This is a genomic window from Phormidesmis sp. 146-12 (assembly GCF_052939495.1).
In genome coordinates, this window is the sequence record NZ_JBJPHS010000025.1 from 1 (window position 1) to 57,671 (window position 57,671).

The window sequence follows — 57,671 nt, forward strand, 5'->3', positions numbered from 1 at the left end:
TTCCGGTTTCATTCATAAGTTGTCCGTTCTGGACAGGTTATGGGTAAAGTCACAAAAATTGTCCTCTTTTTGAATTACAGATAATGACTATTAGCTGGAATATGAACAGCATACGACATCAGTACCAAAACCAAAATCGGAAATACGGTAAAATCAAGACAACTTCAGCGTTTGGGAGCCATTCATGCCCTCGCCGTTTCCTGGAATGAATCCTTATCTGGAACATCCGATGTTTTGGTCAGAATTCCACAGTCGCCTGATTGTAGAAATGTCCAATGCGCTGATCCCAAGTTTGCGCCCCAAGTACTATATCGGAGTGGAAACGCGCACTTACACCGACGCAGGTGAAGAAGAATTGCTAGTCGGCATTCCCGATGCCTTAATATTGCCCTCAGCAGAGCGTCCAGAAAAGGCTCGATCGTCGGAAGCATCAGAGGTTGCCGTACAAACGCGCCCTACTCAGATTCGCCTCCCTGTGCCCGTCGAAGTCCGAGAGCGGTATCTAGAAGTCCGGGAAGTCGGAGCGAATACGGTTGTGACGGCGATCGAGATTCTGTCCCCCAAGAACAAGCGTAAAGGCAAGGGGCGAACTGCATACGAGAAGAAGCGTCAGCGAGTTTTGGGCAGTCTGTCTCATTTAGTTGAGATTGACTTACTGCGGGGAAATCTACCGATGCCGATGACTGGAACGACTCAAAGGGTTGATTATCGAATTGTGGTCAGTCGAGAATCTAACCGTCCCACCGCAGATTTGTATGGCTTTAGTCTGCGAGAAGTCATTCCCCACTTTCTCCTTCCTCTGAAGCCAGAAGATGCTGAGTTAACGGTTAATCTGCAAGACATTTTTAATCGTGTTTACGACTTCGGTAGCTACGACATGCGGATCGATTATCGACAACCCGTTCCGCCCCCTGCCTTGGCGCAAACGGATCAGCAATGGGTGGATGACTTACTTGCTCCACTGCGGAGTCCGTGATGCCGAAGTCACTGCCTGAAAAGTGTCGCTTGTGTGCGAAGTTGCCTGCACCCGAAGCAAAACAGCTACATGGCGAGGCGGGTGATGGCTGTTGGGAGTCACGGGTCTGTCCCAATCGGCGATCGTATGCCCGACATCGCGACCGACGCAACCAACAACGCAATCAGAAACGCTGGGCACAACAAGGCAGAATCACGGTTCAGTTGACGGATCAGCCTTTGGAGGAAGCGACGATCGCACAAATTCGAGAACACCCTGGCATCAAGCAAATTCAGTTTGACACTCAGTTGCCGGATGTCGGCTATTCTGCGGTGCTGCAAGTGTATCGACGGGCAGTGGATGCGCCTTTAGTTGCCATTTCTGGAGAAGTCTGGCGCGGACGAATTAAAGAAGCAGACATTGCCCCGATTTCCTGTGCGACACTGACTCCCCGGCAGGTTGAAGTCTATGTGGAGCGATTGTTGCAGAAGTTGACGGAGCTTTATGGCGTTCGTAAGTTTGCCGCCCTGGAAGAACTGGACCCTCAAGCTTGTCCATTGCCGTCGCGATGAGGAACACGGATGACTCGTAAGCGACAGGTTGACTGGTCAAACCGAGTGGTGCAACTGGATCTGTGGAGTGCTTTGGAAGTCGCTGAGGAACTGCCAGAAGACGCGGATCTACAAGAGATCTGGACTTCTCTGGACATTGCTCTCGAAGCGTTGAGTATGCGCGCTCAATTGACGCTGGCAGGAGAAGTGATCGCTCGTCTAGCTCAAATCATTCAAGACCGCGCCTGGCTAACTATTTCAGAACTTGACCAGCTTAGGAATACAGAAGGGCCGGTGATGCCGCCTGGGGCATTTGATCGCTTCGTGCGGCAGTCGATGCAGATAGACTTTGAGCGATTTGTGGAAGCGCCGCTTGTACCACCGAGAAGGGTTCAGGAAGTGACTCAGGCTGAGTTTCCTGATGATGGTCGCTCTGTGGTGGTAGAACTGGATCAGGCTGCACTTCTAGAGGCGTTGGAGGCGGAAGTTGAGTTTGATTTGCCGCAGACTTTTGAGCAAGCAATCTCCTTGGCGCACAGTGAGAATGTTCAGGAGTGGGATGAGGCGATTCAGCAGTGTTTTGCTTCCCAGACTGATCAGTTGATGCGGTTTCTGGAACTAACGAGGGTGATTCAGGAGAGGAGTCAGGAGAAAGGGGAGGAACTGGGAGCGATCTCGGTGCAAACCTGGTTAGCACTGTTGTTAGGCGACTACCAACTGGAGCAGCGGGGAGCGTTTTATCAAGCAGAAACCCTTTGGGCTAGGCGAGTTATTGAAATCTCAATTGATAGTAGTGGTACCGGACTTCTGAAGATGAATAAGCCATACTGAACACTTTCGATAGGAGAGGAATTGTTGGATTAGAAATAGGTTAGGGCTGATTTGTGGCGTTAGATGTAGAGATGATCTCGATCTATGAGTCAGTTGTCTTCACAGCATCCTATTTAAGTAAACTTTCTTAGGCCGTGGACTGACGAGCAATTTTGAAGCTCGACATGTTTATCTATATCATTCAGAGATATTGCCCAAAGATACGTCTCTACATTGAGGTTGTGATGATTTGCGTGTATGAAAAAAGTTTCGGTGCATTCTAGCCCTTACTTGGTCATAATGAAACAGCTTATGCGTTGATTTAGAAGTCTTCGCGCAATCTCAGAAGTGGCAGGCTGAATGACACAGCTTATTCTCAACTCAATGAACTCCCATCATCCTGGTAGCAAAGTGATCCCTGTCTTTGCAAGACATGAAACTTTTCACGTTAGGTTTGGCTGGCTAAAAAAAGGATTTGATGCTGCCAGCCATGACCCAGAGATTTTTCTGCGAGAAGATGCCTCAGTGCGGTTGGGGGTCGGGAAAAATATGGTGAGGTCTATTCGCTATTGGTGTTTGGCTTTTAAAGTCTTGGAGGAGCAGGCGACGTTACGAGGGGTCTATCCAACTGAATTTGGTCAACGGCTTTTAGATAATGAGGGGTGGGATGCGTTCCTTGAGAATCCAGCATCTCTGTGGCTACTTCACTGGAATTTACTGAAACCTGCTTGTTTAGCAACTGCATGGCACTTCTTCTTTAATTCATTCCGACCGATCGAGTTCTCTACAGATGATGCGTGTGCTGCGCTTAACGACTATTGCAACATTTTCACAGTAAAAATTGCAGATTCTTCACTTAAGAAGGATTTAACCTGCATTTTGAGGATGTATGTGGAGCAGGAAGGTAAGTCTACGGCAAGCGAAGACTCTCTTGACTGTCCTTTCACTGCGTTAAATATTCTTCAGACAGCAGGCGAGTCAGGGCGGTTTGCGTTTCGGATGGGTGCAAAGTCTGCGCTGCCCTCGGAAATCATTGTTGCTGCTTGTCTAGAATTTGCAGCCTGGTCGGGCATGTCCCAAAGAACGATCGCTCTATCTCGGCTGACGTTTGATCAGAACAGTCCTGGATTGGTGTTTAAGCTGACGGAGAATGCGATCGCCGTTGCGATTGAAGACGTTTCTCGATCGTGGAGTACCATTCAGTTGCGCGAAACGGCTGGGCTAATTCAAATGTCCTATAATCAAGCCCCTGATGAATTGTCAGCACAGTTGCTCAATCGTTACTACAACCCCCTAACTTAGAACGTATTCTTGCTTAAATCATGGCAGCAAAATCTCTCTCCCGATTTTTCAAGCTCAATCATCGCTATGCTCGCTCTGTTAATCTGGAGCGTGATCTAGATAATCCATCGGCGTTGAGAGGATATGTGCTGACAGAACGGGCTATAGATGCTCTAAGACGAATTTTGCAATCGATGGTTCTTGAGGGTGAGAATCGAGCATGGACACTGACTGGAGTGTATGGAACTGGAAAGTCAGCTTTTGCACAGTTTCTAACTGCATTGTTTGCCTCAGCAGGAGGGACAGCTCATCAGCAAGCCCTAGCAATTGCGGTTCAAGCCTTGGGCAAAGATAGTCCAGACTATCAAGTTCTTGTCGAGAAAGTGGTCAAACATGGCTTATTTAGGGCCGTTGCCACAGCTCAACGTGAGCCACTGAGCCATACAATTCTTCGGGCACTTGATCGAGGTGCAGCTTGTTTTTGGGTAAACGATCTCCAGAAGCCACAGATTGCCTATCGACTCGCTGATCTTGCGATCGAGGTCGAAGCGGGAATGCAATCGATTGATAGTCGCCAAGTGTTGCAGCTTTTGAAAGAGGTTGCTCAATCTGCCAAAACCGATATTCTCCTGGTGATTGATGAGCTTGGGAAAATCTTAGAGTACACAGCGCAGCACCAGACGACAGATGATTTATTTTTGCTTCAGCAACTTGCAGAACGTCCTCGTACTCAGGTTGGTCAGGTGTATGTGATTGGCTTACTACATCAATCATTTGCGGATTATAGCCATCGCTTAGGATCAGCCGAACGGAACGAATGGGCAAAAATTCAGGGACGCTTTGAGGACATTCCATTTACAGAGTCGCCAGAGCAACTGACTCGTCTAATTGGCGAAGTGATTGATCGCTCTTCAGCCGATGGAATGAGTCATATCATTCATCAACGGGCAGAAGCTTGGCGTGATCGCTTATACCAGCTTGGCACCATTCGAGAAATTCCAGCAAACGTGTTTACCTATGCCTATCCGCTACATCCAATTACGGCTTTAGTTTTGCCAAGGTTGTGTACCCGATATGCTCAGAACGATCGCTCACTATTTACGTTCTTGACTAGTTCTGAGCCTTTTGGATTTAAGCAATTTTTGGAGGACTCGGTTGTGCAAAACAATTCGATTCCTATGCTCAGACTGCATCAGGTCTATGACTATTTTGTAGAATCAGTCGGTACGAACTTAGCTTCTCGCCCCAATTTTCAGCGATGGGCAGAGGTGCAAGGGTTGATCTCTGATGTGCGGCATTTGGATGAGGATAGTTTGGGTGCGCTCAAGACGATCGGCATTCTCAATTTAGTGACTGCAACGGGTGTAATGCGGGCGAGTCGGGAACTTGTTGTTCTTGCTCTATGCAATCATCCCACTGGAACTAGAGAACAGCGCCATTGGGAAAAGGTAATTGACCAATTGCAGGCTCGTGGGCTAATTACCTATCGTAAGCAACTAAATGAACTCAGAATCTGGGAGGGATCGGATTTTGATGCTGATGCTGCGGTGACCGCTTGGATTGAGCGAGAAAGGCTTTCCCTCGCTGAAGTTTTGATGAAATTCTCACCGCTTAAACCGCTGGTTGCTCAACGTCATAGCTATCGAACTGGAACGCTTCGCTACTTTGAACGGCGCTATCTAGACCGCAGTCAAGACCTGACGAAGCTAGTGTTGAGCGATCGCACAGCAGATGGGTTAATTGGCTATTGGGTAGATGAGAGAATTCCTGATCAGGTGCCGTCCCAGACCGCAGATGGAAAGCCTTTTGTAATCGTTCCAGGGACACAATTAGAGACCCTGCGAGGTCGATCGTTGGAGTATGCAGCGCTGAAGCACATTCAAGCCCAGACGAAAGCACTAGCGACTGATGGAGTCGCGCGACGAGAGGTACGATATCGTCTCATCCAGGCGAAACAGCTTTTAGACGACGGACTTCAGCAGGCTTTTGCAATGGTGAATCAGAAAGTTTGGGTGGAAGGTGAGCCGATTGAAGTACTGAGTATGCAAGCATTTCAGGCGATATTATCGGGGCGATGCGATCGCATTTATGACAAAGGCTGGACGTTGTGGAATGAGTTAATTAATCGTCGAGAACTCACCACTCAGGGAGCAAAAGCGCGACGGGAACTGTTGGAGGCGATGTTGGTGAGAGCTTCACAAGAGCAGCTTGGGCTGGCTGGGCAGGGGCCAGAAGTCAGTATGTATGCGTCTTTGTTAGTCCAGTCTGGAATTCATCGGCGGGAAGAGGGAGTCTGGGGATTTTATCCGCCAAGTCAGCCTGCACTTCAAACAGTCTGGGATGCTATCTGGCAGTTTTGTCGGGAGTCGAAGCATGAGGCGCGATCGCTGAGTCAACTCTATACAGCTTTGGAGACGGCTCCGTATGGTCTCAAGCGGGGTGCAATTCCAATTTTACTTGCTGCCGTTCTGCTGCACTGTGCGGAAGAAGTCAGCATTTACAAAGATGGAACTTTTATTCCTATTTTGGGTGCGGAGCATTTTGAGTTGTTGGTGAAAGATCCGGGGCGGTTTGCGGTTAAGTATCTTGGTTTTTCGGGACTGCGGGCGCAGATATTTGAGCGTCTGGAGGCGATGCTGGTGGGCAGTGCTGTCATGGGAAAGTCGGGAGTTCGCAATGGAAGCCTGCTTGCGGCGATGAAGCCATTGTTTCAATTTGTGCGAAAGCTGCCACCGTTTACAACGAAAACAACCCGCTATCTCAGTCCGATCGCGCAGTCTGTTTTACGGGCAATTGTGCAAGCGCAGGAGCCAGATAAGCTATTCTTTATGGCTTTGCCTCGGGCCTGTAAGGTTTCTGCGATCGAGGTTGAAGCTTTGGAAAGCAAGAAGTATGCAGATGAGTTTTGTCGGCGGTTGCAGGCGGCCTTACAAGAAATTCAGATGGCTTATCCTGAGTTACTCAAGGATTGCAAGCTGAAGCTGTATGAGTCGTTTGCTGTGAGTGGGGAGATCGATAAGTTGAGGGAGGATCTCAGGGTGCGATCGCGCCATTTATTAAAGCAGTGCATCGATCCCGTGTTGAAGCGGTTTATAACCGCGGCGATCGCGGATCAGCCTAGTGATCAGGAGTGGCTCGAAGCGGTGCTGATGATCATTGCAGATAAGCCTGCGGAGTCATGGACAGACGATGATGTGGCAGGATTTGAAGCGGCTTTGCAGGAGTTGGGTCGAAAGTTTAAGAATCTAGAGGCCTTATCAACAGATATGGAGGCGCGATCGAAGGAGGGATTTGAGGTACGGCGAATTACGATGACTCGACCGGATGGGCAAGAGGTCAATCGACTGGTCTGGATGGATAAGCAACAGCAATCGCAGGTGGATGATGTAATTTCAGAGCTTTTAGCGAGGACGAGCTTTAGAGATAATCTTCAACTTCAGCAAGTGCTGGCGGCTCGATTGGCGGAGGCCGTTTTGGGAGAGAATAAAAAAGCAGTTTCAACTCCCAAGCTCAAACGACAGCGCAAATCTTCTTAAATTATTGCGGATGACTGGCGCTGTTTTGAAGGCAACCATTAGCGGTTTATAGAGGGTGAATCTTTGGAAGAGTTGCGGCAGGTTTATCAGGCTGAAACCGTGGAGTCTGTCTTTTGATAACAAGTAGAGCGATCGCCGTCAATGCGGGCGAAATGTCTTTGAGTCACTAAAATTCTAGGTAAGTGCCAAAATCGCTACTGAGATCAGCAAGTGAGTTTGTTTATTCTTCTGAGTGATTTTTAGGAAGATCTGGCGCTCTGTTGATCAAAGGTATTGGCTGAAACCATTGGTGATTAGGCATTTTTACAGAGAAGCTATAGCAATATAGCAATGTGACCATTGATAAGTTCACCAGAAATTTATAAAAATGCTGTGATTCTTTATGTTAGTACGAGTGTTTAATTTGGGATAAATTGTTACAACGAAACAAGTCCGATAGGATTTGGGGTGCAATTCGCTTCTCATCACGGCTGCACAGGTATTCATGCTTCTGCGATCGCGATCGATAATCTATAGACAGCATTCTCCGTATTTTCCTACGGGCGTTAGCAAAGTCCCCTGTTTACGCTTGGTTGTCGAATGAGAGAAATCACGGAGCTACTTGAGTTTCTAACTCATCAAATGACAATGGCGGCCGTTTATCAGCCTGCCATCATTTTGTATTTGCTGACGCGGAATGGATTTGCGACGCGGGCCGAGTTGGCGAAAATGCTTAGTGGTTATGATGGCTCAGACTTAAGCCTTTGGGATCGAGTGTTAATGGATGCACCAAAAAGAGCTTTAGTTGGTGGGCATAACATTGTGGATTATGACAAGGGAAGTCAAATATTTAAGCTCGAATTCAATTTGCATAATTCAGCTCTCGTTACTCAAGCGCAAGAAATCTGCATTACTAAAATCGATAGTTGGATTCACAAAAGAATTTCGTCTCAAGATATCTCTGAGGAAGAAGCACTTCGCTTATATCGAGTATTAGAGATCGCCAAATCTCAGGTTCCCTATCAAATTGCAGAAACGTCTTTTGAAATGGACGAATTTGCACTAAAAGCAACGCTGAAGAAACTTTATCAACGCTACCCCGACAAAAAGATTACACAGCAATCCTATGAGTCACTAGGATTTGACATCTTGGTAGGCAGCGTCGAGCAGGCAATTTCTTATGTCAAGGTCAAGGCAACACAGCACATTCAACCGATTTTTTATATCAGTGAAGCAGAAAGACGATTTTCTCTAGAAAATTCAGAGAAATTTCTTTTGTCAGTTATCTATCAAATCAATCTGCAAGCAGAAACCTATCAAGTCTTCATGCGTCAGGGAGCAATAGATTACAGCAACTTTGGAATGACTGCAACTCAGTGGCAATGTCGATTACTCAGCCCTGACTGACACCAACAAGCAACATAAAAGCGCAGGCATGAAAAGGTAATAAAAGCAGTTTGGGGATCGAGCAATGAGGCAGAATGAAGTTCGACACATTTTAGGATTGTCAGGCGGAAAAGATAGTACAGCACTTGCCATACTGATGCACAAGGAAGTACCTGAAATGGAATATTTCTTCTGCGATACAGGAAAAGAACTTGACGAAACCTACGAATATTTAGAGCGCATTAAGGCGCGTCTAGGCATCAAGATTCAGTATTTAAGTCCCGAACGCGGTTTTGATCATTGGTTAGATGTTTACGGTGGGGTTCTGCCGTCACCCAAAATGCGATGGTGTACGAAACAGCTAAAAATTAAGCCTCTTGAAGCTTTTGTTGGAGAAGATGAAGTAGTCAGCTATATCGGCATCCGAGCAGATGAAAATCGCGACGGTTACATATCAACCAAACCCAATATCAAGCCTGTTTATCCATTTAAGGAAAAAGGGTTAGTCAAAGCTGACATTTTTCAATTGCTTGAAGAATACGGTATTGGGATGCCCGAATATTATAAATGGCGAAGCCGTTCAGGTTGTTTCTTCTGCTTTTTTCAGCGCAAATATGAGTGGGTTATGCTTGCCCAAGAACATCCCGATTTGTTTGAGCAAGCCATTCGCTACGAACAAAATCACAAAGATGGGCGACATTACACTTGGACACAGGGCGAGACGCTACAAGAACTACTAGCCCGAAAAAGGGAAATTATTGCTGAACATCACAAAGCATTGAATCGTAAACAACAGACCGCGCCCAATCGTCCTTTAGCGGAGGCGTTAGCTGATGTTTTAGATGATGAAGATGATTCATTGCCCTGTCTAGTATGTCAACTATAAAAACTCCCTAACCGTCTGAGCAGAATGTCCTCCATTTGATTCAATCATTCTATTTTTTGCCTCCATGCTCAAAATTCAACTTAGCTTTCACACGTCATTTGCCCTTAAAAAAGAAGACTTACTCAAAGTTTTTGAGGCTGCATCCGAAGAATCTGGGCTAGAAGGTTCTCTAGAAGAACGTATGGAAAAAACTGGATTAGGAAACAAGAAGGTGGGCCCAATGAAAAGTTGGGCGGTACGTTCTGGTCTAATGTCTAGCAAGACTCTAAGCCCTGAAGGAAAGCTTGTCTGGAAGTACGATTCTCGACTTAAATCACTCAACACAGACTGGCTAATGCACTTTCATCTCAGCTTGGGTGACAAAGGACTTCAAACCACTCCCATCAACCCCGCCGATTGGGGCGGCTGGACATACCTTATCTACAACTTCCTCCCTCAAAACCGCGCCTTCACCACCGAAAACCTCACCTACGAAGCCAGCACCCACTTTGATGACGACGATAAACTTATCGCCAAAAACTACCGCTACGCCCTTCGTGCCTACATCGAAAGCGATGCGATCGCCGCCTGCAAAATCCTCACCAGCCCCAGCAAAGACAAATTTCTCTCAGGCAACCCCCAACTCCCTAACTCAAACATGGTTGGCTATCTCCTCGCCAAACTTTGGCAGCGCGACTTTGGCAACCATACCTCCATCCTCACTGAAGACATTCTCAACCATCCAATGGGACTCCCAAAAGTCCTCAGCATCGACTCCGAAACCTGCCAAGCCCAACTCAATGCCCTCGAAGCCAAAGGCATCATCGAACAACGCTGCACCGTCAGCCCCTTTCAGGTCATCCGTCGCTGGCAACACCCTTTAGAACTTCTGGAGGCAGCTTATGCAGCCCACTGACATCAACCTCAAGCAAGCCCAACCCATCGATCGACCTCACCTCCTCCTCTGGCAAAACCCCAGCCCCATCGAGATCTGGAACATCGCCTTTCAAAATAACGCTCAGGAAATCGACTACCGGACTGATCTCCTCGATCGCATCTCACCCGATGCCAACTTTCTGATGCTCAACAGATACCTCGATCGTGAATTCGATCGACTCCGTACCTTCTGTGCCGAAAGCCCCAAGCCGATCGTTCTCCTCAAAAACTTTGACTGCTTGATTACCTATCTCATTGCCAAAGACCCCAACAGCCAAGACTTTTTCTGGCGCAAACTGTTCGATCTCAATCATCTACAAGGCATCCTATGGATTGTCCTGCCTCCCACCCTAGTTCCTGCCCACTGGTCTGAAACCCGCACCCAACGTATCCTCACTCTGGCTCTGTAGATTATGCTAGTCACCGATTCCGCACTGCTCAAACACCTCGTCAAAGTCAGCGAAGACGGCTTCATTGCCAACGCTGTCAGCCTCGATATGATGGCAAACCATCAGCAAAATATCGACCTCTGCCGGGGTTTTGTCTTCAACTACAACCCAGAGAAACCAAAGGAATCGACACTTGGCATCCTCGAAGTTTTGCGTCGGAGCTATCACAGCCCCAACGAACCAAACATTCACCTCATGGTGCAAGACTTCGGCAAAGGCAAATCTCACTTTGCTCTCACGATCGCTAACTTCTTTAAACAACCCTTCGAGAGTGAAGAAGTCCAAGGCATTCTCGCTCGGATTGGAGACGCAGTTTCAGGCAAATCCAGAGCGCCCCTAGAAAGCCTGACCACCTACAAGCAGCGCAGCAAGCCTCATTTAGTTGTTTGCATCAGTGGTGAACGGGTTGGCGATCTCAAACAAGCCTTTCTCCGCGCCCTACGTGAAACACTCGAAGCCGAAGGCATCACCGATACGATCGCCCAACAACTCGTTAGCGCTCCCCTACAATATCTCAAAGGACTCACTGCCGAAAAGCGCACTAAAGCAGACGCATATCTGGTGAGTCAAAACTTTGATGGTGACATAAGCTCCGTTATTGGGCTTTTAGAGAATGATGACTATCAACAAATTTCCATCGTTAAAGAGATGAGCCGGGCGATCGAGGGGTTTCCCATAGATTTCAATGCTGATCTGGATGTAGAAAGCAGTCTGGAAGAATTGCTCACCAAACTGTGTAAAGGAAGCAACGCTCGATTTGAAGGAATACTTATTCTATTTGATGAGTTAAATGCTTATTTGAGAGGCTCTTCCGCTAATGCAGCATTTTTGAAGAGCCAGATTGCTATACAAAACATCACAAACATTTGTGAACGGCACAAAACTTACATTGCACTGCTCTGCTTTTCACAGGTACGACCCTCTGGTGATCAACAGGCAAGTTTTAGCGATCGTAAAAACTATGAACGCTATACCACTCGCGTCGAACAAGCTACCAGTACTTACGAACCCAAAGCCAGCCTAGAACTAGTTTTGGACAACCTCATTCTAGAAATATCCAAATCGACTTGGCAAGTATTCCAAGACCGATGGGATGGCGCATTGCTGGGCGAAAGTCAAACCACATATGAACGGTTTATTACCGCTTACACCCCTCGTAACTTTCCATTTACTGACTTCCATCGTCACCTCACGATGGGTTGCTTTCCCCTTCATCCTCTAACAACTTACCTTCTCTGTAATTTAGGCTTTGCTCAGGGACGAACTGTTGTGCAGTTTATCCACAAAGAAGTCAGAGAATTTATCAACTCAGAACCTATTGAACTAAACGGTGTTCTCAATTTCCTGCATCCCCACCGACTGATCGACTTCTTTGGAGACGACAACCTCACGCAGCATTCTGTCTATCCTGAATATCGCAAAGCCTATGATGAGATTGTAGGCTCGGCTGCCCCAGAAGAACTCATCGTTCTAAAAGCACTCTTCCTTTACTACGTTGCAGGTGATCTTCTCAAGAAGGGAAACAACACCGAAAAGCAAGATCGGATCTCTCATAATGATCTACTTGCTGTGTTAGCTGGATTCTCAAAATCCAAAATCAAAAGCATTCTGGACAAACTCTGCCACGAAGCACAAGTCATCTACCACAATACTGGAATCCAAACCTACCGATTTTATTCAGGCAAAGGGTTGCTAGAACTTAAAAGACTCGTCGAAGATAAAACCGTCAGATTCTTAGACGGAAAAACGCTACGGCTCGATGAAGTTGTTGAAGAGTGTGGTCGTAACTCAAAAACTTATCTTGGGGGACAGACCGTCACTGCCGACCGATTTATTGCAGAAAATCGCCTACTTGCAGAAGATTGGCAGTTTGGTTGGAAAGTGATCAGCCTTGACGAACTTCCAAGAACTCTAGAAAGCCAAAGGCTGCTTCATGACTCAGATAAACGAGGACTACTTTTGCAAGTTGTTGCAGAAACCGAGCAAGAACTTCAAGATCTGAGAAAACAGGCAGTTCAACTTTTGCAAAAGTCTTCTTTTAGCCATCGGCTTGTCATTGCTATTCCTCGACGAGGTGTAAAATCCATCGCAAGACTACTCGTTGTGAGATATCAGTTAACGCATCTTGACCCAGGAGAGAAACGAGAATACGATCAGGCCTTTCAACAGTACTTGCAACAGCTAGAGGATGACATTTCAAAAAGCTTGAAAGAAGTCGTGCAAGACTCCACATTGCACAGTATTGTCTCTGAAAAAATCCCTCTGTCCGATCGTAACAAGCCTCACACTATCGTGAGTATGCTACTAGCTGATCTCTATCACTCTGCTCCAACTGTAGACGGCAAAGACACCATGAAGTCAACCAGCACCGCTGGGCGACAAATCATCAGCTTTGCAGCAAAGCGTCTTCTCAGCAACGACCTCAAGCCACAAACCCTTCCAAATCGGTCTTACGAAAATCTTCTTAATCCAGTGATAGTAAAGCTTTGGGGTCTGTTAAAAGCCACCAGCCAAAGCTATATCGTCCAGCCCCCAACCCAGGACAAGATCAGAACTGCCTGGGATAAAATATCCGACCTAACCGACCTTGAAGACAGAGATGAAAAGCGAGTAGAGATTGCTAAAATCTGGCAAGCGTTATCTGATGCCCCCTACGGCTACAATGAGTTATCTTTCACAATTTTGTTTGCTGGTTGGTTAGCATTTCATCGTTCAGAAGTTTCTCTACATGGCGGATTTGGTATTCCGCAAAAAAGAACCGAGCAGGTTTCAATCAAATCTGCTTCATTAAAAGAATGGTCTTTAGAGACAAATATCTTAGATAAGCCCGGAGATTTTGTCTCTAAATGGATTTTGCAAAATGGCACACGTCCACAACTCATTCGTCGCAAGCCTCTAGAGATTAATGTCCCCGACTCCGTAGAGTATGAACAGGCTCAACAGTATTTGCAGAACCTCGATTCTGTATTGCAAGCAAACACGTTAGAAATAGCTAAACAGGAAGAAATCAGAAGAAAAGTTGAGCAACTCATTAAAGGTATTGCAGCCGTTGAAGAATGGCTACAGCCGATCGCTCACGCCGAGAATTGCCTCAAGGCTCCACAGCTAGAAAGCCTCATCCAGATTTTTTCTCAGCTATCAGCCCAATACAAACAGGAATTTCGCTCTGGCTTGACGGCTGTTTGTTTATCTCAGGCGTTGCGCGATCGTCAGGTGCAAGTTCAACGAAAGGTTGGAGAATCGATCGCACAGCTAGTTTCAGATTTGAGCGATCAAGTGACTCAGTTCAAGACGGCTGAAGAATGTAGTGTCTATAGAACTCAGGTTCGCGCCTCGATCAATGCTTTACAGCAAGCCTCTAATCTACCTTCCCACCTGATGGAAATGCTAGAAATTGCTAATAAAAAAGCAGAAGATTGGTTAGCCAGAGTACAAGAACGGCAGCAACTAGAAGATCACCTAATGCAAGTTCAAGTCCTGGCTCACAACTTAGAAAGTGATGCCACTCAACAGGAATACCTGATAACAAAGGTAAAAATTGAGGCTCTTGCTCAGGCTCTACCCGCCATAATGTCTGAAGAGTCCTATACACAAACTCTTCAGCAAATTGATCAAGACTATCGTGCGCTAAACCAAAAAATTGATATCTGGTCAGAGGAATCGATCGGGCTTGACAGCACCAAATGCCTGGCCAAGATTCAAGAAGTCATTGGGCAGAAACGCCGTTTCACAGAACCAGAAAGCTTACAAAAAGTAGAGGAGTTGATTAAACGCCTAGAAGTCAAAGTGCATCAAGGACAACGCTTAGATGACTCTCATCAAATACTTCAATCAGCGTTGTTTCCTGCGAAATCAGCACTGCAACGAATTCGAGATCTTGAGATTGGGAAGCTTAATTATATTCTCCAGGCGTATGACGCTTTACAGGCGATCGCATTACCAGGCGTAGATACAACGGTTGACATAACAGAATATCAAACTCAGCTTACTCAGCTAAAGCAATCATCTACCAACGTCATCACAGAAAAGTTTGATGCAGTGTATAGTCGTCAGCTTAGACGTTTAGAAGAGTACGATGACCTCAATGTGCAGCTTGATCAATACATCGCTCTACTCACAGCTTATCCAGCCTTTTCTGAAGTTGTTACTAGACTGCAAGAAACTGCTAAAGCGCTAATACAACAAAATCAAAACTTAAAGTTTCAAGCAGAAGAACAGCGAAAGCGCGATCAAGATGATCAGAGGATTCAGGCGATTCGAGACAAATACAAAGCTTCCAAAACCAATACGGTTGTCTTCCTCGAAGAAGGCATCAACGCAATACAGTCGCTACAGCCTCAGCTACATAACCCAGAGGTCAATCACTCAGAGTTGGCGCAAATTCTTCACTCACTTCAGCAAAAACTCAATAGTCATCATGCAAAACTTCAGGAGAACAGAAACCGCTTGGCTTCAATTACCACTTCTCAAGAACTCAATCAAGTTCAAGAAGAGTTGACGGATCTGGTATCAATCTTTAAAGAGTCAAGCCAGGAAAAAACCTGTCAAGCCCTACAGCAGCAGACAACGGAGTTAAAGAAAGACTTTCAGCGTTTATATGATTTAGAGACGCGATCAAAGAACCTCTCAGCCGTCACAGCAATTCAGCAGGCATTAGAAGCGATTGAGGCAGAACAAGTAAAGTTCCATAATCTACCTAGCTTTCAACCTCAGATCGCTGCGCTTCGAGAAAATCTACAGCAGCAGATTCAAAGATATGCAGACCAACTAGAAGCTTTGCGACTGCGGCTAATCAATACGGTAACCAGTAAAGCTGCTGACGCTCTGCGAGATGAATTACTCAAAAAAGATTCTCACTATGCGGGCGGAGAGTTAGAACAAAACTACCAGGCTTTGCTTGAAGAAGTAAACCAGTTAGTAGCATTACTTCGCGTCGGTGAATCTATCAGACGAATAAACACGATCGGTGACTGCCGTAAGAACCGCGATCGATTACTTCGTTGGCAGGAAGCCTGCCCAAACCTGACTGAGTACCTCCTTAATCAAGCTCAGAGCCTCAGGGCTTTGTTGGAAAGCAGCGAACAAACGCTTCGACAAAAGCAAGTTTCTAATGCTGAATCAGGGTTGCGTGAGCTTGAATCACAGGCGTTTGAAATGTATCGCTCTGAAAGTGAATCCAAACGGCTAGACAGCGCTACGCGATTGCTCAATAAGATTGAAGCTTATCGAAATGAGTTTCTTGAATACCTGACAATCGACCAGCAAAACTCCCTAGAGCGTATTCAAGGTTCCTGCACAGAGGAACAGGAGAAAGATAGCGCCAATGAGATTATCTTGAAGTTTCAGCAACTATCTCGCCCCAGACGCGAGGAAGTCTACAAAAAACTGGCTCAATACCTGACTTACCTAACGGAGGACTTCAATGGCTGACATTATCAGAATTGGGGAGCTTGCCAATGACATCGAGCGTGAGATCATCAGATACTTGGATGGGAATTTGTCTGATGACTATGTTCTTATCCATAACTTGGAGCTTAAAAGTAGTAGCGGAATCTATGAAATAGACCTGGTTATTATTGCACCCCATTCTATCTTTGTTGTAGATATCAAGGGAACGGGTGGTCGGGTTGAAATCATTGAACCCAATTGGTATCCCGAAAATCGTCAATCTTTTCCTTCACCTGTCAAAAAACTACGGCATCACGCCAAGACGCTCAAATCTCTCATTGTTTCCGCGAATCCAGCCCGCAGAAGAGTGCTGAATGATGTCCACGTCCAAGAAGTCGTGCTTATGGCATCCGAAGACTCTTTTGTAGTTGATAAGACAGGACTGGATGAAAAGTCAGTGGTCTCCGTAAAGGACTGCCTCAAATATTTTAAAGACTTGTCTCATATTCCAGCACATCGCCTGACAGACATTCGACCGTTTGCTTTAGATATCAAAACTACAATTCGTGGCAGAGCCGAAGCACCCAGTACGGTTTGCTATGGGGATTGGCAAATTGAGGAGGAATTGGGGGGGAATAGCCAATACACTGAATATCGCGCTATTGGCAGATCGATTGCAAAACGGGGTCTGACGACCCGACTGAGGGTGTATCCAATCGACCTCTATCAAGATACTGCCACCCGTGAGAAACAACTTCAGTTGATGACTACTGCGTATCGAGCCGTCTTTCGATTGACGCATGATGGTATTCTCAAGGTTCAAGACTGTATCGAGCCTGAAGAAGGCGATCGCGTTGTTTTAGTATCTGAAGATATTGCTGGGCAGGTTCTCAGACAACAGATTGAGCAGAATCAGCAGTCCTTCACGCTCGATCAAAAGTTAGGCTTCATCCGAGAAATTCTAATTGCGCTGAACTATGCACATAAGCATGGAGTCATTCATCGTAACATTACACCTGATAGTTTTCTAATCACAACCCAAAAGCAAATTCTTCTGACAGGATTTGACTATGCTCGAATTCAGAATCACGGTAGCTCCATCGCTGATGACATTGTTGATGCCCTGGACGCTTACACTGTTTATCAGGCTCCTGAATGTCATCATGACCCAGCAAAAGCTACTGTTGTGTCTGACCTCTTTGCAGCAGGACTTGTTTTTTACGAACTGCTGACTGGAAAGCGAGCATTTGATCATGCACAGCAAATGGTAGATTCTCAAGCTGTCTTTCTCAACTTGCCTTCTAAGCTCAATGCTGAAGTTTCTACAGCGATCGATAGCTGGTTACAAAAATTCTGTAAGATCAAACCGTCAGATCGATATGAAAGTGCTAGAGAGGCGCTAGATGAATTAATACCTATAGCTAGTGAACAGCACTTTAAAGCGTCGCTACCTCTAGACCTGACAAATCTTCTCCCTGGAACGCTGCTTGATAATCATTTTCTGATACGGAAACGTCTTGGTAAACCAGGTAGCTTTGCTGTCGCCTACCAAGTTTTAGATACGTTGCGAGGTGTCGAGCGTGTGATGAAGCTCGTCTTACGCGATCGCTACTCAGTCAGTGAGCGACTGCGACAAGAATATGTGACACTTGAAGAACTTCCAGAGCACCAGCATGTTGTCAAAGTCCGATGGGGTGGCTATCTTAGAGACGAAACACCATATATCATCTTTGATTATCTTGAAGGGCGAGATGTTGATGATTTGATTGCTCAACAGCAGTTGTCAGCGGACGAAGCGTTGAAAATCGTGAAGCAAACCGCGCTGGGGCTTGCTCATCTCCACAATAACGGCGTTTATCATCAAGATATTAAACCTTCTAACCTGCTATTAACTAATCAGGGAATCCGCATTATTGACTTCAATATTGCAGTTTCAGAGCAGGAAGAAATTAGTGCAAACGCTGGTACTCGGCGCTACATTCCACCTGATTTTAACTTTTCGGCGGAGTTAGATTCTAGTGACCGTATCGATCGAGACTTATACGCTTTAGGAATCACTTTCTATGAATGTCTGACGGGTGGGCACTATCCTTTTGAGGAAGCAGTTCCCCCTACAGGCAAAGAAATGCGTGATCCAAGAAGCTTTGATGCCTGCACCGATCTAGAAGAGAGGCTTGTTAAAATACTGATGAAAGCGACTGCACCTCAAAAATGCAATCGGTTTTCATCGGCTATTGAGTTGGTAAATGTACTGGAAGCGATCTGTTTCCCCATCACTACAACTGCTGATGCATCTGTCGAACATTCTATCGAACATTCTGTCGAACATAGTAATCTTGCTACCTCATCTGACCAAACGGCTCAGGATATAGAAATTGTGTCTGTAGAAGCACAAATTGATGTAGAAATTGGCATTTCACCCAATTACGAAATTCATGCAGTTAAGACTGATGAATCCTTAGATAGCTACACCATTGACTTCCAACAAAGTGTTTATGGAAACGGCTCTGGAAACGGACGTGGCTCTTTCTCATCCATAAGATATAACGCCGATTCTAAAGTGGTTTTAGATCCAACAAATTTGTATCCAGTCCCTCCAGATTATATTGCGGTCACTACTGAGCGTCAGTGGGTCGAGAAGTTTTTTGTACTAGAAGGAAGCTTCTGGGTCAGGGGTGAAAGCCTGTGTACATGGGCTGAAGCTTGGTTACGTGCTCACGACAAGGCATCAGCGATCGTTGAGGTTAAGCAAAACCCTCGCACTTGCTTGGAGGCGCTTCTAGCACCTGTTGAGATTCCCAGTGAATGGAATGCTGAGCAGATTATCGACTGGTCTACTCGGCTAGATAGTTATTCAAGTGAAAACTCGATCGCTCACTTGCTAGCGGATGCACAGCCTGAACATCGCAACATTTGGCTAGGTGAACCGTCTCACCAGCATTTAGCAAATTGGCTTTCAGTTCAACTACCTGGTGAATATCAAGTCTTTGAACAGGTCTGGCAGCAGCGCATCAAAGCCCAAAATCATTCATTCAGTGAATTCTATGGTGTGACAGATAAGAACCAGCTTTTGAAACAGTGGCTTGGGTTAACTGGTAAGAAAGACAAACGACTGGGGCAATTTCCAGTAGAAATTCCAGACTCAGTACGTGAGGAATTTACTCGATTTTGGGATGAAAAACTAATTCAAACCAAAGGAGCTGTGTTAGAGCAATGTTCGTCAGACCCATCTCCAGAAATGGCATACATTGCTACTCGTGCCTACAGATTGCTCAAAAAACATCCTCACTGGATCACCCATGAGCGCAAGGACAAGATTTACAACCATCTCAGTTTTCAGCAACAGCAAGAAATTACGTCTCAGCAGCCCCCTCAACTTCCTAACATGCTCAAGGTAGATGCAAACCTTGCAGAGGCACTGAATTGGGTTACTCAAGGTTATTTACCCTTTCGAGGTTGGGAAACTACAGCCTCTCCTCAAGCGGAGTCCAATCAAAGTGAATGCTTGGCGGATTCATTTGTTGATTGGCTCGTGAAGCAGTATCCTCAACTACGAGAAGATAAAGTTGAGCGGTCTGTATTAAACTACAGCGTTGCCTCCCTTGTGCAAGAATTGTGTGAACAGCACCCCGTTCTCTGGGTTGTTGTAGATGGATTAGGCTGGCGCGATCATGAGGAGCTACTCCGCTACATTACCAAAGATCAAGCCTTATCGACTACAACTGCACTTGAACCCAGAATTAGCATTCTCCCCACAAAGACAGGTTATGCAAAATGGAGCTTGTACGCTCAACTGCCACCGGATGACTCTTTTTGGGAAGAACGCGCTGGTAAAGCTTTTCCATTGATGCTCAAAGGGAAAAAATATCGAGGAGAGCGGTACACAGACTACACAAAAGATACTCTAATTCGCGATCTAAAAGAGCAGAAGTATCAGCTTTACTGCTGGGACACAACTTGTTTAGATGAACTGTATCATCGTGAACGTGACTGGCAGAGTCTCCATAACCTTCACCGTCCTCACATGCTGGAGCTAATCGCTAAACAGATTCTAAGTTTTGTCCAAATGTATCCAAACTCTGATCAACTCAAAATTGTGATTGCTAGTGATCATGGTCAGTTAATGGGATGCTCTTCTCAGTTGACAGATCTACCCCATAACATACAGGCAAAAGGGCGAATCGCGCTGGGTAAAGTAAACGATCCACGCTTTATAATTCTTGAAGCTGATCGCTTTAGGCTACCGCAGGACATTAGTGTTGTCCGAGGAACTGGATATTGTAGCGGTAGCGGTTCAAATGTTGGGTTTCACGGAGGATTATTCCCCGAGGAAGTCATCATTGGTGTCTCTGTATTGCAGCAAAAGGTAGAACGCAATCCGATCGCAGTGCTCTGTGAAGGAACAGGAAAAGCAGGGCAAGATGGAACCATTGATATTCACTTTCATAACCCGAATTCGCTGCCGCTGACCAACTTGAAGCTCTACATTGAAGAGATAGAGGAATTAAGGAATGGATTATTGCTTGAATCAAGGATTTTGCCTGATCAAGAAATAACCTTAACAATTCCCCTCGCAAAGTGTCCAGAGTTGCCGCCTACAGAGTCAGAAAAATGCATTAACTTAACGGGTCGTGTAGAATTCTACTTTGCAGATACAGAGTGTGGAAAAAGTTCTATTAGCCAGAGATCTAAGTTAGTGATTAAACAACTTTTCAGCAGTGGATTCGATATTGACGATTTCTTGTAGAGACAGCATGTATATGTATAACAACAAAAAGGTTAAGGATATATTTGGTACGCTGAGTATCGACAAGATGCGCCTTCCGTCCAGTGGGCTAACATCGTTGGGCATTCCAAGCTACGTTGCAGAGTGGCTACTCGACAAAATTGTTCCAGGTTCGGGTGCGCTCACAGCAGAAGAATCAGCAAAAGTGAATGATTTTGTAAAAAAAGCATTTCCCCGTAAGGACGACCGACAAGAGATCTTATTTGACATTACGCAGAAGGGGGAGATCCGTAAGATCATTGCTCTGATGCAGGTTCGGGTTAAGTTAGAAGGCAAAGGGGCAATTCCTGACTCATTTGCTCAAATTCCTGTGCTAAATCTTTCAGACTGTCGTATCTCGTTAAACCTCATCGACCAGAACAAGATGCTTCTCCGTCATGGGGTATGGGGAAAAATCACACTTGGGATGCAACCTGATGGAAATGGTGAATTTCATTTTGAGGTAATGGATTTTGATCCCTTCCAATGTTCGAGCGTAAGTCTAAATGACTATGCTCACTGCCGCTCACAATTTACAACCGATGAATGGCGTGATTTGCTCTGTTGCTCGATGGGTTTGAATCCTGAGCATCCGAACTACACCCGTACAGCAAAGACATGGGTGCTGTCGAGGCTTTTACCATTAGTGGAGTCTAATTATCATGTAATGGAGCTTGCTCCGAAAGGGACTGGCAAGAGTTTTGTCTTTGAAAATATCAGTAGTAAAGTATCTTTAATTAGCGGCGGCAAGGTCACTCCGGCTCAACTTTTCTTTAATGGTAAGACAAAAGAAGTTGGGCTTCTAGGCCGCCATGATGTCGTTGCCTTAGATGAAGTGCAAAGCCTGACCTTCGACAATCCAGATGAAATCATTGGCCCACTCAAAACTTACTTAGCTAACGGTCGATACAATCGATCGGGTTTTCAAGATATTGCCAGTGATTGTTCTTTAATTATGCTGGCAAACATTGAGTTAGACCAGTATCTACAACCTCGTAATGAAGATAATCTGGTTGCAGATTTACCAAAATTCTTCTCTGAAACTGCTTTTCTCGATCGTTTTGCTGGCATCATCCCTGGCTGGAAAATCCCTAAGTTTCAGCGGGATATGATGTCTTCTCAAGTTGGGCTAAAAATGGACTTTTTCGGCGAAGTCTTTCTGTCCCTGCGACGAGACAATCGATACTTGCTCTACGCACAACAACACATCAAATTTGATCACACTACATTCATTCGTGATCAAACAGCCATTTTAAAATCAGCGGCAGGATTCTTAAAAATTTTGTACCCCAATTTAGAGCAGGTGACATTGATGGATTTTGAGCGGGACTGTCTGGAGCCTGCTATTGAGCTACGCCAAGCAATCCGCAACTCTCTGTACTTTCTTGATGGTGAATTTCGTCAACGAGGTCGAGCAATCTACGCGGAGGTGCAGTGAGGCAGACTCACCAAGTTTTCGTTATTCAGGAGATCATCACACGAATTGAACGAATGGCATCCTCTAAGATTTCGGCTGCCTGATAAATTTCTGTCTGAGTTGTAAATTTCCCAACTCCAATTCTCAGTGCGCCTTCTATCAGGTCGGAAGAGAGTCTTAGAGCTTGAAGAACATGAGATGGCGCTTCTACCCCCGATGAACAAGCTGATCCCGTCGAGATGGCCAATTTAGAGCGCACTCTGGCAATCGCAGCACTATTTGGCACTCCAGGAATAGAAATGTGTAAGTTGCCCGCTAACCGTGAGTTGAGATCACCATTAACGACCAGCCCTGGGATTTTCTCAAGTAAGAGGGCTTGCAGAAGATTCCGTTTGAGTGCGATCGCGGCTTCATCTGCTTCCATTTCAAGCTGTCGCAATCGGCAGGCTTCTCCTAGCCCCACAATTCCTGGGACATTGAGTGTACCGGGTCGCATTCCTTGCTGCTGACCGCCTCCAAACAGCATCGGTTCTAGACGATGACCTTTGCGGACAATCAACGCTCCAACGCCTTGAGAGCCATAGAGCTTATGTGCAGAAACTGCAAGATAAGTGATTCCCCATTCGCCAAATTGAATCGGAATCTTGCCTACTGCTTGAGCGCCATCGCAGAGAAAGGGGACGCAATAGCGTTGAGCAATTGTAGCGATCGCCTCAGTTGGATAAATATTTCCGATTTCGTTGTTAGCGGCCATGATGCACAGCAGCGAGAGTCCTTCTGCACAAACTTGCTCTAGGTAATTGAGATCGAGTCTGCCTCTTGCATCCACACGAAGATAAATTAATTTTGCCAATCCTCGTTTTTCTAAGGTCTGACAAGTATCCAGAACTGCGTGATGCTCAATGGGAAGCAAAGCAATTTGGCAAGGTGGAGGCTTGGCAAGACTACTCTGAATCGCTAAATTAATACTCTCAGTTGCACCCGATGTCCAAATAATTTCTTTTGGTGAAGCCTCAACCAAATCGGCAACCTGTTGAGCAGCTTGGTTAATGGCTGATTCAGCACGATCGCCGTACTCATGATCTGTGCTGCTAGCGTTACCAAATCCTTCGGTCATGTAGTGGTAGATGCACTCGGCCACTCGTCGATCAGTGGGAGTCGTTGAGTGATAATCAAGGTAAATTGGGTTAATCATTACTCCATACTCTTATCGACTGGCGTTGTCAAATGCTCTGTAGTCTTGAACAGTTTAAGAATATCGCGACTACCTGCCGTAGCAGCAAGGTCGGCAAACTTTTGCCTGATGCGTTATATGTTCACGTTTCGGCTCTGCCAGTGTTAGATCCTATTCTGCAAAATTACGAACGTGAAGCGCGTCAAATTGCGTCTTCAGTAGAGAAATTGACATTGGTCAAATTCAGTCTCAGTAAACCCAGTCTCTCGTACTTGATCTATCCTGATTTTGATACCGATCCTCATCCTGCCTTACTTACTAGCGTCCAGATCAATCTGCTGAATCAAGAAGTCAAACACCGAAACTATAGTGAAACAGGCAACCCCTTCATTCTGCATCGTAAAGAAACATTTGTTACGTCGAACTATCCTTTCTACCAGCAGTTTGTCGCCCTGACTCGTCAGGAGGAGGCATTAGGTCTGCTTGATGATCCTCAAGCGATCGGCACTCGACAGGCGTGGGAGCAGCGGCTTGCAGCTTGTCGGGTTGAGTTTCAAGGACATAGGTTGATTCACTCGCTTCTTAATCCCCGAAGTTCTCAAGTCAAAATTGATCGATACAAAGCTGCCATCAGTCGTAGTGACTTCTCCAAGCCAGTTCGTCTCGCCCTGGAAGCAGGTCTTTTTACCGAAGGCACTACATTTTTTGATTATGGGTGTGGGCAATGTGGTGACCTTGAGCGAGTGGCTAAATCGGGCTATTCCAGTGCTGGCTGGGACCCTCACTACCGTCCCAACACTGAATTGGCAGAGGCAGATGTGGTAAATCTGGGCTACGTCATAAATGTGATTGAATCTCAGACTGAGCGGCGAGAGGCGCTGATTAGGGCTTGGACACTAACCCGGCAGGTTTTGATTGTAGCGGCACAAGTATTGATTGCTCAGGGCAGTAGCCAGATTGCCTATGGAGACGGAGTGATTACCAGTCGCAACACGTTTCAGAAGTATTATGACCAGGAGGAACTCAAGCTTTATATTGACCAGGTGTTGGGGGTGGATGCGGTGCCGATCGCGTTGGGCATTTACTTCGTGTTTCGAGATGAGGTACAGGCGCAAAACTTTCGGGCTTCTCGGTTTCGATCGCGCGTTTCTGTTCCCAAGGTGCAACTCCAGCACAAGCGATTTGAAGACTACAAAGAACTGCTGTCTCCATTGATGGCTTTCTTTACCGATCGAGGGCGATTACCAACGCTGGAGGAACTGCCTGAAACTGAAGCACTTAGCGCTGAGTTTGGCAATCTGCGGCGGGCGTTTCAAATTGTTCTGCAAGCGACGAATCCGCAAGAGTGGGATGCAATTAGCGATCGCCGTCGTCAAGATTTGCTGGTTTATCTAGCACTGAGCCATTTTGGCCATCGCCCGAAACTGCGAGACTTAGCAAGCGTGGTTCAAACTGATATCAAGAGTCTGTTTGGTGGCTATCAGCAAGCCTGCACAGCGGCAGATTTAATGCTAATGAGTTTAGGCAATTTGGGCGTAGTTGCAGAACGTTGTCAAAGTAGCCAAATTGGTAAAAAGTTGGGGAGTTCTCTCTGGGTGCATGTGTCAGCGATCGAAACGCTTGACCCGCTGTTGCGCCTCTATGAAGGCTGCGCCTCTCGAACGATCGGTCGTCCTGAAGAAGCAAACGTGATCAAATTTCACTGCCGCAAGCCCAAAATCACGTATCTGGTCTATCCAGAGTTTGATGCTGATCCACACCCGGCTTTGCACAGCAGTATGCAGATTGATTTGCGGGATTTGCACGTTCACTATCGAGACCACGATCGCGATGACAATCCACCTGTACTGCACCAGAAGGATTTGCTAGTCACGCCTGAGTATCCTGGCTACGAGAAGTTTGCCAAGCTGAGTCGGCAGGAAGAAGATTGGGGGCTACTCGAAGATTGGAAGCGGATTAGCGATCGACGAGGGTGGCGATCGTGCTTGGAGGATCACTGTGCAGAGTTGAAAGGGCATCGGGTCGTTTGGCGCAAAGATGCTGATCCATATCGGATGAAGCTGGTACGAAGTCAACGGCGCAGCAAAGATGTCCGGCTATCCGAGCAAAACAGGCAGGGCGAAAAGGGGGGGGATAATCTGCTTAACTTATAGGGTTTGTGAGTCAGGTTTGGTGACAGTCTTGCAAAAATATTAGGCTGTTAGATCTCAAGGAGGCTCATTTTAGGGGTCGCCAATTGCCGGAGGGGATGAAGGATGCCCAGTAGTAGGGATGGCGATATGGGGGGTCGTTGAGGAATTCTCGCTGGGTGAGGAGGAGGGCATCGCTGCGTCCAGTGCCGTTGAGCAGACGATCGTAGTATTGCACCATCAGGTCTTTGGTGCCGTCGTCGCTGACTTTCCAGAGGCTGATCAGTTGGGTTTCGGCTCCGGCGAGGGTGAGGGCGCGGCGCAATCCATAAACGCCTTCCCCATTGGCAATGTCACCGATTCCGGTTTCGCAGGCGGATAAGATGACCAGTTGGGTTCCGCGCAGGTTGAGATTGCTGACTTCGAGGGCGGTGAGGATGCCGTCTTCGGAGCCACTTTTGCGGGGGTTAGATCCGGCAAGGGCGAGTCCGGCGCGCAGGAGGGGATTTTCGCCCAGTCTGATCGCAGGAGCGGTGGAGATTTCTTCAAACAGGGGGAGTGCGCTGGCACGGGTTTTGTCGGGGGTGAGTGGAGGGAGGTCTTGCAGGAAGAAGCCGTGGGTGGCGATGTGGAGGATGCGGGGAGATTGGATTTGTTGGAGGGCGTTTTCGGTGGCTTGGGAGCCTGTGAGGACGATCGCGCCGGGGAGTTTGGGAGCGATCGCTTTGGCTTCTGCGGCCGTGCCGGGAAGGGGATCAAATTTGAGGGTCGCGAGGTCGGTGGATCGCTGGCTCGATCGCCGTTGGGGAGTGGAGATTGGCTGAATCGATTTTTGAGCAACGATGGGAGAATTGCTGCTGCGAGTTTGGGCGATGGAGTTGGGATCACCGGGGCGATCGTAGTCGGGATTGGCAAAGATAATGGCTGGCTGACGGCTGGCTGAATCGGTCTGGAAACGTAAGAGATCACGTCCTGTGGTCAGATAGGTGATGGCGTAGGTTTCGACGAGGTAGCGGTTTTGTTCGTCTACGAGGGCGGCGAAGGGGATGAGGTTGAGTTGGCTGTCGGGGGAGATCAGGAGTTGGCGGGTGTTGCCCAATTGGGCGCGGATGGGCTGCATCAGGAGGGCATCGAGTTGACGGGCGATCGGTTTGGGGTCGATGTTGGGGGATTGCAGGAGGCGACGGAATTTGGCGGCGAGGGAGTCGATCGCGGCGGCTTCTCCTAAATCGATGGATTGGATTGTGCCTTGGGGGGAGAGAATGTAGGCGGCGTAGCGGGGGTTGCCGTAGCGATCGCTCTGCTTGGCTTTGGGGTTGATGGGTTGGTAGCGGATGATTTCGACGAGGGCGGTGTTGGCGGGGATTTGGGTTTGGATGGCTTCGAGGGTGATGGGCTGGCTTTGGGTGCGAAATTCGGCGCTGCGGTTGTTGAGGTCGGCTTCGAGTTGGGTGGCTTGTTGTTGGAGTTGGGTGATGCGGGTTTTGTATTGTTCAGGGGTGAGTTTGCCGAGTCCGCTGTAGTAGAGGGTGGCGAGTTGGGTGCGGACGGAGGCGAGGTCGTCAAAACGCTTTTGGTCGGCGGGGGTAAGGTTTTGGCGCAGGCGTTGCGTTCCGTCGGTGAGGGCATCGAGGATGCGACCTTTGCGACGCAGGAGGGTGGTGAGGGCGAGACGGGCGGCGTTGGGGTTGTTGTTGGCAGATTGCAGGTGCAGGGAGATTGCAGCATTCGTGGTTGAGGCAATGGTGGCGAGATAGGCTTGCTTTTGTGTCTCTGCGCCAACCGCAAGATTGATATCTAGATTGTGTTCTTGGATTTCCATTCCTTGGCTGAGGAAGGAGATCGATCGCTCAGAATCGCCTTGACTTTGGTACAACGATGCCAGATTGTTCAGACTGGTGGCAACAGTGGGATGATTCTCACCCAAGAGCCGTTTATTCAACTCCAAGGCTTGTTTGAGGAGGGGTTCTGCCTCAGCGTAGCGTCCCTGCAATTGGTACAGCACTGCCAGATTGTTAAGACTGATGGCAACAGTGGGATGGTTCTCACCCAAGAGCCGTTTATTCAACTCCAAGGCTTGTTTGAAGAGGGGTTCTGCCTCAGCGTAGCGTCCCTGACGTTGGTACAGCATTGCCAGATTGTTAAGACTGGTGTCAACATAGGGATGATTCTCACCTAGAATGCGTTTGTGGATTGCTAATACCTGTTCTGCTAAGGGAATTGCCTCATTAAATTTGCCTTGCTGGTAAAGCTGAAATGCCTGTTGGTTTAACCGTTTCGCTTCCTGAAGGGCAGTTTCCTCTTCAGCAGAAAACGATCGACCCTCCTGACCCAAAACAGGCAGCACAACACTCGCAGAAACGCCAATGCTGGCAGCAAACAGACCCAGCGAAAGCAAAGTCGAAGCCATTTTTGACACGATCGGGCAACGTTGAGAAGTCATAGCACCAGGTAGAAACGTCTGTGATCAGTTATCGCTCTCGATCGCCAGAACCTATGCAAATCTCAAGCTCAGTAACTCTAATCTGCAAAGTATTTGATCGAACACGCTCACAAAATTATTGATCTACAGAGATTATTTCTCCACGATCGCCCCTCTAATCTTCAACATTCGAGTTTGGGACGAGAACGATCGTGCTTCAAATGACAAACTTCGAGGTCGGAAGGGGAACGATCGAGCTTCAAGCACCAAACTCCGAGGTCAGAAGGGGAACGATCGTGCTGCCCTACTCGGTCAAGAATTCTGGAATAGCTTTATCGATTTTCCGCGTCAGTCCTCATGGGCAAGATACGAACCCTCGATTTGTTTTTATCGATCGTGATCAAAGCACCTGCTAATAGTTGGGTTTCAAACTGCTGTAGAACGGCTACGACTGTATTCACTAGCACTTCGGGAAAAGTATCCTGAACTCTAACCTGGATTACACTGGGTGACTCGGCTTGAGTCGCAGCCAGAATGCTCCCAAAATCAAGGTCATGGGTAAAGACAACATAGCCGTTACTTTTTGCCCACTCCATCAATATTCTGTCAGGTGCAGTGGGTTCACCTACGTTAGACCAATGAATCGACTCGATACCAAACCGACTGAATGCTTGACACCAATCGGGTGAGAGGTTCATGTCAATCAAGATTTTCATACTGAAATTAGGGGAACCTCTACTTCTTCAGCCCGCCATGCAGCATAGGAGAGGGCTTCGTAGATATCCGCTTCTTCAAGGTAGGGATAAGCGTTGAGAATCTCTGGAATGGTTCGTCCAGATGCCATCAACCCGACGATCGTCCCTACAGTGACGCGCATATGCCGAATGCAGGGCTTGCCGCCCATAACTGCTGGGTCAAGGGTGATTCGAGTGAGGGATTTCATAGCTGTTCTCCTGAATTGACGTGATTGAGAATCCTGATCTGGCTGGGTCGATCGCTGTCATTAGTGTAATGGTTTCGCTGTGGGCAATGACGATCTGCTGGTAGTGGGAGATGTCCTGGGGGCTGGCAAATTCCGAGATCGGAAGGGGAACGAACACGTAGTGAAGGGGAACGATCGTGCTTCAAATGACGAATTTTGGGTTTTGAGGAGGAACGAACACGTAGTGAAGCGGAGCTACCGTGCTTCAGATCTCAAAGTTTCAGCTTGAACAGGGAACAGTTGCCCTTCAAATGACAAACTCTGAGTTCTGAATTCCAATGCTAGAATCGGGGCAAGCTTCACCCAACGCAACGCCATGAGTCCAATCGTTCAGCCATCCAATTCAGGCTCTCCTTTGAAGTTGACGCTAGTCCTGGAACAACTCGCTTCTGGTGATGTGGTTGCTTCTGTGTTGGAGTTTCCCCAATGTCGGGTTGAGGCAGAGACCAGAGAGGTCGCAATTGCTCAAATTAGAAGCGACCTGGCAGCAATGCTAGAGAGACTAGAATTTTTGCCGCTAGAAATTTCCAAAGTGGCTGCTGCACCCTCAAAAAGCCCCTGGATCAAGTACGCTGGCATCTTTCAGAACGATCCAGACTTCGCCGCGATCGCCGCAGCCATTCGAGCCGAGCGCAATTCAGAGGATGACACAGAAGTTGACCCTGCTGTTTACGCGCTAGATAGTTAACCAGATGAGCTTATACATTCTCGATACCGATCACGTTTCAATGTGGTTGGAGAATCACCCGATCGTCACCTCAAACGTTGCTCAACATGAGGCAGACTTAGCCATTGCGATTATCACTGTTCAAGAAATCTTCAATGGCTGGATGGGTCGTCTCAACGATCCTGCTCAGGTCAATCAACAGGTAAAACTCTATGGCAAGCTCTCAAAGGTAGTCGCATTCCTGCAAGAAGTTAGGGTTTTAGATTTTGACGAAACGGCTGACCAGGTTTTTCGCCAACTGTTAACCAATCACCCACCTTTGCGAAAAGCTCGCCTACAAAAAGATATGCGAATCGCAGCAATCGCGATCGTGCAAGGTGCAATTGTGATTACCAGAAACTATCGTGATTTTTCTCAAGTCCCCAACTTGCAAATTTTTAATTGGAGTATGAATCCATTTCCATAGAGTGAAGATTTCGCGTTACACAAATGCTCACACAGCGCGATTGAATACCATTCAACTGAGCTAACCAGCCACACGATCGAGGGTTTGATCATGTCCTACAGCGAATTCAAAACAATGGGTGCAGTCCTGAAAGAATACCAGGTGCGCTATGACGAAGTTAATTTTGTTGACCCCCTGGCATTCTCTGTTTCTGACTACTTTCGAGAAGATTTGCACCTGATGATGCGCGAAGGCGTAGTCGATAACTCTGAGTTTGCCATCTGCGAAAACCTGATTTATCCCGTTCTCAAAGAAGTCTGGAAACTGTATCGCCAGCATTTTATTGTCTGGAGCCATCAAGCCCTCACCTTCGACAACCGCCTTACCGGATTCCCAGAGTATATTCTGGCGCGTCGATCGCCCCTCGGCAAAATCGTGTTCGACAAACCCTACTTGCTCCTGGTCGAAGCCAAGCAAGACAACTTTGAAACCGCTTGGGCGCAATGTCTCTCGGAAATGATCGCCGCCCAACGCCTCAATCAGGAGCCACCAATCATTGTCTTTGGCATCACCTCCAACGGTACAACCTGGCAATTTGGCAAACTAGAAGGTGACTGCTTCACTCGCAATATTAGTTACTACAGCATTCAAGATTTGGAAGGCCTGTTTGGAGCCGTTAACTACATGTTTCAGCAATGTCAGGTGCAGTTGCAGCAGTACGCGATCGCTCTCTAAGTGGGAGCGATCGCATAGATGCTACTTCGATCGTGACTTAGGAGCGTGGATTCAATAACCTGTAAAACTTGTGAGCGTCTTCTGCCCTCATCCCCAACCCTTCTCCCTAGGGAGAAGGGAGCCAGTCTCTTGTTCCCTCTCCCATCGGGAGAGGGCTAGGGTGAGGGCGAGACGTTGCACTTTATTTAATTCTCATTCCTTAGAATTCTTACCAGCCTGAACCTGTTGCTGCACAGCATCGACAGCGGCAGACGCATTAACTAGCCCTTTGCCGAAATAATACTGCTCGATCGACAACACTTCTCCCGGTACATTAATTCCTGGATTTGAGACGGGAAGCCCATACTCCAGTGTGGTTGTAGACGGAATGCCTTTTTGCAGTCGATAGCGATTAGCGTCCTTTTGAGTAATCTTTAGGGGTTGATAGCTTGCAGTCTTCTGAAGCATCTCTGTTAGTTGCTCACGAGTCAGTTGGCGTTGGGGATCTTCTCCTTTCATCAGCGCGACGACTCCCGCGACCACTGGCGACGAAAAGGAGGTTCCCTGTACCTGCACATACCGCCCCGTCGGATCAAAGGCTGGCCCCCAGGTATATTTGGGCAGTGTCATCCCTTCCCAAAAGCCAGAAATCCAGGTTCCTCCTGTGGTGAGAATGCCGCCACTGTTGCCCAGCGATACGTCACCCCCTGGAGCAATGACATCTAACCGTCTACCAAAATTGCTGTAGGACGATCGCTGTCCTGCCATATTACTCGCCCCCACCGACAACACACCCGGAATTGCAGCCGGATAGCCAGAACCATCCAGATCCTCGTTCCCCGATGATGCCACAATCATCAGTTTCGGGTTCTCATCCAATACAGCAAAAATCTGATCAGCGTCCGCCTGATTGGGAACTAATGCTCCGAAGCTGAGGTTAATTACATCGACACCCCGCGCAGCAGAGTAACCGATCGCCTCAATAAACCCATCGTTTGAAATCTCACCGCCCACTCCAAACACGCGCACAGGCAGAATCTTAGCATTGGGAGCCACACCGACTGCACCTCCAACTTGCTGTGGTTTAGCCGCTACTACCCCCGAAACCCAGGTTCCATGAAACTCACCAGAAATCTCACTCAGAATAAAGTAGCGAATCAGATCGGCAACTTTGTCAGGAGTCAATCCAGGATAGGCTTCTCGAACTTTGCCAGCCACTTCATCATAGGCTTTCAGCACATCTTCATCTCGCTGAAACATCCGCTGAAAATGAGGTTTAAGCAGGGCTAACTCTGCCGAACTAAGGCGCGTATCCGGGTCTCCCGATGCACAGACAGTAGGATTGTTGGGCAAGCAGGTTTGTTGTTGCTCAAAGCCAGAAAAATCCCAGCCGTACCGCTCTCCTGGCATCAAATCAGGTAGATTTTGGGGAACTTGATAAAGGCTACCCTGTAAGTCTGGATGATCCCACTGGATCACACTATCAAGGACTGCTACAACAACATCCTTACCGCCATTGCCCTTAGCCCAGGCTTCCGGGGCACGAACATCCGTGCGTTGTCCCAGAGTTTTCTGACGCAGCCGACTGTCGAGATGCCACTGGTAAGGTAATAGCGAATTGGGAAAGAGACTGTTTTTGGCTTGGGGTAGGCTGGCGACTAGTTGCTTGAGGTCGATCGCACTCTGCCTCTCAGTTGGAGCAAGGAACTGTTGCTGAGGCTGATAGTTGATTGCCTGAATGAAGTTGGGCGATGCAGACTGAACTCCGGTGACACTGCCCAATTGATCGATGACGGGGAGCAAACCTGCGCCTGATGCGGTGCGCGATCGTACCAGGTAGCGATTTTTGGTAAAGCGAAGCGGACGAACCATTTCAGCATCGTAGCGTTTCAGGATTGATTCAACCTGTGACTTTGATGTTCCTGGCTCAAAGCTAACAATCATTTCATCATTCAAAATAATGGTCTGATCGCTGTCTTTCGCAGCATCTTTGCGTTGAAAAATCGGTAATGTGGTTTGGATGTAGGATTGCTCTAAGCGTTTTTTGAGTGTTTGTTGAAAGTCGAGCGATCGAGTAGCGGGTAGCGTCAAGACTGCATAGCGCGACCCCAGGGGTTTAACCTCTACTTTCAGGTTTTTAGGAGCATTCAGACCGCGTGTATCGTCGCCTCCCTGCAAAACTTTTTCTAGCTTCACCAAGTCAGGTTCACCCAGAGAACGCCCCCTCACCGCAGGCTGAAATACAACAGCAAGTTGGTTAGGCTTTTCTGCTAATTGAATGCGCTGATTGTAAAACTTGTAGGAAAGGTCAGTTGGCTGAGGCGACTCCTTTGCCCCTGCTGCAAATAGAATAGTCGTGAGGTTAGGTGTGATCAAAAGGAAAGCTGCAAGGGTAAAGCCAGAGAGAATGCGTTTCATGATGAGTACCAATGGTAAACGTTAAAGAATCAAACTAGAAAAAATTAGACTTCAGAGGACGTTTGAAAAGTCGTCGTTCACTGCCTTCACCCGCCCTGCACTGAAGTACGGGCTAATAAGGGAAAGTCCACTGAAGGGACTCCGGAACCGTTTGAGCGTCTTCAGTCCGTTTCAACGGAGTTCGCATGGTTAGCCCGTACTTCAGTGCAGGGCGAGACAGCATCGAAGCGGAGAGCTATTTTATACTTTTCAAACCCGCCCTCAGCATGAATTTGAAATCTAAATACACCAAGTTAATTGCTGAATGTGAGTGCAACTTAGCCTCAAACATTCAACCAGAAACGAACTACAAAACTAAACACTAATCAACCACTTGCAGAATGGCTGAGAACACACCAGATAGCTTTGGGTCGAGTCCGCGAGCAATGCTATTGCTGTCACCACTTGCGGGTCTTGCACCTGCACGAGTAATGTCACTGACCAAACTGCGCGTCGTCTGAACAACACTATCCTCAGAATCATTCACGCTCCGAGTCTTACCATCGAAGGTAATATAGCTTCCCCGTCCGAGTTTGCGACCACGGGCGATCGTTTGCAATCCTCGTAAGGTATCTCGCAACTGTGAGGCGCTAGTAATCACCAATACTTCAAAGAAACCTGCGGGGCCATAGACCTCCATCGGCACTGTTGTGGTTTGTTGTGGTTTGACAACGGAAGCCGATTCGGGTGAATCCCAGTTAGCCGGATGCAGCACCGTCATAGTTCCGTCATCTCCGATCGACAGCACCGCCAGATACACTGGATTCTTTTCCCGATTGACTATATTGATATCAACGATCGATCTGGCTGGCTGTGGCTTGAGTGAGCCTTGTGCCCCCAGGGATCTACTTCCTCCGCGTGACAGCACTTGCACATTGCCGCCTTGGTGAGATTTGAGGTCAACATCTACTTTGAGTTGGGAGGCTTCTCCATTGAGCGTTAGACTCAGTAGCTGTCGTGCCAGCAGCATTTTTAACTGGGGACGCAATCGGGCCACGATGCGCTGGGGTGGTTCATCCAGGCGACCAAAGCTATTGGCGATCGGAGCATTGCCAGAGGTAAATAGTCCCACACTGTTGTTGGGTTGAGCAATGTTCACGCCACGCGCTTGTCCGGCTAGTCGAGCCGTGTCTGTCATGCGACCGAGAATAAAATTTACTGAACCGCGCTGATTGATGGGCACTACTTGAATGCGAGCAATCTTTTGGAGTTCTTGAGCGATCGCCGCCCGATCAGCCCCCAGATTCTCATCCAACCCGACTTTGAGCGATAAATCTGTTGGCAAGTTTCGTAGTTTTTCTCGTAGCAGAGTCCCCGGTTGAGGTGTTTTTCCAGCGTTGAGTTTGCCGTAGCCTTCTAGCCCCAATCGACCTGTTTGCTCAATTTCTCCAATCACACTACCGTTGTCATCAACCATGCTAAATAAGCTACCCGGCTGGAATGCTTCGAGACTACGCGAAGAGACTCCACCCAGCCAGAAAACAATTTTGCCATCGGGTCTAACTTGACGCACAACGGCTTCGGCGCTGGGACGATCGGCAGTGAGTTGATAAACAGGTTGTTGAGCAAAGGGTTGTCCGGGGGCAATGTCTTTGATGGGGATCTGGGGATTGCCCGATGTGGCAGCTAATTCTTGGGTAATTAAGGCGAGGCGATCGAAGGTGCTATTTAAGGGTTCGCTGCCAGACAACTGCCAGAGATAGCGAGTCAATAGATAGGTCAGTGCCCCAGCACTAAAGTCTACAAAACTAGCATCGACAGCAAGCTGCTCTTTTTGTGCGGAACCGAGTGCAACCCCTTTAGCGATTCCTTTCGTGCGACGGGTTTGAAATTCTGTTTTTGACCAGCCCAGTTTTTCTAGTTGCTTTGCTTGGTAAGTTATTTCAGCGTCGCTGGGATTGGTCGGTGGCTCGTTAGAACGTCCAGATCGTAATGCCCGCACGACTTGATTTCCGCGTGTGCCGCCACCAGAGTGGCAGCTATCTAGCACCATTGTAAACAAGTCGGTTTTAAGCTGGCTCGACAGTAGGAATAGGGTGCGTCCCATGATGTCGTTGCGATCGTCTAGAGTGCAGTCGGCAGGAAGCAGCGTACCATTCAATTTTTTATCATCTAGAGGTTGAGGATCGGTGACCAACGATCCATGCCCAGAGTAGTGAAAAACAACGACATCTCCGGGTTGAGCTTGCTGGATCAAATGGGTTTCAAATGCATCTAAAATGTTTTGTCGAGTGGGTTTAGTGTCTGTGTCATCGGTCAATCGCAGAATGTCTTGATCTTTGAAACTATAGCGATGTCGCAGGAGTTCATATTGCATTTCCACATCGGTTAAGCACCCCTTCAGCGAGGTGATGCCAGAAGGATAGTCGTTAATTCCGACTAGAAGGGCAAGTTTGCGGCCGGTGGGCTGGGCAAGTAAGCGATCGGTGCGATCGGCTTGAGTGATGAAGTCGAGTTGGCTGAGTCCGACGCTGGCAAAGGTTGCGCCAGCAAATTGCAGAAATTGGCGGCGTTTGATGTTTGTCATAGAGGATTGTCTGGGATACGCAGACACATAAGTAAGTTTTGAGACTGTCATACCATTAATTTCTGACTAATGGTAATCTTTTATGGAATTCTCTAAAAGAACTTTCAGTCTCATGCTGTAACGATCTAGCTCTGGCAAAAAAGAGGATATGCAGAAAGCGTGTAAGCGATTAGAGATTTTTGCACTTCTTGGCTAACATTGCGAATCAGCGATCGCTTCCTCTCTTGTTTTGGTTCCTCTGCTGGTCGGTCTCGTGAGAGATTGGAATATGGAACAAAAGATTCTTTGTTGAATGCCTGTATTTTTGAGAATTGGGGTGATATTTTTAACGAGGAAGGAAAATCTGCATAAGCTCGATCGCGCCAGAGCGAAAAATAATTAGCCGTTAAAAATCAGAGGCAATCAGATGCGTTACGCAAGGTCGATCGTCTTAGCAGAATTGGTGATGAGGCTGGTGGGACTGGCACAGACGATCGCGCAGACTAGAGTTACAGGACGACTTGTCGAGGTCGCCAGAGTTTCTTTGTTGTAGGAGAACGGTCAAATGCTCTTTAAAGTAAAGTCGGTGGGACTGGCTGTTGTACTGCTAGTCAGTGTTGGCATGATGCCCAATCGTATGTTAGATGCGCTGGGGGGACAAGCAATCGCGCAGGAAAAAACGAGTGAGTCTTTACCAATTGGGCCACTCTGTAATTTGCCGCCACAGTTTACGCTGGTGGGGCATTTGAGTCCGGTGACGGCAATGGTGGTGAGTGCGGATAGCAAAACACTAGTGAGTGGCGACCGAGGCGGAATTGTCAATGTTTGGAGTCTGGAGACGGGGCAATTGCTTCATAGGCTAGCGGCTTATCCTGGAGCGGTCAAAGCAATTGCCATTACCCCTGATGGTAAGAGTATCGTAAGCGTCAATCCACTTGAGCAATATCAAAAAGATGATATTGCCATCAAAGTTTGGAATCTTCAGACGGGTGAACTGATTCAGTCTTTGACAAAGACGCAGGGCACAACTCAGACTCTAAATAGTCTGGATGATCAAACTCTTATTCGTATTAGCGAAACGGGCGAAGACTATTCATATGAAGTTAAAATTGAATTCTTAAATCGGAGTAATGGAAGCACTGTTCAATCAGGTGCCCTGATGACTAGCAGTGGGCAGAGAGAAAATGGGACGTTGCTATCAACTCAAGATACGAAGCAAGAGAAATCTGCAACTGTTAGTGTAAGTGAAGATGGCTGGATAGATCTTAGCTTTAGTTTTACTTCACTTCAAGAGCTAAAACCAAAAAAAAAGCTATGTATTTTAGCGACTCCAGGAGTTATCCAAAACATCATTTTCAGTTCGGACAGTCAGAAGCTGATTATTGCGACACAAAGAATTAAAGTCTTAGCACTTAATCAAACCCCTATAAAGAATAATCAATCAGAGCAGACAACAAAAATCCAACACCTGGAACGTTTAGGTTTAGATAAGCTCAAGCGAAAGCAATATTACTCTGCAAGGCAACATTTCTGGCAAGCGTTTGAATTGAGTCTTCAATCAACTGATGAGCAAAATCAGGTAGATGCCTTGTACAACATTGCAGAAGCTTACTATATGGAGTGTCAGGTTGGATTTAACAGGTGTCGTGTTAACCCTCAACAGTTGTATAAATTGGTTTTACCTTATTTGAGAAGAAAGGGAGATCTAACTCGTTCAACTATTGCCTTTAACAGAATTAATTTGCAGGAAAAAGAGGACCGGCGTGGTGAGGTGAGAGAATCATATCAAGAGGCTCTAAAGAAGTATAGACTACTTGATAATCGCAGAGCAGAAGCAGATACACTAACGAAAATAGCCTTAGTAGATCGCGCAAGCGACCAAGAGTCTTTACTTAAGCAAGCGCTCAAGCTTTATCGCAAAGTTGGTGAGCGCAAAGGTGAGATAGAGGTTTTGCAAGCTCTAGGGCTATTTTATTCTCGCATGGTACAAGATAAAGATAACAGGCGCATTGGACTGAGAACTTCTGAGGCCATCATTCATCTTCAAGCAGCCGTCAAATTGAGCCGGGAGCTTGACGATCGCTTTTTAGAAAGCTCTATTCTATTGGATTTGGGTGATGCGTACCGTTGGGGTAGACAGTACTCTCAAGCGTTAGCTTCTTATCAATCGTCACTCAATATCCGCCGTAGTTTGGGTGATGATACAGGAGAGGACATTCTGTTATATCGAACTGCCCAAACACTTCGCAATCTAGGGCAGTATCAGCTAGCTTTGGAGAACTATCAAAAAGCTTTGTCTGTCTGTAGTTTAAGAGAAGATAAATGCTTAGGTAGTGGTCGAGAGTACCATCTAAGCGGTATGGGTGTATCTATTTCCCAAGAGATTGGAGAAGTTTATTTCACTCTTAAACAATACTATAAAGCATTAGATTACTTTCAGCAAAAAGGGGGTTATGGCTTGTGGGGATGGGAAGATTATAAAAATCTTGGAATCACTTATGAGAATTTAGGAAACATTGATTTGGCGTTGAAATATTTCGGCAAAATTCTAGACAGTAGAGGTCCAGGATGTGGCGATGGAGATGTAGCAGATGCAACGATTGTTGAAGCAGTTCGTCAAGATATTGCAATGGGAAATGATGGAGGTGAATGTCAGGGCTACCGAGAAACTTGGATTCCATCTCTGAGTATAGCCACATTTCATACGGCAGAAATTTATCGTAGAAGAGGAGAATACAGTCGAGCGATAGAGATGTACAAGAACAGCTTGGCTAAATTCGGAAAACGGGCAGCCATTTTAAACAATCTAGGTACTTTATATAAAGCTCAAGGAGATTATGATAAAGCACTGAAAATATATCGGGAAGCTTTGTGGCTTCGCCGTGGGGGTGGAAACTATTCTGTTGACAAAGATCCCTATGGAGAAGCTGTCAGCTTAAACAACATTGGCGAGATTTACCGTAGGCAAGGTCAGTATTCTAAATCTTTAGAGACCTATCAACAGTCTCTCAAAATTTTTAGAAATCTCGCCAGTTCCCTCACTGCTGCTCAAGCAACAATAACTCCTTTTCAAGACATCGATACCGTTCGTAAAGGAGAAGCCTCTGTTATGCACAACTTTGGCAGCGTGTATTATGACTTAGGACAATATGAAAAAGCACTTGATTTTTATAACCAGTCTCTTACCACTAGCAAAAGTTTAGACGATAAAGCATCACAAGGGCGATCGCTCAGCAACATCGGTCTAGTCTACGAAGCTCAAAAGTATTACTCAAAAGCGCTAGAAGTTTACCAGCAAGCACTCATAGCTCGAAGAGATGCAGAAGATCGCCCCGGCGAAGCTGCCACTCTCAACAACATCGGCTTAGTCCACATCAAGATGAATCAGTCCCACCTGGGCATTGAACCCCTTCAGCAAGCCCTCACCATTTTTCAAAAACTCGAAGATAAAGCTAGTGAAGCCAACACCTTGGATAGCTTAGGCACCCTGTACACTACCGTCGGACAGTATAGCCAAGCCCTGACCAGCTACCAAAACGCTCTTCGCTTGATCAAAGAAGCGAATCTTCCGCCCCTAGAAGGTGTCATTCTCAGTCATCTGGGCAATATGCTCGTACAAGATAGTCAGCCTGCACTGGCAATTGTTTTCTACAAACAGTCCGTCAACATCCGCCAAACCATTCGCCAAGACCTTCGCATTCTCCCCCGCGAGTTACAAGAATCCTACACAGAAACCGTAGCTGTCACCTATCGCAACCTCGCCGATCTCCTGATTGAACAAGGGCGCATTGGAGAAGCCCAACAAGTCTTAGAACTGCTCAAAGTTCAAGAACTGAATGACTACACTCGCACCACTCGCACCGACAACACTTCTCAGAGCATTGCGCTCGATCGCTCCGAAGAAGCCATTACTAAGGCGCACACCACGCTGATTGCTTTTGCTCAAGACATTCAAAACTGCTCCGACGATCTCCCTTGTGCCAATAGCGATCGCCTGCCCAAACTAATCGAGCAGCGCAAACAACAAAACATTGCCTTCGCCAACCTGGTCAAAACCCTGGAAGCCCAACTCAAAGAACGGAGCGAAAAAGATGTCGCCTTCATCAACCCCAACGACCCCAACAATGACTTCCGCCGCCGCGCCGAAGAAATCCTCAACAGTCAACCTGGAACACTGCTGATTTATCCGCTAGTTCTAGAAGACAAAATGTGGTTGCTGGTCGGCAGCGCAGGCCCCGTCTTCACCCGCTACGAAGTCAAAGTCAGCCAAAAAGAACTTGCCGAAACTATCCTTCAGTTTCGCACTGAAATGAAACGCTGTGAAACCTCAACTTGCACAAAAGCAGACACCGATCGAGTCAAGCAAATTAGCCAGAAACTCTATCAGTGGATGTTTCCCGAAAAGCTGCAAAAAGAACTGCAAGCCAACATCAAACAACCGATTCAAAACCTCGTCTTTGCCCCCGATCGCGCCACCCGCTACATTCCAATGGGCGCACTGTTTGACGGCAAGCAATATTTGATCGAACGCTACACCGTCTCCACGATCGTCGCCGCCAGCAAAACCGACGCTGGAGCCAAACTTCCCGCCCAGCCCAAAGTTCTCGCAATGGGATTATCTGATGCCGTTCCTGGATTCAACGCCCTGCCTGGCGTGCCCTCCGAACTAGATGCGATCGTCAAAACCACAAATCCCAAAGACCCGCACGGCATCTTTCCAGGCGACGAATTTCTCAACCAAACCTTCACCAGATCCAAGTTACAAATCCGACTACAACAGCACCAAATTTTGCACCTCGCGACCCACGGCAAGTTTGTTCCCGGAGCGATCGAGAACTCTTTTCTGGTGTTGGGTGATGGCAATCCCTTCAAAATTCCCGACATTCAAGAGCTAGATGGTTTGCCAGGGGTGCATTTAGTCGTGCTGTCTGCCTGCGAAACTGCCCTGGGCGATCGCCGCGAACAAGATGGCATCGAAATCGCCGGAATCAGCAATGCGTTTCTACAGCGCGGAGCCAAGTCAGTGATTGCCTCCCTCTGGCAAGTCAATGATCCCAGTACTAGCCTTTGGATGCAGCGATTTTATCAAAATCTTGCTAACGGCAACCTCACAAAGAGCAAAGCCATGCAGCAAGTACAACTCGATTTTCTTAAGGGCAAAGTTACTCTTAAAGAATTACAAAACTTTCGAGCCAGTGGCGGTCGCTATGTTGAAGGTGGTGGACAACTCGACTTAACTCACCCCTACTACTGGGCCCCCTTCATTCTGATCGGCAATGGGCTGTAATGCTGACTGAGTGAGTCAAAAAGGACTTGTTAAATTTGAGACGATCGATTTAAGCTCTTCACAAAGAGAATTCTCTTAAAACACTCTATAGGAACAACCACAACAATGAAACGCTTACTACTCGGTATGCTGTTAGCTGGTAGCTTTTGGCTCACGGGCGATCGACTTTTTCCTTCACCTAACAACTCTGCCAGTGCCCAAACTGAAGACTTGTTCTACTTCTACCAGGGAAAGCGCATTCCTTTGAGTTTGAGATCTGATGCGATCGCCGTTACCTTTAACACTGTTCGTACTCGTGGAGACAGCCGCCCAGCTTACCTGAAACTTCAAGATACTCTGCAAAAAGCAGGCACTCGTGGCGGTATTGCTGTTCAGGTTATGCCGTTGGGAGAAACCTACGCGATCGTCAAGTTGCCAACCGGATTTCGAGGAGTAAACACGATCACTCAGGAAATTCAGCAACAGCCTTACATTCAAACAACCCTTCCGGTTCTGACCCGTTCTGATCGCCAGGATACGATCGTGTTGCCTAACCAGATCATTGTTAGCTTTCAGCCCGGACTTTCTCAACAGCAGCAACAGAAGATTCTGAGCGATCGCAATTTAGAAATCATTCGACCGTTGCGCTTCAGTCAAGACCGATACTTGGTGAAATCTAGAACCACGGACGGTACAAGCATTCTTACGGTATCTAATCAACTTAGCCAAACTCAAGGAGTCCGATCGGCAACGCCCAACTTCGTGCAATCTTTGCCCAGTCTCCAGCAAACTAAAAATCTTTCTGACTTTGAATCGACTCCAGGATTTGACCGCTCCCCTAATTCATCGCGTCGCCCTAGTTCCCCTTTTCTGGCAAGTAGCTTACTGGGCTTTCAGTGGCACCTCAACAGCTTGCCCTTAAAACAATGTTTGAACGATCGCAAGTTTGAATTTCCTGATTTAGTGGATTGTCTAAACAAACCGATGACTACTAAAAAGTCTGCACCGCCGCGATCGGATTTGCGCGTCCCGGAAGCCTGGAAAAAGAGCAAACAGGGGCAAGGAGTGGTAGTTGCAGTGATTGATAGTTTAATCCAGTGGGATCATCCTGACCTCGCCAAAAGTTTGTATAAGGTGACTGCGACTGATAAATGCCCTAATGAGGTTTATGGTTGGGATTTTAGCTCAGAAGTTTCTCCAAGTAATAGTTCTGATCCCTGTAAGGTGGGTGATTCTGACACTCGTGCTGATGCAACGGAAGTAGCCAGCCTGCACCAAAAGCTAGCAGATTCCTTCCTCCTCTCAGATGCCGAACTGCTGAAGCGCTATCCCAACGATGCGGCAGAAATTCGGCAAAATAATTCAGGCGCAACAAACCAACAAATTGCTCAGAAGTTGCGGAATCTCATTCGAGGGGATCAAGTTGGATCAGAGTTTCATGGCACCTGGGTTTCTGGTGTGATTGCGGCTCAACCAGGTAACTCACAAGGAGCGATCGGCGTTGCCCCCAAAGCAAAAATTCTGCCTGTGCGAGCAATGGGACTCAACAACCGTTTTTCGTCACTTGCTTACATTGAGGCGCTAAAGTATGCAGCAGAGAGAGGGGCAGATGTCATTAATATCAGTCTGGGTGGGCAAGCTCCAACGGATGGAGAAGTAGAGACGATCGCAGAAATTTTCGAGGCACATCCCCATTTGGTAATTGTTGCCTCTGCGGGCAATGAAGACTCTGATCAGCCCGACTTTCCAGCGGCTGTGTCAGGAGTAATTTCTGTGGCAGCGACTAATTTCGGAGGCAATCGCGCCCCCTACAGCAATTACGGAAGCACTCTGACGATCGCTGCCCCTGGGGGTGATCTGTCTTCTGGATGGCCAGGCGGCATCCTTACAACGGGCGGCACCTGGCTACCAGTCCTCTGGCGTGGAATCCCCGACCCGACTGCTCGATGGGCACCGACTTTCGATCGCGTCGGGCAATACTGGTGGGTGCAGGGAACTTCGTTTTCGGCTCCGGCAGTATCGGGCGTGGTAGCATTAATGAAAGGTGAAGATTCACAGCGACGATTGACGCGGGATCAACTAACCGCCATTCTAAAATCTACAGCAAGCAATGATCTTCTGAATGTCTCGACTGAAGATGAGAAACGCTATCGATCGCTAAAATCCAACGCGATTCCCATGAAGAAATACTTCTTTGGCAATGGATTGGTGAATGCAGAAGCGGCTGTGGAGGGAGTGCAGCGATCGATTAAGTGATAGAGATTCGCAATCGTCAGGCAATGCTCACGGACAGCATCCTCAACTATTAAATTGAGGTGAATTCATATCAATTGGAGAGGTGAAGTAGCCGATTGTTATCGCTTTGCATAACCTCTGAACGTGGGAGCGATAGAACATTAGAGCGACGATCGACACCAGGAAGTCTCCTGGACATTGACAATCTGTGCGATCAAACAACAATCAACCTTTGGAATCTTACAGGAGATCATCATGAAACGCTTTATCAGTTTAATGGTTGCAGTCGCAACAACGCTGGCGATTTCGACACAATTAGTTTTAGCGCAGTCGAAACCAAATACATCCGGCGATGCGCGGGTGAAAGCAGCCTTGGAAAAGTTGGGATGGAAGTATGAGATAGATCGAGATGGCGACTACAAACTGGTGATGGATCTGGAAGGGCGCTCTCAGGTAGTGTTTTTGATGTCTGATACGAATGAACTGGGTGAGATGGAGATTCGAGAAGTTTCTTCTCCAGGCTATGTAACGAATCAGCCACTCTCGGCTGAAGTTGCAAATCAACTGCTGGCAGATAGCGCCCGCAAGAAGTTGGGAGCCTGGCAGGTGGTGAAGGGTGATAAAAGCTATGTGGCAGTTTTTAGCACCAAAGTGAATGCAAATAGTAAACCAGATGAGTTGGCAGCAGCGGTGGCTGTAACTGTGAAAAGTGCTGATGCAATGGAGAAGTCATTGACCAACAAGGATGATCTTTGAAGCAGTTGGAAATGACTCAATAGCGTACTTTAGAATTTTGGCACGATCGCGCTTTGCTAACCCAGATCATTTTCCAGCCAGGTTGTGAGGTCGGCGATCGTGCCAAAGTCTAGCAGTGCTTCACTGAGGGCTTCGAGTTGGGGAAGTGGGAGCGATCGGACTTGGGCTTGCAATTCTAAATTCATGGCTCCGACCTGCCGCTCTAGCTGTCGCAAAATCAGGGCAGAGGCTTCTTCCTGTCGTCCTTCCTGGCGACCTTCCTCCCGTCCTTCTTGCCGTCCTTCTGCTTTCGCTTCTTGATAAACGCGGGTTTGCTGTAGGTTCAGTCCGAGCATGGTTTCAATCTCCTGCCTTGATGAATCGGTGAATTTGTAGACTAAGATCGTGGCGATCATGTCCATTATGACGCGAGATTGTTGGGGATCTAAGTTTGCCTGTTGCGATCGTGCCAAGAGTTCTCTTGCAGCTTGCGGGGCTTGGGGTTCGTCTACGGTGGTCAGCACCATGAGAGCAACGCCCAGAGGCAGGGTTTGAATCTCGCCTAATTCATCCAGGAAAATGCGATCGACTTGTTGACTTTGCAATAGGGCGCGATAAGGATGGGTGTGGGTTTGCTCGGTCTGGCGAGTGGGATAGATGACAACGGCTTGCCAGTCACAAAAGCGGGAGCGGTTGCGGTAGAAGTAGAGGAAGGATTCTCCAAACAGGCGTTCGTAGAGGGTTTCGTCGCGTTGAAACTGCACTTCGCAGAAGAAGACGATGCCGGGTGGGTCGGTGTCTGGGGGCAGGAAAACGCCATCGATTTCAAAGGTCGGTTCTTTGACGGCAACGGAGTCAAAGCGGTAGTTTTGGGCGTTGGGGGGTGGGTGGTCGAGCAGGTCAAAGAGCAGGTCTGGCGCTTGGGCAAAGAGTTTGTAGAAGATGGAATCACGACGCATTGAAAGATGGGCGATGAATCAGTGAGGTAATTGTACGATACAGAGTGGGCAAGTGAAGTGGGTTAGCCGTTTCCGTAATGTCAATTGGATCGAACAGTCGATCCCTCCAGTGTTGTCAGAGGTCAGAATTTGAAATGGGAAACAAAGGACTTTTGGCAATGCCCGTAGTTTTCAGGAAACGAGGTGATATTTTTAACGAGGAAGGAAAATTTGCATAAGCTCGATCGCGCCAGAACGATCAATAGTTAATCGTCAAGAATTAGAGGCAAGTAGATGCGTTACGGAAGGTCGATCGTCTTAGCAGGATTAGTGATGGGGCTGGTGGGGCTGGCTCCGCTAGTAGGGTTGGTGGGAAGAGCGCAGACCATAGCGCAAACAGCAGAACCGCGCAAGGCGGAGGCAGACCGACTATTGCAGCAAGGCATCCAACAATATGAGGTGAGCCAGTTTGAAGCAGCACTCCAGTCTTGGCAGCAAGCATTGGTGATGTATCGTGAACTCAAAGACCGACGGGGCGAAGGACAATCCCTCGGCAATCTGGGACTTGCTTATCAATTTCTCGGCAACTATGCAAAAGCGATCCAGTATCACGAGCAGAGTTTAGCCATTGCCCGTGAACTCAAAAACCGAAGAGGCGAAGGAGCAGCCCTCGGCAATCTGGGACTTGCTTACTATTCGCTCGGCAACTATGCAAAAGCGATCAAGTATTACGAACAGTATTTAGCCATTGCCCGTGAAATCAAAAACCGACTAGGTGAAGGAAATGCCCTTGGAAATCTGGGACTTGCTTACCAATCGCTTGGCGACTATGAAAAAGCGATTCAGTATCAGGAGCAGAGTTTAGCCATTGCTCGTGAAATCAAAGATCGACGGGGCAAAGGAGTAGCCCTCGGCAATCTGGGACTTGCTTACCAATTTCTCGGCAACTATGAAAAAGCGATTCAGTATCAAGAGCAAAGTTTAGCCATTGCCCGTGAGATCAAAGACCGCTTGAGCGAAGGAGCATCCCTCGGCAATCTGGGAAATGCTTACAGTTTGCTTGGCAACTATGCAAAAGCGATCAAGTATCTGGAACAGACTTTAGCCATTGCTCGTGAGATCAAAGATCGATGGGGCGAAGGAGTAGCCCTCAGCAATCTGGGAGTTGCTTACCAATTTCTCGGCAACTATGCAAAAGCGATCGAGTATTATGAACAGCATTTAGCCATTTCCCGTGAAATCAAAGACCGAGAAGGAGAAGGACTTACTCTCAGCAACATTGGTAGTACACTGAAAAAGCAAGAACAATCAGATTTGGCAATCGTTTTCTACAAACAATCAGTGAACGTTAGAGAATCTATTCGTCAAGACAATCGCCCTCTCTCTCGTGACCTCCAAGCCTCCTATACCGAAACCGTCGCTAGAACCTATCGTAATCTTGCCGATCTGCTGCTCTCTCAAGGTCGAGTTCTTGAAGCCCAACAAGTTCTCGAACTGCTCAAAATCCAGGAATTGCGAGACTTCACCCGTGACACCCGCGCTGGCGGCAAAACCAACGGCAGTCCCCTCAACCCCCTCGAACAACCCATCCCCGCCGCCTACAACGACAAAATCGACCTTGGTAGCCGACTCACCCAATGCGAACAAACCAAATGCGCCCAACGCTCCCAACTGATCGCCCAACGAGAGGAAGCCAATCAAAAATTTACTGCCCTCGTCGATCGCCTCAAAAAACTCCTGCGTAACCAGGAAATCAAAGACCCCGCCCAACTACAAAACGATCGCTTCACCCTTGCCGCCCAAAAAGTCATTCTTGCCAACCCCACCACCAAAACCGTCCTCGTCTATCCTCTCGTCCTTGATGACAAACTCTGGCTCGTCTGGGGGAGCCAAGCCGGAAAATCAGGCATCGTCTTCGACAGCAAAGCCATCCCTGTCAGCCGCAAAGACCTCTCTGCCAAAGTTGGTGAACTGCAAACCCTCCTCAGCGATCGCAACAGCAACCCCAAACAACTTCAACAGGTCAGCCAACAACTTTACCAGTGGCTCATCGATCCCATTCGCAAACAATTGGACGACAACGGTGTGAAACAGATTGTGTTTTCGCTCGATCGTGCCACCCGCTACATCCCAATGGCTGCCCTGCACGACGGCAAACAATACCTGGTTGAAAACTTCGCCATTTCCACCATCCTCACTGCCGAAATCGACACTCAGGACAGACTTTCCGCCAACCTTCAGGATGATCCTGTATTAGGACTGGGACTCACCCAAGCCGTTCCAGGCTTTAATGCACTCCCTGCGGTGAAGAGCGAAATTGATGGCATCATTCGTCATACTGCCCGCCCCCAAGACCCAAACGGCATCTATCCCGGACTGGAACTGTTTGACCTCGACTTCACTGAAACCGTTCTGCGCGAAAAGGTTGCCGACTATCGCATCCTGCACATCGCCACCCACGGTAGTTTTGTCCCCGGCAACCCCGAAGATTCCTTCCTCGTTCTAGGTAACGGTAAAAGACTCAGCATTCCCAGCATCAAGAGTATGACTTCCCTTGCTAACACTCACCTGGTTGTCTTGTCTGCCTGCGAAACGGGCAAAGGCGGCGTAGACAAAGAAGGACTGGAAGTAGCAGGCATTGGGCATTACTTTCTCCTCAGTGGTGCAAAATCTGTGATGGCTTCTCTCTGGCTCGTCAACGACCCTGCAACTAGCTTACTAATGCAGCAGTTCTACCAGAACTTAGCAACGGGCAAGATGACCAAAACAGAAGCTTTGCGACAAGTTCAAATCAATTTCATCAAAGGTAAACTCACTACCCAAGATACTACCGATCGGGCGGGAGGGAGACGCGCGATCGAAGGACAACTGCCCATTGATTCCCTGGCTCATCCTTACTACTGGGCACCGTTCATTCTAATTGGTAATGGACTATAAAATCGATGATATCAAAGCAATTCAACGGCTGGCACGTAGTACCTGTTCTGCTACTAAGTTCATGTCAGGAAACAAAGGAGAGCCGATCGCCTGACTGCCCTGAAAAACCTGCTCCTCATACAAACCATTCACCCATTGCAGCACGGTTACTTTTTGGGCGATCGGGTCTACAATCCAGTACTCCAGAATCTGTCGCCCTGCATACTCTGTGCGTTTGTAACGATAATCTCGATCTTCTTGCTTGGGGCTAACCACTTCCACTACCAGCAACGGCGGTGGCATATCGTGGGTAATCAGAGATTGCTTTGCTCCTTCCAGCGCGATCGCCGCTTCCTCGGACAGCACAATTAAATCTGGTTCCCGTGCCGTAGCTTTTGACCCACTCACGGCTATTTGTGTCTTCATGGCGATCTGCTTCTCAGGAATACCTAGTTGAATAAATTGGGTCAGCAAAAAGATCGCAATTTGGATGTTCAGACGGCTTTCGGGTGGCATGGCGATCAGTTCTCCATTGACCAGTTCATGACGGGTATCGCTGCCATCGTCATAGGTCAGATACTCCTCAAGGGTCATGGGTTTTGTGGTGGTGGTCATGGCATTCACCTGCTGTGCGTTGAGTCGGTATCGATCTGTCTGGGATATTTTTATCATATCGGTTAAGCATGACCTGTAGTTTTGGAAACGGGTAGGGTTGGCGCAGACTGTAGCGCAGGCAGCAGAACCATGCATCAACACCTGAGTAGAGATAGTGTGATTGCCTGATCTCGCACGCTCTTTGCTCTAGCTTTCAGTCTCAGGTGGTGAATCGAAGTTAAGGCGCACCCCTTCGTAAATAGCATCGACTTCAACTTCAATGTCTAAACTTTGCAGTGCCAAAACTTCGCCTGCCTCATAGGGTGTGTAGAGCCACATTCGACCTTCGCCCCGCCGAAAATATTCAACAGAGACTCGTGTGGTATCGATCAGCACATATTCTTGGAGACTAGAAAGGGCACGATAGGACTTAAACTTATCCCCTCGATCGTAGTCGCGGGTGCTAGGAGAAAGCACTTCGACAATCAGCGTTGGGCTAGCGATAGCATCTTGGGCGGCGAGGTCTTGAGGGTGACAACTGACGACGAGATCAGGGTAGAAGTAAGCATTGATCCGAGCCACATTAACCTTGGCATCGGCAACAAAGGCGCGACAGCCTTTCTGCTGGAGTTGGGGACGGAGGGAACTATACAGATTTAATGCTAGTTGGTTGTGGGGGAGGGTTCCACCGCTCATGGCGAGAACTTTCCCGTCGAGGTATTCGTGGCGAGTTTCTTGCTGGGCTTCCCAAGTCAGATAGGCTTCGGCAGTCATTTTTGGCGGTTGAGTTGCTGCAATCATGGCGACCAGAGAATGAGGTAGCTTTATTATAGCGATCGCATGACTTCCCATTGTCTAACTGGTATGATTGATCGCGGTTTTGAAAATATTTTCTACATTCGCAAAGCTGAAATAACGCGATCGATCCACTGTCAGCGGCTTTGTCGTGTGGGTTGGGAATGGGAAACAAAAGATTTTTGACAATGCTCATCGTTTTCAGGAAACGAGGTGATATTTTTAACGAGGAAGGAAAATCTGCATAAGCTCGATCGCGCCAGAGCGAGAAATAATTAGCCGTGAAAAATCAGAGGCAATCAGATGCGTTACGGAAGGTCGATCGTCTTGGCAGGATTGGTGATGGGGCTGGTGGGGCTGGCTCCGGTAGTAGGACGAGTAGGGCTGGCGCAGACCGTAGCGCAGACCGCAGAACCGCGCAAGACAGAGGCAGACCGACTATTGCAGCAGGGTATCCAACAGTTTCAGGTGAGCCAGTTTGAAGCAGCCCTTCAGTCGTGGCAACAAGCATTGGTGATGTATCGTGAGATCAAAAACCGACTAGGAGAAAGAAACGCCCTCGGCAATCTGGGACTTGCTTACCAATTTCTCGGCAATTATACAAAAGCGATCGAGTATCACGAGCAGAGTTTAGTACTTGCACGGGAAAGAAAAGATCGATTTGAAGAGTACAATGAATTAGGTAATTTAGGAAGTGCTTATTTGTCCCTTAGTAAGAATGATAAAGCGGTTGAGTATTACGAACAGGGGCTAACAATTGCGCGGGAATTAAAAGATCGAAAAGGGGAAGGGGCAATTTTAGGTGATTTGGGACTTGCTTACAATGCTCTCGGTAACGATACTAAAGCAATTCAGTGTCAGGAGCAAAGTTTAAAGATAGCTCGCGAAATTGAGAATCGGAAAGGGGAGGGACAATCGCTGGCTGGGTTGGGAATCGTTTCCCAATCTCTTGGAAACTACACCGAAGCAATTGAATACTACGAGCAAAGTTTAACAATTTTTCGGGAAATCAAGGAAAAACAAGGCGAAAAAAATATACTGCCTCGTCTAGGCACTGCTTACTACGATCTTGGTATCTATACCAAAGCGATTAAATCTTATGAGCAAAGCTTACAGCTTGCCTACGAACTCAATGATAGACAAATTGAAAGGCAATCACTAGTTGGTTTGGGAAATGCTTACCAATCTTTGAGCAACTATAGCAAGGCAATCGAGTACCATAAACAAAGCCTGTCAGTCTCTCGGGAAATCAAAGATCGGCGGGGTGAAGGACAGGCGTTAAACAATCTTGGGCTTGCCTACGATGCACTTGGAAAGTACGATGAGTCAATTAAATACTACGAACAGGGCTTGATAATTGTTAGGGAAGTTAGAGATAGAGAGATTGAAGGAAAACTGCTGGGAAATTTGGCAAATGCTTACAATTCCATAGGAAATTATACTAGATCGATTGAGTATCACGAGCAGAGTTTAATGATCGCTCAGGAAATTGAAAACCGAAAGGGGGAAGGAGCATCACTAAGTAGTTTAGGAACTACTTACCTATATCTTGGCAACTATGCTAAAGCAATTGAGTATTACGAGAAAGGGTTAGCAATTCTGCGGAAAATCAAACATCGACGAGATGAAGGAGTAGTACTAGGTAACTTGGGATCTGCTTATCAATTGCTTGGCAACCATACCAAAGCGATTGAATATTATGAGCAGCGTTTAGCAATTGCTCGAGAAATCAAAAATCGAGAAGGTGAAAGTCAATCATTAGGTAATTTAGGAAATGTTTACTTGATTCTCGGCAACTATACCAAGGCAATCGAATATCACGAGAAGGGATTGGCAATTGCCCGGAAAATCAAATATCGAAAAACGGAAGGACAATTATTGCTCAATTTGGGAAATGCTTACCGCTCCCTCGGTAATAATGCCAAAGCAATTGCGTATTACGAGCAAAGTTTGGAAATTGCCCAAGAAATCAAACACCGGGACGGTGAAAGGCTTGCTCTCAACAACATTGCTTCAGTGTTACAAAATCAAAAGCAACTAGATTTAGCAATTGTTTTCTACAAGCAATCTGTAAACGTTCTCGAAACCATCCGTCAAAGTACTCGCCCACTCTCCCGCGACCTGCAAGCCGCTTACACTGAATCTGTTGCCTTCACCTACCGAGATCTTGCCGATCGCCTACTTCAACAAAATCGCATCGTCGAAGCCCTGCAAGTGCTTGATCTGCTCAAAGTGCAAGACCTGCAAGACTTTCTTAAAGATGCTAGAGGCAAAACTCTCACTCCCAAAGGATTAGACTTGCTGCCCCAAGAAGCTACCATTCTGCAAACATTCAATTCATCAAAACAATCGCTGAATACCTTCCTGCAAAGTCCAACGGTTCAGGCTCAGGTGAAAAGCCTTCAACAAACTGCCGCTCAACAAAATCTGTCTCTGCCAGCCTATCAAGACTTGCAAGTTCGGATTAGAAAATTGGGTAAAAATGTCGCACTGTTCTATCCGCTGATCCTCGACGATCGCCTCGAACTCGTCGTCCTGACGAGCGATCGTCCCCCCATTCGTAAACCCGTCCCCATTTCTCGCCAACAACTCGAAACCGAAGTCAAAACCTTTCGTCAACAACTACAAGCCCGATCGCCCCTGATCAAACAACCTGCCCAACGGCTTTATCAATCTCTGATTCGGCCCATCGAAGGTGAATTAAAAGCTGCCGGAGTTGAAACGATCGTCTATGCCCCTGACAGCAGCCTGCGCTATGTTCCCCTCGCCGCACTGTACGACGGCAACCAATGGCTCGCCCAACGCTATCAAATCAACTACCTCACCGCCCTCGCGCTCACCCCTCTCGACCAACCTGCGACGCAAACTCCCCAGGTTCTTGCAGGCGCAGTCACCAAAGAATATAGCCCGATCGTCAACGGTCAGAAATATCCCTTCCCTGCCCTCAACCAAACTCAGCCCGAAGTCGAACAAATCGCCCAACTCTATCCCAATACTCAAGTACTGATCGACGATCGTCTCAACCGTCCCGCTCTCGAAACTAACCTGGAGCGCAGCACGATCGTTCACCTCGCAACCCATGCCTCCTTTGTTTCCGGCAGCCCTGACCAATCCTTCATTCTGTTGGGTGATGGCAGCACTCTCAGCCTGCGTGACCTCAGTACTCTCAAACTCCCCAATGTTTCTCTCTTTGTTCTTAGCGCCTGCGAAACTGCCCTCGGCGACAAACTCGGCAACGGCATCGAAATTTTTGGCTTTGGCTATCAGCTACAGCGCAATCAAGTTCGCGCCTCTCTAGCGTCACTCTGGCAAGTCAGCGATGGCGGGACTCAAGTGTTGATGAATCGGTTTTACGATCAACTCAAGCAGGGCAGAACAGTTGCTAAAGCAATGCAGCAAGCCCAACAAGACTTTCTCGATCGCAAAGTGACTCCCCAAGAAATGCAGCAGATTCGCGCCAGTGGCAAACCTTATATAGAAGGAGGAACTCCTACCGATCTCACCCATCCCTACTACTGGGCACCGTTCATTCTGATTGGCAATGGATTGTAGGAATTTTGCATAAGTTCTCTCAGTCAGAGCGATAGAAAAGAAAGTGCTACTCGCCAGGAGAACTGAACCGATGAAGCTGAAACAGTTGGGTCTGAGTCTGGTTGCCTTACTGACGATCGCGACCTTTCCCGTCCAGGCAACGCCATCTTCTCCCAGTCCTACTATGACATCGGAATCGACTTCAGAACGGCAAGCAGAATGCTTACTGCAACAGGGAATCGACTATCTGAAGAATCACCAGTTCAGTGAAGCGTTGCCGCCTTTGCAGCGTGCCTTAGTTCTCTATCAAACGGCTCACGATCGTCCCGGTGAAGCTACGACTCTAAAAGCTTTGGGCATGGCTCATCAGCAGTTGGGTAATACCGAACAAACGATCGCGCTTTTGCAAAGATTATTGCCCCTGACAGCAGAATTGGGCGACCTGTCTACACAGCAATGGTCAGCCAGTCAGCTTGGTGAGATTTACCTGTCGTTGGGTCAGTATGAGAATGCGATCGAGGTTCTCAAGCAGAATCTGACCCTGGCACGTCAGTTAAACCTACCCTGGGAAGCAGGAACAACGCTCAATGAGATTGGGCTTGCTTACATGGCGCTGGGGAACTATCCGAAAGCAATTCCCTACTTACATCAATCGTTGGCGATCGCACGAACCCTCAAAGATCCAGAGGCAATCCTGCCGACGTTAGCAAATTTGGGCGATGCTTACTCATTTTTGGGCGAGTATGGCAACGCGATCGAGTCCTATCAGCAAGCCATTTCAGTTGCACAGACACTCAAAGCGCGATCGGCTGAAGGACTGTTGTTTGCGAGTTTGGGCATGGCTTACAAAGCTGCTGGCAAGCCGACTCAGGCGATTGATGCGTTACAAAAAAGCTTGTCGATTTTGCAAGAGGTGGGTGATCAGAACACAGCACGGACAGTTCAAGAAATGCTAGACGGATTGAATCAAGCGATCGTTCGTACCTTCTGAGTCGGACTGCATCATGACTTGAGAGGTTTTTAGTTAAGCTGCTCTGCAAACTCGATGAACGAAGAAACAGCGATCGCTTGGCGCAAAAATCCCTTGAGAACAGCCGCATCAGTTACAGTCGCTAACTGCTGAACGATCGTCTCTGGCACAGTTCCAAATCTCGTAGATAAAATTTCGACAATAGATTCTTTCAAGCCTTCTACCAGTCCTTCTTCCAGGGCTTCCTCTCGGACTTCCTGGAAGTATCTGGTTTGGCGTAATTCTTTGGCGAATCCTAACATTGTTTCCACCTCTTCTCGGCTCAAACGACTGAACTTATAGACCATGATAGTGGATATCGCCTGGATGAGCGTGGCTTGAGAAAGCCCATCGGTTGACTCTGCTTGGCTGGCACGGCGAATCAGCGATCGTGCTTGCTCTGGTGCAGTTTGTTCTGGTTCTACAATCAGGCGTATCACACTGAGGCTCAAGGGCAGTTGACTGATTTCTCCAAGTTCATCTAGATACACCTGCACGACTTTGGCACTGTCGAGGAGAACTTGATAAAGGGGTGAGGGAGGCGGCTGGATGCTGCGTTGCGGGTAAATCAGGATGCCTTGCCAGTCTGCGGTGTTGGGATACTGACGAAGGTAAAGAAACAGTTCGCCAAAGAAGCGGTGGTAGAGGGCTGAGTCGGATTGGAATTGAACTTCGGTAAATAGAACCGTCTGGTCGCTGGCGTTAGGTTGGGGAAGCAAGACTCCATCAATCCGAAAGGCGGTTTGTTTGAGTTCGACGGAGCGAAAGCTGTATTGGCTGGCGGCTTGGGGCGATCGCCCGGCGAGTTCGAGTAAAATAGCTGGGGTGGACTGGAAGATTTCGTAGAAAATCGTGTCTGTTTTCATAGAAGGTTGGCTGGACGATCGGGTAGAGCAATTGTACTAAAAATTGTACTTCAGAAGCCCGATTCGCCACCCTACCGTCCTGCGCCCAACACTTGAGCAGTCGTCAGATTCAGGGATGGAAACAGCGGAGATTGGATCGATTGATCGCCTTGATAAACCTGTTCCTCGTACAGTCCCTCGACCCATTGCAGGACGGTCACTTTTTGGGCGATCGGGTCAACAATCCAATACTCCGGGATGTGTCGTCCGGCGTACTCGGTGCGCTTGTAGCGGTAGTCGCGATTTTCTTGCCTGGGGCTGACGACTTCTACAACTAGTGACGGGGGCGGCATCTCGTGGGTAATCAAGCATTGTTTTGCACCATCCAAAGCAACTGCCGCATCTTCTGACAAAACCATCAAATCTGGTTGTCGTGCGGTTGCGCGTGCCCCACCGACTGCAATTTGTGCTTTCATACTCAAGCGGTTGTAGGGGATGCCATTTTGCAGAAAGTAGGCAAATATAAATGACGCGATCCGATCGTTGAGTGTGCTTTCTGGGGGCATGGCAATTAGTGTTCCATCGACCAATTCGTAGCGGGTGTCTGTGCCATCGTCATAGTTGAGGTATTCTTCGAGGGTGATGGGTTTTGTGGCGATGGTCATGGCGATTCTCCATTACTTGCCAGTCTGCTGCCTGTTCTGCATACTTTGATGATATCGTCTGAGCGCATCTGCAATCAATCCTGCAAAGATTGTGAGATTGCATAAGGGTCGATCGCTGGGAGAGATAGAGTACTCGGTAAGGATTTTCTCCCGAAGGTGTCTTCTGATGCGTCCTCTTCTGAAGTCTGCTGGTTTGGCAATTGCAGCGCTGTTATTGTGCTGGAGTCCAGGAACGATCGTGCCCTCTGCTTTATTTCCTGCTTCTGCCCAAACTTCTACAACACAAGATCGAAAAGCTGAAGCCGATCGTTTGTACCAAGAGGGATTTCGTCAATACCAAACTAGTCAATTTCAAGCTGCTCTAGCCACATGGCAAAAAGAACTGGTGATTCGTCGGGAGATTGGCGATCGTTCTGGAGAAGGTACGACCCTCAACAATATTGGAAGTGTGTACCAAGAACTGGGACAGTACTTAAAAGCGCTAGAGCTTTACGGGCAAGCTTTAGCAATTCACAAAGAAGTGGGCAATCGTGTAGAGGAAGGCACAACCCTTGGCAATATTGGAGCAGTGTATAGCAGTCTGGGACAGTACCTGAAAGCTTTAGAGTTTTACCAACAGGGTTTGGCAGTTCAAAAAGAGGTAGGTAATCGTGCGATGGAGGGGACAACCCTCAACAACATTGGAGCAGTATACAGCGATCTGGGACAGCACCCCAAAGCTTTAGAGTTTTACCAACAGGCTTTGGTCATTGCCAAAGAAGTGGGTAATCGTTTAGGGGAAGGCACGACCCTCAGCAGCATTGGATCAGTGTACAGCAGTCTGGGACAGTATCCGAAGTCGTTAGAGTTTTACGAACGAGCTTTGGCAATTCAGAAAGAAGTGGGTAATCGTTCGGGTGAAAGTGCTACCCTTAGTGCCATTGGCAGTGTATATCAAAAACTGGGACAGTATCCGAGGTCGTTAGAGTTTTACGAACGAGCTTTGGCAATTCAGAAAGAAGTGGGTAATCGTTCGGGTGAAAGTGCTACTCTTAGTGCCATTGGGCTAGTGTATCAACGTTTAGGACAGTATTCAAAAGCATTAGAACTTCTCCAAAAAGCTTTGGTAACTAGAAGAGAAGTTGGAAATCGAACGGGAGAAAGCTATACTCTCCTTCATATTGGGTTAGTCTATCAAAGTTTAGGTCAGTACCCAAAAGCATTAGAGTTTTATCAACGAGCTTTAATAATTGCAAGAGAGGTAGGTGATCGCTCAGGTGAAGGTACTATTCTCAACAATATTGGAGGAGTGTATAACAATCTGGGACAGTACTCGAAAGCATTAGAGTTTTACCAACGAGCTTTAATAATTGCAAGAGAGGTAGGTGATCGCTCAGGTGAAGGTACTATTCTCAACAATATTGGAGGAGTGTATAGTGATCTCAAACAGTACCCGAAAGCATTAGAGTTTTATCAACGGGCTTTGGCAATTCACAAAGAGGTGGGCGACCGTGCGATGGAAGGCATAGCCCTCAACAACATTGGATTAGTGTATCAAGATCTGGGACAGTATCCAAAAGCGCTAGAGCTTCTCCAACAGTCTTTGGCAATTTACAAAGAGGTGGGCAATCGTGCAAAAGGCGGGGTTCTTAACAATATTGGACAAGTGTATCGCAATCTGGGACAGTATCTGAAAGCGTTAGAGTTTTACCAACAGGCTTTAGCAAGTGTTAAAGAAGTAGCTGATCGTGCAGGAGAGGGCGATATCCTCAACAACATCGGCTACACGTTAAATACACAGAAACAACCGGAACTAGCGATCGTCTTCTACAAACAATCCGTCAATATTCGCGAAACCATTCGGGAAGACATTCGCAAACTGCCCCGCGAAACCCAACAAGCTTACGCACAATCTGTTTCAGACACTTATCGCAGCCTCGCTGACTTACTGATTCAACAACGTCGCCTTCCCGAAGCCCAGGCCGTCCTGGAACTGCTGAAACTGCGTGAACTGCGTGACTTTACCCGTGATGCAGCCATCACGGCTCCCGGTATTGATAGCCCCGGCATCAGCCTCGCCAATATCGAAACCGCCGCCCTCAAAACCCTTCTGACCCAGTTCACCACTGTGGGCAACTTTAGCCAGAAAATCGCAGACTGCGAAACTAAAAACTGTCCCGACCTACAAGCACTGCAAAAACAACGCGACCAACTAAATTTGGATGTCGATCGAGAACTTAAAACCATCCGCATGGCTCTCAACAAGCACTACGCAGACGAACCCAGCACCCTCAAGCCCGAAGCCCTCAACGCCGCCGCCGCCGACATTGTTAACGCCCAACCTGGCAC

The 57,671-nt window shown here is 47.6% G+C and carries 35 protein-coding genes (1 of these 35 running past the window's edge); 24 read left to right on the forward strand and 11 right to left on the reverse strand.

From position 1 onward, the window contains the following. Positions 1–184: 184 nt before the first annotated feature. The 12 genes from ACKFKF_RS12805 to brxL all read left to right on the forward strand — a co-directional run bounded on the left by ACKFKF_RS12805 (position 185) and on the right by brxL (position 22,339). A complete protein-coding gene (locus ACKFKF_RS12805) occupies positions 185–976 on the forward strand; it encodes a DUF4058 family protein (protein ID WP_446868056.1) in 792 nt (263 codons plus the stop codon). After that, positions 976–1,527, forward strand: coding sequence for a hypothetical protein (locus ACKFKF_RS12810; protein WP_446868057.1), 552 nt, complete (start codon positions 976–978; stop codon positions 1,525–1,527). Before ACKFKF_RS12805 ends, ACKFKF_RS12810 begins: the two co-directional genes overlap by 1 nt. Before the next feature lie 9 nt (positions 1,528–1,536). Next, a complete protein-coding gene (locus tag ACKFKF_RS12815) occupies positions 1,537–2,337 on the forward strand; it encodes a hypothetical protein (RefSeq protein WP_446868058.1) in 801 nt (266 codons plus the stop codon). A 363-nt stretch (positions 2,338–2,700) separates the two neighbouring features. Further along, entirely contained in the window at positions 2,701–3,618 is a 918-nt protein-coding gene (locus ACKFKF_RS12820) for a DUF4007 family protein (protein ID WP_446868059.1), read from the forward strand. Between the two features lie 20 nt (positions 3,619–3,638). After that, positions 3,639–7,133, forward strand: coding sequence for a hypothetical protein (locus ACKFKF_RS12825; protein ID WP_446868060.1), 3,495 nt, complete (start codon positions 3,639–3,641; stop codon positions 7,131–7,133). Between the two features lie 579 nt (positions 7,134–7,712). Next, the gene (locus ACKFKF_RS12830) at positions 7,713–8,519 is read left to right on the forward strand and encodes a protein NO VEIN domain-containing protein (RefSeq protein WP_446868061.1); all 807 of its coding nucleotides are present in this window, start codon (positions 7,713–7,715) and stop codon (positions 8,517–8,519) included. Positions 8,520–8,583: 64 nt separating this feature from the next. Next, positions 8,584–9,384, forward strand: a complete 801-nt coding sequence (locus tag ACKFKF_RS12835; protein ID WP_446868062.1) for a phosphoadenosine phosphosulfate reductase family protein — start codon at positions 8,584–8,586, stop codon at positions 9,382–9,384. 64 nt (positions 9,385–9,448) lie between these two features. Continuing rightward, positions 9,449–10,279: a hypothetical protein gene (locus ACKFKF_RS12840; protein ID WP_446868063.1), complete on the forward strand. Its 831-nt coding sequence runs from the start codon at positions 9,449–9,451 to the stop codon at positions 10,277–10,279. After that, on the forward strand, positions 10,266–10,709 hold the full coding sequence (locus ACKFKF_RS12845; protein ID WP_446868064.1) for a hypothetical protein: 444 nt from the start codon (positions 10,266–10,268) through the stop codon (positions 10,707–10,709). The genes ACKFKF_RS12840 and ACKFKF_RS12845 overlap by 14 nt, the downstream gene beginning before the upstream one ends. Positions 10,710–10,712: 3 nt before the next feature. Then, entirely contained in the window at positions 10,713–16,178 is a 5,466-nt protein-coding gene (locus ACKFKF_RS12850) for a hypothetical protein (protein WP_446868065.1), read from the forward strand. Beyond that, a complete protein-coding gene (gene mads6 / locus ACKFKF_RS12855) occupies positions 16,171–20,883 on the forward strand; it encodes a methylation-associated defense system protein kinase MAD6 (RefSeq protein ID WP_446868066.1) in 4,713 nt (1,570 codons plus the stop codon). Before ACKFKF_RS12850 ends, mads6 begins: the two co-directional genes overlap by 8 nt. 13 nt (positions 20,884–20,896) lie before the next feature. Further along, complete coding sequence (gene brxL, locus ACKFKF_RS12860; RefSeq protein WP_446868067.1) at positions 20,897–22,339, forward strand: BREX system Lon protease-like protein BrxL; 1,443 nt, start codon at positions 20,897–20,899, stop codon at positions 22,337–22,339. A 25-nt stretch (positions 22,340–22,364) separates the two neighbouring features. Here the strand turns inward: brxL and ACKFKF_RS12865 are convergent, their stop codons facing one another. Further along, positions 22,365–23,513 (reverse strand): cysteine desulfurase family protein, encoded by a 1,149-nt coding sequence (locus tag ACKFKF_RS12865; RefSeq protein ID WP_446868068.1) that lies wholly within the window; start codon positions 23,511–23,513, stop codon positions 22,365–22,367. 32 nt (positions 23,514–23,545) lie between these two features. Here ACKFKF_RS12865 and ACKFKF_RS12870 point away from each other — a divergent pair, with 32 nt between their 5' ends. Next, positions 23,546–25,645, forward strand: a complete 2,100-nt coding sequence (locus ACKFKF_RS12870; RefSeq protein ID WP_446868069.1) for a DNA phosphorothioation-associated putative methyltransferase — start codon at positions 23,546–23,548, stop codon at positions 25,643–25,645. Positions 25,646–25,709: 64 nt separating this feature from the next. On the opposite strand, the gene ACKFKF_RS12875 is transcribed toward ACKFKF_RS12870, so the two are convergent. The 3 genes from ACKFKF_RS12875 to ACKFKF_RS12885 all read right to left on the reverse strand — a co-directional run bounded on the left by ACKFKF_RS12875 (position 25,710) and on the right by ACKFKF_RS12885 (position 28,986). After that, positions 25,710–28,064: a CHAT domain-containing protein gene (locus tag ACKFKF_RS12875; RefSeq protein WP_446868070.1), complete on the reverse strand. Its 2,355-nt coding sequence runs from the start codon at positions 28,062–28,064 to the stop codon at positions 25,710–25,712. A gap of 311 nt (positions 28,065–28,375) precedes the next feature. Then, entirely contained in the window at positions 28,376–28,759 is a 384-nt protein-coding gene (locus ACKFKF_RS12880) for a DUF5615 family PIN-like protein (protein WP_446868071.1), read from the reverse strand. After that, the gene (locus ACKFKF_RS12885; protein ID WP_446868072.1) at positions 28,756–28,986 is read right to left on the reverse strand and encodes a DUF433 domain-containing protein; all 231 of its coding nucleotides are present in this window, start codon (positions 28,984–28,986) and stop codon (positions 28,756–28,758) included. Before ACKFKF_RS12885 ends, ACKFKF_RS12880 begins: the two co-directional genes overlap by 4 nt. Before the next feature lie 355 nt (positions 28,987–29,341). Between ACKFKF_RS12885 and ACKFKF_RS12890 the strand changes: the two genes are divergently transcribed. The 3 genes from ACKFKF_RS12890 to ACKFKF_RS12900 all read left to right on the forward strand — a co-directional run bounded on the left by ACKFKF_RS12890 (position 29,342) and on the right by ACKFKF_RS12900 (position 30,872). Continuing rightward, a complete protein-coding gene (locus tag ACKFKF_RS12890) occupies positions 29,342–29,713 on the forward strand; it encodes a type II toxin-antitoxin system HicB family antitoxin (protein WP_446868073.1) in 372 nt (123 codons plus the stop codon). A gap of 4 nt (positions 29,714–29,717) precedes the next feature. After that, positions 29,718–30,158: a type II toxin-antitoxin system VapC family toxin gene (locus tag ACKFKF_RS12895; protein WP_446868074.1), complete on the forward strand. Its 441-nt coding sequence runs from the start codon at positions 29,718–29,720 to the stop codon at positions 30,156–30,158. A 90-nt stretch (positions 30,159–30,248) separates the two neighbouring features. Further along, positions 30,249–30,872, forward strand: coding sequence for a hypothetical protein (locus ACKFKF_RS12900; RefSeq protein ID WP_446868075.1), 624 nt, complete (start codon positions 30,249–30,251; stop codon positions 30,870–30,872). Between the two features lie 192 nt (positions 30,873–31,064). Here ACKFKF_RS12900 and ACKFKF_RS12905 read toward each other — a convergent pair whose 3' ends face one another. Together ACKFKF_RS12905 and ACKFKF_RS12910 are read right to left on the reverse strand one after the other, a co-directional pair. Next, entirely contained in the window at positions 31,065–33,269 is a 2,205-nt protein-coding gene (locus ACKFKF_RS12905) for a S8 family peptidase (RefSeq protein WP_446868076.1), read from the reverse strand. A gap of 361 nt (positions 33,270–33,630) precedes the next feature. Continuing rightward, on the reverse strand, positions 33,631–35,835 hold the full coding sequence (locus ACKFKF_RS12910) for a caspase family protein (RefSeq protein ID WP_446868077.1): 2,205 nt from the start codon (positions 35,833–35,835) through the stop codon (positions 33,631–33,633). A gap of 406 nt (positions 35,836–36,241) precedes the next feature. On the opposite strand from ACKFKF_RS12910, the gene ACKFKF_RS12915 reads away from it, so the two are divergent. The 4 genes from ACKFKF_RS12915 to ACKFKF_RS12930 all read left to right on the forward strand — a co-directional run bounded on the left by ACKFKF_RS12915 (position 36,242) and on the right by ACKFKF_RS12930 (position 44,071). Beyond that, a complete protein-coding gene (locus ACKFKF_RS12915) occupies positions 36,242–36,367 on the forward strand; it encodes a hypothetical protein (RefSeq protein WP_446868078.1) in 126 nt (41 codons plus the stop codon). 12 nt (positions 36,368–36,379) lie between these two features. Next, a complete protein-coding gene (locus tag ACKFKF_RS12920; RefSeq protein ID WP_446868079.1) occupies positions 36,380–41,101 on the forward strand; it encodes a tetratricopeptide repeat protein in 4,722 nt (1,573 codons plus the stop codon). 105 nt (positions 41,102–41,206) lie between these two features. Beyond that, positions 41,207–43,336, forward strand: a complete 2,130-nt coding sequence (locus ACKFKF_RS12925; RefSeq protein WP_446868080.1) for a S8 family serine peptidase — start codon at positions 41,207–41,209, stop codon at positions 43,334–43,336. 234 nt (positions 43,337–43,570) lie between these two features. After that, positions 43,571–44,071: a hypothetical protein gene (locus ACKFKF_RS12930; protein WP_446868081.1), complete on the forward strand. Its 501-nt coding sequence runs from the start codon at positions 43,571–43,573 to the stop codon at positions 44,069–44,071. Positions 44,072–44,127: 56 nt separating this feature from the next. Here the strand turns inward: ACKFKF_RS12930 and ACKFKF_RS12935 are convergent, their stop codons facing one another. Next, positions 44,128–45,009 carry an Rpn family recombination-promoting nuclease/putative transposase gene (locus tag ACKFKF_RS12935; protein ID WP_446868082.1) on the reverse strand — a complete coding sequence of 294 codons (882 nt, stop codon included), beginning with the start codon at positions 45,007–45,009 and terminating at the stop codon, positions 44,128–44,130. 273 nt (positions 45,010–45,282) lie between these two features. Here ACKFKF_RS12935 and ACKFKF_RS12940 point away from each other — a divergent pair, with 273 nt between their 5' ends. Continuing rightward, positions 45,283–47,925, forward strand: coding sequence for a CHAT domain-containing protein (locus ACKFKF_RS12940; RefSeq protein ID WP_446868083.1), 2,643 nt, complete (start codon positions 45,283–45,285; stop codon positions 47,923–47,925). Positions 47,926–47,946: 21 nt separating this feature from the next. On the opposite strand, the gene ACKFKF_RS12945 is transcribed toward ACKFKF_RS12940, so the two are convergent. Both ACKFKF_RS12945 and ACKFKF_RS12950 read right to left on the reverse strand, forming a co-directional pair. After that, positions 47,947–48,519 carry a Uma2 family endonuclease gene (locus tag ACKFKF_RS12945; protein ID WP_446868084.1) on the reverse strand — a complete coding sequence of 191 codons (573 nt, stop codon included), beginning with the start codon at positions 48,517–48,519 and terminating at the stop codon, positions 47,947–47,949. 186 nt (positions 48,520–48,705) lie between these two features. Further along, on the reverse strand, positions 48,706–49,299 hold the full coding sequence (locus tag ACKFKF_RS12950) for a Uma2 family endonuclease (protein WP_446868085.1): 594 nt from the start codon (positions 49,297–49,299) through the stop codon (positions 48,706–48,708). A 297-nt stretch (positions 49,300–49,596) separates the two neighbouring features. On the opposite strand from ACKFKF_RS12950, the gene ACKFKF_RS12955 reads away from it, so the two are divergent. Together ACKFKF_RS12955 and ACKFKF_RS12960 are read left to right on the forward strand one after the other, a co-directional pair. Further along, positions 49,597–52,845, forward strand: coding sequence for a tetratricopeptide repeat protein (locus tag ACKFKF_RS12955; RefSeq protein ID WP_446868086.1), 3,249 nt, complete (start codon positions 49,597–49,599; stop codon positions 52,843–52,845). A 70-nt stretch (positions 52,846–52,915) separates the two neighbouring features. Next, positions 52,916–53,815, forward strand: a complete 900-nt coding sequence (locus tag ACKFKF_RS12960; protein ID WP_446868087.1) for a tetratricopeptide repeat protein — start codon at positions 52,916–52,918, stop codon at positions 53,813–53,815. Positions 53,816–53,844: 29 nt separating this feature from the next. Here ACKFKF_RS12960 and ACKFKF_RS12965 read toward each other — a convergent pair whose 3' ends face one another. Continuing rightward, entirely contained in the window at positions 53,845–54,699 is an 855-nt protein-coding gene (locus tag ACKFKF_RS12965) for an Rpn family recombination-promoting nuclease/putative transposase (RefSeq protein ID WP_446868088.1), read from the reverse strand. A 71-nt stretch (positions 54,700–54,770) separates the two neighbouring features. Then, positions 54,771–55,343 (reverse strand): Uma2 family endonuclease, encoded by a 573-nt coding sequence (locus ACKFKF_RS12970; RefSeq protein WP_446868089.1) that lies wholly within the window; start codon positions 55,341–55,343, stop codon positions 54,771–54,773. Positions 55,344–55,509: 166 nt separating this feature from the next. Here ACKFKF_RS12970 and ACKFKF_RS12975 point away from each other — a divergent pair, with 166 nt between their 5' ends. Further along, positions 55,510–57,671, forward strand: partial view of a tetratricopeptide repeat protein gene (locus ACKFKF_RS12975; protein WP_446868090.1) — the 5' portion only. The gene runs 1,120 nt beyond the window's last position; only the first 2,162 of its 3,282 coding nucleotides appear in the window; its start codon is at positions 55,510–55,512; its stop codon lies off the right edge, out of view.

Coding starts and splice junctions, on each gene's coding strand:
- ACKFKF_RS12805 (WP_446868056.1), top strand. CDS start 185: ATGCCCTCGCCGTTTCCTGGAATGAATCCTTATCTGGAACATCCGATG.
- ACKFKF_RS12810 (WP_446868057.1), top strand. CDS start 976: ATGCCGAAGTCACTGCCTGAAAAGTGTCGCTTGTGTGCGAAGTTGCCT.
- ACKFKF_RS12815 (WP_446868058.1), top strand. CDS start 1,537: ATGACTCGTAAGCGACAGGTTGACTGGTCAAACCGAGTGGTGCAACTG.
- ACKFKF_RS12820 (WP_446868059.1), top strand. CDS start 2,701: ATGAACTCCCATCATCCTGGTAGCAAAGTGATCCCTGTCTTTGCAAGA.
- ACKFKF_RS12825 (WP_446868060.1), top strand. CDS start 3,639: ATGGCAGCAAAATCTCTCTCCCGATTTTTCAAGCTCAATCATCGCTAT.
- ACKFKF_RS12830 (WP_446868061.1), top strand. CDS start 7,713: ATGAGAGAAATCACGGAGCTACTTGAGTTTCTAACTCATCAAATGACA.
- ACKFKF_RS12835 (WP_446868062.1), top strand. CDS start 8,584: ATGAGGCAGAATGAAGTTCGACACATTTTAGGATTGTCAGGCGGAAAA.
- ACKFKF_RS12840 (WP_446868063.1), top strand. CDS start 9,449: ATGCTCAAAATTCAACTTAGCTTTCACACGTCATTTGCCCTTAAAAAA.
- ACKFKF_RS12845 (WP_446868064.1), top strand. CDS start 10,266: ATGCAGCCCACTGACATCAACCTCAAGCAAGCCCAACCCATCGATCGA.
- ACKFKF_RS12850 (WP_446868065.1), top strand. CDS start 10,713: ATGCTAGTCACCGATTCCGCACTGCTCAAACACCTCGTCAAAGTCAGC.
- mads6 (WP_446868066.1), top strand. CDS start 16,171: ATGGCTGACATTATCAGAATTGGGGAGCTTGCCAATGACATCGAGCGT.
- brxL (WP_446868067.1), top strand. CDS start 20,897: ATGTATAACAACAAAAAGGTTAAGGATATATTTGGTACGCTGAGTATC.
- ACKFKF_RS12865 (WP_446868068.1), bottom strand. CDS start 23,513: ATGATTAACCCAATTTACCTTGATTATCACTCAACGACTCCCACTGAT.
- ACKFKF_RS12870 (WP_446868069.1), top strand. CDS start 23,546: ATGCTCTGTAGTCTTGAACAGTTTAAGAATATCGCGACTACCTGCCGT.
- ACKFKF_RS12875 (WP_446868070.1), bottom strand. CDS start 28,064: ATGACTTCTCAACGTTGCCCGATCGTGTCAAAAATGGCTTCGACTTTG.
- ACKFKF_RS12880 (WP_446868071.1), bottom strand. CDS start 28,759: ATGAAAATCTTGATTGACATGAACCTCTCACCCGATTGGTGTCAAGCA.
- ACKFKF_RS12885 (WP_446868072.1), bottom strand. CDS start 28,986: ATGAAATCCCTCACTCGAATCACCCTTGACCCAGCAGTTATGGGCGGC.
- ACKFKF_RS12890 (WP_446868073.1), top strand. CDS start 29,342: ATGAGTCCAATCGTTCAGCCATCCAATTCAGGCTCTCCTTTGAAGTTG.
- ACKFKF_RS12895 (WP_446868074.1), top strand. CDS start 29,718: ATGAGCTTATACATTCTCGATACCGATCACGTTTCAATGTGGTTGGAG.
- ACKFKF_RS12900 (WP_446868075.1), top strand. CDS start 30,249: ATGTCCTACAGCGAATTCAAAACAATGGGTGCAGTCCTGAAAGAATAC.
- ACKFKF_RS12905 (WP_446868076.1), bottom strand. CDS start 33,269: ATGAAACGCATTCTCTCTGGCTTTACCCTTGCAGCTTTCCTTTTGATC.
- ACKFKF_RS12910 (WP_446868077.1), bottom strand. CDS start 35,835: ATGACAAACATCAAACGCCGCCAATTTCTGCAATTTGCTGGCGCAACC.
- ACKFKF_RS12915 (WP_446868078.1), top strand. CDS start 36,242: ATGCGTTACGCAAGGTCGATCGTCTTAGCAGAATTGGTGATGAGGCTG.
- ACKFKF_RS12920 (WP_446868079.1), top strand. CDS start 36,380: ATGCTCTTTAAAGTAAAGTCGGTGGGACTGGCTGTTGTACTGCTAGTC.
- ACKFKF_RS12925 (WP_446868080.1), top strand. CDS start 41,207: ATGAAACGCTTACTACTCGGTATGCTGTTAGCTGGTAGCTTTTGGCTC.
- ACKFKF_RS12930 (WP_446868081.1), top strand. CDS start 43,571: ATGAAACGCTTTATCAGTTTAATGGTTGCAGTCGCAACAACGCTGGCG.
- ACKFKF_RS12935 (WP_446868082.1), bottom strand. CDS start 45,009: ATGCGTCGTGATTCCATCTTCTACAAACTCTTTGCCCAAGCGCCAGAC.
- ACKFKF_RS12940 (WP_446868083.1), top strand. CDS start 45,283: ATGCGTTACGGAAGGTCGATCGTCTTAGCAGGATTAGTGATGGGGCTG.
- ACKFKF_RS12945 (WP_446868084.1), bottom strand. CDS start 48,519: ATGACCACCACCACAAAACCCATGACCCTTGAGGAGTATCTGACCTAT.
- ACKFKF_RS12950 (WP_446868085.1), bottom strand. CDS start 49,299: ATGATTGCAGCAACTCAACCGCCAAAAATGACTGCCGAAGCCTATCTG.
- ACKFKF_RS12955 (WP_446868086.1), top strand. CDS start 49,597: ATGCGTTACGGAAGGTCGATCGTCTTGGCAGGATTGGTGATGGGGCTG.
- ACKFKF_RS12960 (WP_446868087.1), top strand. CDS start 52,916: ATGAAGCTGAAACAGTTGGGTCTGAGTCTGGTTGCCTTACTGACGATC.
- ACKFKF_RS12965 (WP_446868088.1), bottom strand. CDS start 54,699: ATGAAAACAGACACGATTTTCTACGAAATCTTCCAGTCCACCCCAGCT.
- ACKFKF_RS12970 (WP_446868089.1), bottom strand. CDS start 55,343: ATGACCATCGCCACAAAACCCATCACCCTCGAAGAATACCTCAACTAT.